This window comes from Indolivaga macrotermitis (assembly GCF_900128985.1).
In the GTDB taxonomy this organism is placed as follows: Bacteria; Bacteroidota; Bacteroidia; order Bacteroidales; family Dysgonomonadaceae; genus Dysgonomonas_A; species Dysgonomonas_A macrotermitis.
Window position 1 is genome coordinate 1 of record NZ_FQUC01000002.1, and the last position, 57,671, is coordinate 57,671.

Below are 57,671 nucleotides of genomic sequence, written 5' to 3' on the forward strand. Positions count from 1 at the left end.
CGTATACATGGAGACGTGTACGTACGGTTCGGTGGCGAGTGCTTGGAAACCTACCACTGTGAAAGGTGGCAAGGCGCCGGGTGCTTAGCCTATGGCCAGATTGCATCAGCGAAAATTCCATTATCCAGAATGATAAGCCCTCAACTGTATTGGGTTATGACGGGTAATGATTTTTCACTGGACATTAATAATCCTGATGCTCCTAAGATACTTTGTGTAGGGAATAATCCCGACAGACAGAATATTTATTCGGCTGCCCTTGGTTTATACAATAGCCGTATCGTAAAGCTGATAAATAAAAAGGGACAACTCAAATCCTCGGTTATTATTGATGAGTTACCGACAATGTATTTTCGTGGGTTGGATAACCTGATAGCAACGGCGAGAAGTAACAAGGTAGCCGTATGTCTCGGATTTCAGGATTTCAGCCAGTTGAATCGTGACTATGGAGATAAGGAAGCAAAGGTAGTAATCAATACAGTTGGGAATATTTTCTCGGGACAGGTAGTCGGGGAAACGGCCAAAACACTATCGGATCGCTTTGGAAAGGTATTGCAGAAACGCCAGTCGTTGACAATCAATAAGCAGGATAAATCTACTTCTATCAGTACACAAATGGATAGCCTTATACCTCCTTCCAAAATATCGAATTTGACTCAGGGTATGTTCGTCGGAGCTGTATCGGATAATTTCGATGAGCGGATTGAGCAAAAGATATTTCATGCCGAGATTGTAGTGGACAATGCTAAGGTCGCTGCAGAGACAAAAGTCTATCAGAAAATACCAACACTTACTAATTTTATTAATGAAGATGGTGTTGATACTATGGAGCAGGAGATTCAAGAGAACTATGCCCAAATTAAAGAGGATGTCGGGCAGATTGTAAAGGAGGAATTAGAACGAATTAAGGGGGATGAGAACCTAAAACACTTGATAAAAGATTAAATAAGTAGAGTATAGAATCTAATAATACATTTACGCACCACATATAATACATCTAAGATCGATTATTCGTCAAGTGGATAGTATTTTCGCTTGTGAATAAAAGGGTATTCGAATGTTAGCCTAAAGTTGCAAAAACGATAATAATACAATAATATTTATATAACATTTTTACAAGAGTAATTATGAAGAAACAAATAACCCTTATCTGTATATCATGGATAATAAGTTTTTTTAGTTTAGTTCCTATTCATGCAAAAACGCAAATAGGTAATACTGCAATCATAAATATGACAGTGGATGCACGTGAAACACCAACTGCAATTGATCAGAGTAGACCTGATTTCGCATGGCAAATACAATCAAATACCATTGGTTTTAAACAGGTCGATTATCAGCTAATAGTATCAACGGATTTACATTTTAAGAATATCATTTGGGATAGTGGAATAATAAAATCCGATAAATCAGTGAGTATTTTTTATGGAAGTACAAATGGCGCAAAAGAATTAATGCCTGAAACTGATTATTACTGGAAAGTGAATATAACAGACAATGTAGGAAAAAAGCATTCGGCTACATCTAGATTTTCAACAGGTCTCATGAATCCTTCAATGTCTGCTTGGTCTGGTGCAAAATGGATTGGTAGTAATGACCTAAATCTGGATGCAACGTCATCTGTAATTTTTAACTTACAAACTAAATTTCAGATAATTAAAGGAAACAAGGTTTCTGTAATCTTTGGGGCGAATGACTTTCGATTGAACGATGAGTTTCAAAATGTTATGAATGTTTCCGGAGAAAATTATATAAAATGGGAATTAGATATTGCCGGAGTCGGGAAAGAACAGGGTGCGGTAATTAATATTTATCGTGTTGGTTATGCGAAAGGTGATGACCCGAATAAGCCGTATCAGATTATTTCGCTGGCAACTCAGCCGAAGACTAATATAAACCAGCTGATTACAATTGATAATGCACGAAAGGAGAACTTACTTGAAATTAAGGTTGAAACAAGTGAAATAAGAATGTTTATAAATGGGCAACCTGTAATTTTGAGTGATAATTCAACTCAGACGATGATTACACCATTGGGAAGAGCAGGTAATAACTATAATACATTTCCCAATCTGAACTCAATAGGTTTTTCTGCTTCAAAAGGAGAGAAAGTTGAATTTACTGATTACAAATTAATGAATATCGGGCAAGGAAGAGATGCCGCATTATTTGATTCCCATATAGGCGCAACCTATTCCATATTTAAGAATATACCAGGAATTACGGTAAAGAATAATAAAATCACAGTAGAAGATAAAGTATTCGGGTATGCAGATCCAAGTTATTATGGCTCTTTATCTATGCTACGTTCAGAGTTTGATTTAGAAACAAAAGCAATTAAAAAGGCGAAGGTATATATTTCTGCACTAGGTGCATATGAAATGTATATTAATGGCAAACGAATAGGTAATGATTGGTTTAATCCGGGTATGAGCCAATATCGTGAAACATTAACATACCACGCATATGATGTAACTGAATATATTAATAAGGGAAAAAATGCAATCGGAGCCATTCTTGGACCTGGATTTTATACCGGCTATATGAGCTATACCCCCAGCAATTATAACTTTTGGGGTGATACGGAAGCTCTTTTGGCCAAATTAGTGATCACATATGAAGATGGTTCAGAAAAAATAATCACAACAAACACTGAAGATTGGAAATTATATAAAGGAGGTCCAATTGAATACGCAAGTATGTTTCAGGGACAGAGATATAATGCCAATAAAGATGCTATTGTATCCGGATGGAATAAAACAGGTTACCTATCAAATGAATGGGTAAAACCTGAGATTATAACTCCTCGTGAATGGATACATTTTGATTTAATAGCACGTCGTGATAATCCTATAAAGGAAGTTGAAAAATTAGATGCTGTCAGAGTGCTTAAAACACACAGCAAAAGTAAAAATACCTATACTTATGATATGAGTATTGCTATGGTTGGGGTACCGTCTATAACCATTCCTGCAGGATCTTTAAAAGAAGGAGATATTGTATTATTACGCTTTGGAGAAGAAATATATCCTGGCAATGAAGATTCTCCTAATGGAGTTATGCCAGATGGAGTAACCTATGAATCTCTTTATGGACCAAACGGGAATTATCGTCCGAATGTAGCAGGTAGAGTTTTACATGATACCTATCGTGCTGCTTTAGCAACAGATTTCTATATTGCAAGTAAAGCAGATGAAACTAAAGATGTTGTGATTGAACCCCATTTTACTTACAGAGGTTATCGATATATTCAAATAACTATTCCCAATAGAACAACACCATTAGCATTAAACAATGTAAAAGGTATAGTTCTTTCATCAGAACCTGTTAAAGGAAAATATGAAGGTTATACTACTGACGAAACCGGAAAATTAGTAAACCAACTATATAAGAATATCCAACGTAGTCAATTAGGTAACTTCTTCTCTATTCCAACTGACTGTCCTCAACGAAACGAACGTATGGGATGGACAGGTGATGCACAAGCCTATTCACGTACAGCTTCATACAATGGCAATATTCAAAGTTTCTTTAGACAATGGATGATAGCCTTGAGAAATGATCAAGGTGTTGGAGGTGAAAATGGAGCGCCAGCCGGAGGGATTGGCAGTACCGTTCCTACATTTTCACATGAAAGAAGCAAAAGCTTTGATGATGGAACAACTTGGGCGGCGGCTGTTTGTATGGTTCCTTGGCAATTGTATATACAATATGGAGACTTGCAAGTTGTTAAGGAGAATTTCCCAACAATGAAATTATGGCTGGATGGGATGAATTATTATAAAATCCCCGGCTATAATGGTTTATCATCAAGGACTAGTGGTTTTGCCGATTGGTTAAGTGTTGATGTTAGAACATCCGAAGATATCTGCAATAATGCAATTTATTTATATATGTTGCACATAACGGCTGTTATGGCAGATGCAATTGGAGAATCATCTTATGCAGATATATTGCGGAAACGATTTAATGAAGGGAAAAAAGCTTTTAATATGGCTTATGTAGATTCGGAAACCGGAATGACACATTCTATTTCGATAAAAGATGGCTCGATTGGAGATATTATTGATTCTCAAACATCTTATGCTACGCCTTTAAATTTTGATTTATTCAGTGATGATATGAAAATAAAGTCAGGTGTAAATGCAGGACTTTCCTACAAAGAGTTTGCTATTAAACGACTTGTTGAATTAGCTGCTAAGCCAGCAAATAGTGGTGATGGAGGTAAAGTATTAGTTCCTTTCTTCGGAGGTTTTCCTGGTAGTGCAGGTAGTGATGTTCCTTTCAACCCAACAATAAGTTCATTAGATTACACAATTACAACCGGTTTTTCGGGAACCCCTAATATATTACCGGCTTTGGCTCGTACAGGTCAGATAGAAACTGCATACAAAATGTTTGCAGCTACCGATTATGCATCATGGTTATATCCTGTCAAGTTAGGTTCGACAAGTATGTGGGAACGCTGGAATTCTTATGAACTGGCTTTCCAAATGAATGGAGAAAGTGCTATGAACTCCTTTAATCACTTTGCTCTCGGTTCTGTTGGCTCATGGATTTATGAATATCATCTGGGCATTACTACAGAGTCAGGTAATGGATATCAAAATTTTATTCTTCAACCTCTACCTGGCGGAACTTATAAAGAAGCTTCAGGAACCTATGAATCTAATTATGGTAACATATATAGTCATTGGACAGCGGATAACGGTAGATTATTAAGCTATGAATTTACAGTTCCAGCCAATACAACAGCAACGCTTTATTTACCGACAGAAGAATCGTCCGTTGGTAAATCTTCAGAAGTAGAAGGAATAAATTACATTGGAATGGATATAAGAAATGGAATACAAACCGCTAAGTTTGAAGTAAAGGCCGGAAATTATCTCATGAAAATAGACGGAGAAAAATGGAAAAGCTCAATTAAGTAAGGATACTTTTACTATCCAATAATATCTTGGTGTTATTTAATTATGGGGGGGGAATAATAATTATTCCTCCCTGTTTGTTTGTAAATAAAAGGTAAGAATGAAATACTACTCATTATTTTGACACAAATACTACAAATTTTGATATAACACTTTGATGATTAATCAAATAAATGATTTTCATTCTGACTGTTATAAGATTGAGTAAGATACATTTAATTACCATATTAAATACATTTATTACGTATCATTATAACCAATTTTTCTAAATTTGTATAATGATTATACCATGAAAATATGAAATGTTTTAGTTATTTTCTACTTTATTTCTTTTCCCTATTTCCAGTTTTGGCATTGGGGCAATCAAGTTATGCATTTCATCATCTTTCAACTAATGATGGTTTATCCAATAATCATGTAAAATCAATATTAAAAGATAGCTATGGATTCCTTTGGGTCGGAACACAATCCGGTTTAAACAGATATGACGGTTACCGTTTCAAATATTACATGAGTAGCCAAGATACTACTAACTCACTCATAGGCGATGATATTAAGGATCTGCAAGAGGATAAGAAAGGTAATATCTGGATAGGAAGTGAGAATAAATATGTAATGTATGATCGAACAAAAGATCATTTTGTAACTAACATTCATGAACTCTATGAAACTAAAGGTATCAAAGCAGGGTCTGTAAATAAGGTCTATATTGATAAGTCTAAGAATCTGTGGGTAAAACATCAGGATACGATAGATTATTATCAATTTGATAAAAATCAGCTTCGAAGTTTTATTTGTCCGATCAAAGATGAGGTCAATATAAATGATGATGGAATATCTTTATACATGGTTTCAGGGGCAGGAATACTATATAACTTAGATATTCAAAAAGGGACATGGAACGAAGAAATCCTCCCTCATAATATATCTCAGCAGATAAAAGATAGTGATAACAAACTATACATTGATGAAGAAAATGGCTTATGGCTGTCTTCTGGCTTGTATTTATTTCATAAAGACAGTAAACAAAAACTATGGAAAGAAATAATACTTCAGTCTGGTACCACTCGTTCTCAACAACTGATTAGTTCTATTCTTGATGCAGGAAACGGGAAGATATGGATTACCACAGATCACAAAGAATTAATTATTTATGATAAACAGAATAATAAACAAACTTTGTTAGTGAATGATCCGTGGATCCGTTCCTCAATACTTCCCGGAAGCATAGAAGCTTTATATAAGGATAGCTTAGGGACAATTTGGATGGGTTCTAATAAAGGACTTTCCTTCTATCATGAATCACTACAAAACTTTTTTAATTTTCGGAATGAAGAATTTAGAGATATAAGCTCAATACTGGAAGATAGGCAGGGAAATATTTGGTTGGGAACAGATGGTTATGGCTTAATTCGGAAAAAAGATTATCAGAGTAATTTATATGAGAAAATAAATTTGCCAGCCAGTTCTATTGTTACATTATTTGAGGATTCAAAAGGCCGTGTTTGGATGGGTTCTTATCAAAAAGGACTGTTTTGCTACGAAAACGGAAAGATAAAGCAATTCACTAAAGAAAACAGCAACTTATCCGATAACAGTGTATGGAGTATTACAGAAGACAGGTACGGATATATTTGGATTGGTACTTTATGGGGAACATTACAACGTTTAGATACCAATACATATGAATTTGAAAATCATTTCGCTGAGTATGGAGATAATCTTGCTGTTATGGATATGTACTATGATGGTGGAGATAAATTGTATGCAGGTACTGTTTATGGAATATGTTTGATAGATATCTTGAGCGGAAAAAAAACAATATTTCATGGTAATGCAAAAGGTACTCAGAAGTATCGTCAAATGTTTATCCAGAGTCTCTATAAAGATAAAAGAGATATCCTATGGATTGGCCACAATCAAGGTTTGACAGCATGGGATATTAAGGCAGATACACTCTATTATTTTGATAAAAGTAATGGATTATGTGATAATGTTATTAGAGGTATAAGTGAAGATGCACTTGATCATATCTGGATAACAACCAGTAATGGCTGCTCCGTTCTTACTATAACTAAAGATGAAGATGGTATATTGAAATGTGGAATAAGTAATTTTTCTACGAAGGATGGATTAATGAGTAATGATTTTAATCGTCACTCAATATTCAGATTGAAAAATGGAGATATGCTATTGGGAGAAGCCGAAGGTTATTCATTAGTTAATCCCAACAAAATGAGTGAGAAGAGGCAGCCTTTAGCAAAGGTTATCTTTACGGGATTAAAGATTGGAAATGAGGAAATCAAGACTGATTTACCATATGATGGACGCGTAATACTAAATGGTCCAATAGAACAAATATCAGGAATTAAGCTAAAATATTCGGATATATTAATAACTCTGGAGTATACAACAATGGACCTGTTAACTGCCAACAAAGTTCGTTATGCCTATCAACTGGAAAATTTCAATCAGCAATGGATATATACATCTGATAATAAGATAACATTTACCTCCCTTTCTCCTGGGAGATATAAGCTTTTGATTAAAGCTTGTAATAGTGATGGTATCTGGAGCGATGAAATAACAACCTTAGATATTGAAGTTAAGCCTCCATTCTGGATGTCTTGGTATGCATACATTTTTTATTTCATATTGGTTGTTGGCGTTATAGGTTTAATATTAAAAAGCTATCATAAAAAGCAAAAAAACAAGTTAGAACAACAACGCCTGCATTTAGAGCATAATCAAATGATTCGCATAAATGAAATGAAATTAAAATTTTTCACCAATGTCAGTCATGATTTTAGAACTCCGTTAACGCTTATCATTACTCCCCTGCAAGTAATGATTGAAGAATATAAAGATCAGGAAATAGTAAAAAAACTGAGAGCAGTATATCGAAGTGCAGAGCAGATGCTCAATCTTGTAAATGAATTATTGGATTTTCGCAAACTTGATGTAGGTGCCGAAAAACTACGACCGACACAAAGCGATTTTGTATCTTTAGTAAAAGAAACTGCACTCACATTTAAGATGTATGCATCAGAACGTCAAATGCATTTTAATATCATTGATGAAGCAGGCCATATATATATGTCATTTGATGTAGATAAGGTTCGAAAAATTATAAGTAATCTGTTATCAAATGCATTCAAATATACCCAAGACAGAGGTTCTATTATTGTTCGGATATATAAACAAGATGCTTATATCAATGTAAGCGTATCAGACACCGGAAATGGGGTTTCAGACGAGGACAAAAAATTTATTTTTGAGCGTTTTTATCAAGCAGGTCAAAATATAGAAAATACAGGCAGTGGAATTGGGTTACATATTGTTAATGAATATGTTCGTTTACACAATGGGAGTTTAAATGTTGGAGATAATTCACCTCACGGAAGTATTTTTACAATTAGCATACCAATAGTTGACCAAGAGATAAAAGATAGTAATCTTCCTGAAGAAATGTTGTCCGATGATGAGAATACATCTGAAAATGAAATGGCAATAAAGAATGATCGTCCGGTTCTCCTATTAGTAGAAGATAACAAAGATTTTCAGGAATTTATGTCTGAAAGTCTGTCGGATGAGTTTGATGTACTTGTTGCCGGAAATGGACAGGAAGCTTTGGAATGCTTAACTCAAAATGACATCAATTTTGTTATTAGTGATGTAATGATGCCTGTAATGGATGGCATAGAGCTATGTAAGAAAATCAAAACTAATATTGAATGGTCGCATATTCCTGTCATATTATTAACAGCACGTACTGCAGAAGAGTATAAGATACAAGGTCTGGAATATGGAGCAGATGATTATATAACAAAGCCTTTTAATTATAATTTGTTGAGACTACGTATCCGCAAATTTATGGAATGGACAGAAAAGAGTCATCAGGCATTTAATCAAAAAATAGATATTTCCCCAAGTGAAATCACAATTACTTCTTTAGATGAACAATTGATATCAAAGGCAATAAAAGTTGTAGAAAATCATATGGATGATCCGGAATTATCTGTTGAAGTATTAAGTTCTGCTGTGGGGCTTACACGAGGTCATCTTTATAAAAAGTTAACACATATAACAGGGAAAGGCCCATCTGAATTTATCCGTACAATCCGCTTAAAGAGAGCGAAACAGTTGTTAGATGAAAGTCAAATGCAAATATCAGAAATAGCTTATGCTGTGGGTTTTAATTCTCCTAAGATCTTTACTCGCTACTTTAAAACCGAATTTGGAATATCTCCTTCAGAATATATAAGAAGGCAAAAATAATACATTTAGTTACCTAGTATAATACATTCGGGCACCATAGCAGGAGTCCGTCCAAGCTACTTTTGTCATAGTCATTCGGCTAAAATTTGTAATACATTGTTAAATTAAATCAAATTATCATGAACAAAAGTGCTAATACATTCACTAAAAAGCGTTCAAAACAATTATTTCGCTTTTTGGTGAGTTTTTTATTCAGCACACTTATTTGTTCTGCTTTGTATGGGAATGAAACCCAACAAGGCCGAGAGATAAGTGGGTTGATCGTATCGGATTCTGACAGGGAACCTTTGATCGGTGTTAGTGTATCAATCAAAGGAACAACAACAGGGACTGTAACAGATATCGATGGTAAATATCTCATTAATGCCAATGAAGGGCAGATTTTGGTATTTTCATATCTAGGATTTCAAAATCAAGAAATTACAGTAGGGAATCAGCAAACTATTAATGTCGTATTAAAAGAAAATACTGCATTATTAGATGAGGTTGTTGTAGTAGGCTATGGTGTACAGAAGAAGAAACTCATAACCGGAGCGACAGTTCAGGTTAAAGGTGATGATGTGCAGAAGCTAAATACTACTTCTGTCTTAGGAGCTTTGCAAAGTATGACACCGGGTGTAAATATTATTGCCAATAACGGACAACCGGGAGAAGGCTATAAATTTAATATACGTGGCATGGGAACAACCGGAGATTCTACACCTCTTGTCGTTATCGACGGTGTTGCTGGTGGTGACATTAATAGCTTGAGCCCGGCAGATATTGAATCAGTTGATATCTTAAAAGATGCGGCATCTGCTGCTATTTATGGGGCTCGTGCAGCCAATGGTGTAATGCTAATTACAACCAAACAAGGTAAAGCTGGTAAAATGCAAGTAACATACGATGCTTATTTGGGCTGGCAGAATGTATACAAGAACCCCGGATTACTCAATGCACGAGAATACATGACAATTCAAGATGAAATCAGATTTAATGAAGGTAAGACAGCATATAACTGGGAGAATGAATTAGGCTCAAAAATTTATAATCGAATACAAAATGGTTGGAATGGCACTGACTGGTTTGATGCAATACGAGAAAAGAATGCTACTACTCAAAATCATGCGATCAATATCATCGGAGGAACAGATATGTCAAAATTCTCAGCAGGATTTTCCTATACAGAACAAAATGGAATATTAGGTAAACCTGTTGCTTCTGCATATGAACGCTATACGGCACGTTTGAATTCTAGCCATGTTTTATTAAAAGGTAGTGATCGTGATATTGTAACTTTTGGCGAAAATATAACCTTCTACTATAGTAAGAAAAATGGTGTTTCACAAGGAAATATTTATTACAACGATGTTCGTAATGTGCTGACGGCAAACCCGCTGATACCCCTATATAATGACGAGGGTGAATATTATGGACAAACCGATAAAGATGCAGATGGTTGGATATTCTCTTCGGGTGCAGGTAATCCAGTGATGTCAATGGTTGCAGAACGTGGTCAGAATATGAATAATAATTACGGTTTGAATGCCACTGCCTATTTAGAAGTTAGTCCTATCAAAGGATTGAAATACAGAGGACAATTCAGCTATAAAATGAGTAGCTATAATTCTCGTAGTTTCGCTACTCCTTTTAAATCAAGTGTAAATTCCTCAAGTACTAATTATAGTGTAACTCAAAGTGCTGGTACAGGGCATAGTATTGCTGTTGAAAATACAATTTCGTATGTTTTACCAAAGCTGGGAAATCATAACATTGATGTATTGGTAGGTCAGGCATTTGAAAAAAATGCTTCAGGAGCAGATGTTTCTGTAGGAAATGTTGTTGATCAAAATGATGCTCTTCCTCTTTTGAATGGAGGATGGGATTATGCATGGGTTAATAATATGACGGGTTCAAGCACTTCAAACTTTAGTGGTAGTCCTTGGGGAGACTCTTCATTAGCTTCCTTTTTCGGAAGGGCGAATTGGAATTATGATGAAAAATATATGGCAACATTAACAATACGTACAGATGGATCATCAAATTTTGCCCGTGGAAAACGTTGGGGTACTTTCCCTTCAGTTTCAGTTGGTTGGGTAATGACCAATGAAAATTGGATGGAAGAATCACGCTCTTGGTTAGATTTTCTAAAGATTCGTGGTAGCTGGGGACAAAATGGAAATTGTAATATTCCGAATTTCAATTATTTAGCAACTGTCAGATTTGATAAATTAAATGTTTACTCTTTCGGTTCAACTTCGCTCGGTTCGACAGATACACATGCTCAAGGGGCTTATACTACAAATCTTCCTAATCCAGATGTTACTTGGGAAACCTCAGAACAATTAAATTTAGGGATAGATGCTCGTTTTCTCAACAGTCGCTTGGGTTTAGCTTTTGATTATTATGTTAAGACTACAAAAGACTGGTTGATTCAGGCTCCAATTCTTGCTACAGCAGGTACAGGAGCTCCCTATATAAATGGAGGTGATGTGGAAAATAAAGGTTTTGAAGTTGCCTTGAACTGGAATGATCAAATTGGTAAAGATTTTAGTTATGGAGCTAATCTAAACTTTTCGTACAATAAAAATGAAGTAACACGGATTGCTAACACAGAAGGAATTATTCATGGAGATGGAGCTCTTGCTGTGAATAGTGATGAACTATATCGTGCACAGGTAGGTTATCCAATTGGATACTTTTGGGGATACAAAACTGCCGGAGTTTTCCAAAATCAAGCTGAGATTGATGAATGGATAGCAAATGGCAATGGGGTCTTACAACCTAACCCTGTACCAGGAGATCTTAAGTTTGTCGATCGTAATAAAGATGGGGTAATAGATCAAAATGATAAAACACAAATTGGGAATCCTAACCCGGATTTCCATTTAGGACTAGGACTAAATTTTGCATATAAAGGCTTTGATCTTTCTCTAACAGGAGTCGGTGTATTTGGTCATCAAATTGCTATGGCTTATCGTTCTTCTACAACTGGCATTTTTGAACGTTGGCATGGAGAAGGAACGTCTAATAGATTTCCTCGTTTATCAGATGAGTCAAATTTGAATTGGAAAGAGGTTTCTGATATTTATATAGAAAAAGCAGATTACTTCCGAATACAGAACGTAACATTAGGTTATGATTTCAAAAAGCTTTTTCCTCGCATACCATTACAGCAAGCTCGTTTATATGTACAAGCACAAAATCTATATACTTTCACCGGATATCCGGGAATGGATCCTGAAGTCGGCTATGGATCTCAATCATGGGCATCAGGAATTGATTTAGGTAGCTATCCAAGCCCAAGAACAATTCTTATAGGTATAAATCTAAAATATTGATATACAGAAATGAAAAAGATTATATATATACTTACAGTAGCAATTATGCTAACGGGTTGTGAAGATTTACTCGACTCTACCAATTATACAGAATCAAATACAGGAAATTTCCCTAATGGAGTAAAAGATGCTGAGATGCTAGTTACAGCCACTTATTCAACTTTGAATAAAGCAACAGGCGCGACAGGTTCTTCATATTTCTTTGTATCAGAATTAGCTGCAGATGATCGTATGGGAGGTGGATCAGAGGATGATAAAGGACCATTGGGTATTGCACATTTACTAAAAGCTGATGATTCTCAATTTAATGATTTTTGGGTAATTCGTTATATGGGTATTGCAAGAGCAAATGATGCAATTCAAGCCCTTAGCTCGCTCGAGCTAGAAGATACGTCAGCACGTGATCAACTCTTAGGTGAATCTCTTTTTTTACGTGCATTTTTTTATAGTGAACTGGTAGAAATGTTCGGTGGTGTTCCGATTATTATAACTCCCGGACAAGAATTTAATATTCCGAGAGCAAGTGCTGACGAAGTATATGCTCAGATTACTGAAGATTTGAAAGAAGCTATAGGAATAATGTCATCCACGAAGAAGTACAATGAATTTGAAAGCGGTCGTATCACTAGATGGGCAGCACAAGCATTGATGGCTCGTAATTTTTTATTTTATACCGGATTTTATGGAAAAGATGAACTTCCTTTAGCGGGAGGCAGAAATGTGACAAAAACAGAGGTCGTATCATGGCTTGAAGATTGTCGAGATAATTCTGGACATGGCTTGGTTGGTGACTTTCGTAATCTTTGGACATATACGAATGAGCACACGAAAGATGATTACCCATACACTAAAGATGTAGTTGGTATAGATGGTGCACCCTTAGCATGGGTTGGAAACGAGAATAAGGAAACAATCTTTTCTGTTAAATATGCTAATTATTCAGGTTGGGATGCTTATCAAATAGGATATACAAATCAATATATCTTATGTTTTGGTATGCGGGGAGATGTAGGTAAAAATGGTAAAGAAGATACTTTCCCTTTTGGACAAGGATGGGGATTAGGCCCGATTTCATCTACTATCTGGGATGACTGGAACATTAATGAGCCGGACGATTTACGTAGAAGAGCTTCCATTTTAAATATAGCAGATGCTACAGAAGGAGTAAATTATGTTTATGAAGGAACTGCTCAAATGGAAGAATGTGGATATTGGAATAAAAAAATGTCTCCTATTTCTTCTAAAGATGCAGTAGAAAAATATGATTGGCCTAATACTTTTTGGATGGTTTATCCTGAATATGATGTTTCTACTGTAGGTGAGCACATGCAAGGAGCACATTTTCAAGATTTAATCGTAATACGTTTTGCCGATGTACTGCTAATGCATTCGGAGTTGACAGGTACAGCTGATGGGATGAATCAGGTACGTGCACGTGCAGGGCTTACCGCCAAAGGTTATACTTTGGAGTCATTGCAACGTGAACGCCGCTATGAATTATGTTTTGAAGGTAGACGTTGGGCTGATATACGACGTTGGCATATTGCAGAAGAAGCATTAGCAAAAAAGAATGGTATAACAGTACGCAATAAAGGAGAGTATAAGCAAATTAACAATGGTGGTTATGTAGAACGCTATAAAGCAACGAATGGGTTCTGGCCATTGCCTAAAACGCAAATTGATTTGTCTAATGGGATATTGCAACAAAATACAGGATGGACAGGATCAGATGCTAATTATACAGGTTGGAATTTTAATTAATAAACTAATTGTAATGAAAAAAATAATAATATTACCACTACTGGCTATCTTAATATCATTTATAGCTTGTAGTCCGATTGACGACCGTGAAGAGTTAAAAGGAAATATTACAGCAGATCAGATCGATGCAATTGTTACAGTAGAAACTATTGATGGCAAGAATGTAAATAAAATAAAGTTTGAATGTCATAGTCCTATTAATTGTAAATGGTCTAACGGAGTGGTTACTGTTGCTGCAAATTCAGGTGAAATGCAGATGTTTATTACTGGTGACCAAACAGTAACTTTAACTGGATTAAATTCGGACGGAACTACTCTCACAAAGGAATATTCTGTAAGGATAGATGAGTTGTATTACCCAATAGCAAAAGAATACGAATATTTCTGTGGTCCTACTGGTGAAAAAATCTGGCGTTGGGATACTGAAGCAGCAATTCCTTATGGAATGGGGGGCTACATGGCTAGCTCCAATGGAGACTGGGCTTCTTCAGATATGGATGCTATTCAGGCAAAAGCTGATGCTGCTGATAAATCTAATGAGGGTAAGAATGGTCGATTAAAATTTTCTCTTAATGGAATGAAAATAACCAAATTGAATAATGATGGTTCGGATGGTTCTGAAAGCACTTTCCTATTTGATATGTCAAGACAGACACCTAATTTCATGGGAAATGAATGGGCTATAGGTAAAGTTTATACGAATACCTCAGATGCACTATTGCTTGGATTCGATCATCCTTCAACTGAATTTGACATCCTAAGACTCGATGAGGATAAGATGGTTTTAGTATCAACCGAAAGTGGTGCTTGGGCTGGTGCGTATTTCTGGTTCTTTGAAGCGGAATAATAGTTTCTTATAAAGAAATAGTAAAACGATAACAGTTGGATCTTTAGATCCAACTGTTATCGTTTTTTAGTTATGCCAAAGGGGAAAAAGCTTTGTGATTTATAGAAATAACTTTCTTTGAATATTGAATTTCTATTTTAAATGATATCAAAATCCCTTATAGATATAAAATGAAAAGATTTCTTAACTCATTGATTCAAAATTGAAATCTGATTCATACGACTTCTATCTTGATCAAATACTACACAAAATGTTCTTCAAAAATTATCCCAAAGTACAAATAATACATATGTGTACCCTATGTGATACATTTCGAATCCCCACTATGATTGTAGGTTAATAATTTTGTAATTGTCTAAATCCATGATTGACAGATAAAATATTATTAAATCATTGTTAAACCAAGTCAGACCATTATGAACAAAAGTGCGCAGGTACGCAAAAAAAAGCGGCAAGCAAATCCAAAAAGCCTGTTTATAGCTCTTTTCTTTTGTATAATCTCCATTTCAATATATGGAGATGAATTACAGCAAACAAGAGATATTACAGGTATTGTGAAATCGGAATCAGACGGAGAACCCCTTATCGGAGTCAGCGTCACATTAAAAGGAGGCTCAACTGGAACTATAACTGATATCAATGGGCAATACACTATCAGGGCTAATGAAGGTCAAACCATTGTATTTTCATATGTTAGTTTTCTTACTCAGGAAATTAAAGTTGGAACTCAGAAGAGCATAGATGTATTCTTAAAAGAAGATACAAAATTATTAGGAGAGGTGGTCGTAGTCGGATATGGAACCATGAAACGAAGCGACATCACAGGCTCAGTTATATCTGTATCTGCTGATGATATTAAAAAGACTGTAGCAACATCTGTCGACCAGGCTCTACAAGGGAGAGCAGCCGGAGTATCTGTTACGCAAAATTCAGGTTTACCTGGAGGAGGCGTTTCTGTTAGTATCCGTGGAACTAATTCTCTAAATGGTAATGAGCCACTATATATTATTGATGGTATCGCCATTTCCGGGCAAACAGGAGGAAATACAAGTGCTTTAGCTTCCCTCAATCCCGCCGATATTGTATCGATGGAAATCCTAAAAGATGCATCAGCAACAGCAATCTACGGTTCCCGTGCTTCAAATGGAGTTATAATTATAACAACCCGCCGAGGACATTCGGGAAAAACAAAACTGTCATATGAAGGTTATTATGGGATTCAGCAAATACCTGATAAAATTGATGTGCTTAACTTGCAGGAGTTCGCTGAATTTTATAATGCAAGAGTTGCAATCTTAGGATGGGGTGAAAGAGAGGAGTTTGCAGATCCATCTATCCTTGGAAAAGGCACTGATTGGCAAAGTGAGATATTTAGAACAGCTCCAATGCACAACCATCAGTTAAGCATCACCGGAGGAAATGAAAATACTCAATTTGCTGTAAGTGGCGGTTACTTGTCACAAGATGGTATTGCCATTGGTTCCAGTTTCGAACGTTTCTCAGCACGTGCAAATCTAGATACACAAATAAATAAATGGTTAAAATTCGGATTAAATTCCAATGTATCTCGCTTTAAAAGATACAATACTGTTGAGCATGGTGATAATATTATCCGTTTGGCTATTCGTCAGTTTCCGGATGTACCAGCTAAAAACCCTGATGGCTCTTGGGGTGTAGTTGCTGAAAATAATACAGGAACATATTTTTCGAATCCTGTTGCTGATGCAATGATGAGAGAGAATTATGATAAGGGACTAGATGTCAATATGAATGCTTATGCCAGTATAGATATAATGAAAGGTTTGAATTTCAGAGTAGAATATGGAGGTAATTTCAACTATAATAATAATTACCAATTTACTCCATTATATGACTATGACTATTTTACTCAGGCAAGTTTTGGATCCAGGTCTGCTTCAAATAGTAACTACATGACATTTAAGACATATGCGACATATAATAAAGATTTTGGTAAACATTCTTTAACCGCAATGTTAGGACATGAAGCTCAAGAATGGAATAGTGAAGGATTATCTGGTTCCAGAACAGGGTATCAATTTAATTCCGTACATGAACTTCCGGCAGGAGATGCATTAACAGCAAAAAACAGCAGTTCAAAAGGATCTTCAGCTATTGAGTCTTATTATGGTCGTTTTAACTACAGCTTCAATGATCGTTATTTACTAACTGCAACGATGAGAGCCGATGGATCTTCTGCATTTGGGCCTAATAACAGATGGGGATATTTCCCTTCTTTTGCCTTAGCATGGAAGCTAAAAAATGAAGAGTTCCTAAAGAATGTAGATGTGGTTAGTGGTTTGAAATTGAGGCTCGGCTGGGGGCTTGTCGGAAATCAGAATGCCGGAAATTATGCATATGGCTCTACTATGTCAACAGTAGCGACTGTTTGGGGAACAGGTTATTATCAACAAAAGTATCCAAATGAAAACTTGAAATGGGAAAAGACATATTCCTATAATGCAGGTATAGACTTGACTCTGTTTAATAACCGTGTTGAATTCATTTTGGATGGGTATTATAAAGAAACGGACAATATGTTGACGCCTGCATCATTGCCTTCATATATATCAGGCATAATCAGTTCACCTTGGGTTAATGTCGGAGCAATGAATAATAAGGGTTTTGAATTTACTCTAAATACTGTAAACATTAGTAATAACAGTCTTGAGTGGAAAACAGGCTTAACATTCTCATTAAATCGTAATAAGGTAACAGCTCTTTATACAGAAACCGCCGGATTATCCGGTGTCGTAGATGGTAAGACGTATACATATACACAGGTTGGGCAACCTGTTGGACAATTTTATGGCTATAAAGTAAAAGGTATGTTTACAACCGAAGATGATTTCTATGCTAAAGACAAAAATGGAAATTACCTGCTTGATGCAAATGGAAATAAAAAATTTGTTGCCTTGCCTACCGATAAAACAGTAAAAGAAAATGAAATATGGTATGGAGACTATATCTGGGAAGATCTTAACGGAGATGGAGTAATTGATGAGAAAGACCGTACCAGCCTAGGTAATCCGGAACCTAAATTTACTTATGGTATTAACAATACTTTTACTTATAAAGGCTTTGACCTTAACATCTTTATTAATGGAGTATACGGTAATAAAATCTATAATTTTATTCGTGAAGAAAATACGATACCAACTAATAATACCGGACTACTTAAAGAAAACATCTACTATGCCAGAGTTGATTTAATTGATCCGAATGGAGATCGTACTCTTTCGAATATGTATGTTTCTAATGCAGGTAGTGCAAAAGTTCAGAGAATAACACCTCACAATGCTAATGACAATAATCGTACGAGTGATCGCTTTATCGAATCAGGTTCTTACTTGCGGGTAAAAAATATTTCACTGGGATATACTTTCCCTAAATCCTGGACAGGCAAATGGGGTGTTGAATATTTAAGAGTGTATTGTAATATACAAAACCCATTTACTATCACAAATTACTCTGGATATGATCCTGAGATTGGTGCATACAATCAAAATGTTTTATTACGAGGCATTGATTATGCACGCTATCCATCTCAACGTATTTATACATTCGGTTTAAATGTTAATTTTTAATACCAAGAAAATGAAAAAGTTTATATATAGCTTATTATTAATATCAATCATACTATCATCTTGTAGTGATAGTTTTCTGGATAGAACGCCGGAAGGCGATTATAATGTAGATAATTATTATACTTCTGATGAAGCTCTAACAGCAGCAACTGCTCCATTATATAACCGCGCATGGTTCAATTACAATGAACGCTGTATTATTCCTATTGGCAGCTTACGGGCCAATGAAGCATATAATCCTTATATGTATCCTGAATTTACCACATTTCAGGTAACAGCTCTTACGCCATTATTATCTTCTGCATGGTCAGCCTTTTACTCTGTAGTTACCATGTCTAATTCAATAATTGAAAATGTTAATACAAAATCTACAAATGATGTAACAGAGTCTGCCAAGTTGAAAGCTGTAGCAGAGGCTCGACTAATGAGAGGAATAGCTTATTTTAATATGGTTAGACTTTGGGGACCTGTTATTCTATTTGAAAACAACGAAACTGTAGTAAATAATCCTATACAGCCATTACATAAAGAGGAAGATGTATTCCAGTTTATAATAAATGATTTGACTTATGCTGCCAATAATTTACCAGAAAAGCCCTCTCAAAAAGGACGTGCTACAAGTTGGGCTGCTAAAGGCTTTTTAGCAAAGGTTTATCTTGCCCGATCAGGATGGGATAAGTCTACACGGGACCAGGCAGATTTGGAAATGGCAAAAACATATGCAGCAGATGTTTGCGAGAATAGCGGTTTGAATCTTTTGTCAAACTATGAAGATTTGTTTAAATACAAATTTAATAATAATGATGAATCATTGCTTGCTATGCAATGGGTTCCACTTGGTGACTGGTACACAAAGAATACACTTTATGCAGATCTTTGCTTTTCATCTGAGATTACCGGTGGAATTGGCGTATGGGGTGCTCCTGCAGGAACCCTTGATCAGATGAAACAATATGTTCAGGCTGATACATTACGTAGAAATGCCTCTTTCTTTACAAATGGAAGCTATTATCCTTATATCAATATTGCAGAGGGAGGATATACTTATACACATACAAGTGCACACAACAAAAAAGGATGTATAGGTGGACCAGACGATGATAACGATGGTAAAGTGGAGTCGATGAGTTCACCTTTGAATACTTATCTGATTCGTTTGGCTGATGTTTATCTCATCTATGCAGAGGCTTGTCTTGGAAATAGTGAGAGTCTTTCTTCCGGCCCAGGGTTAGAATATTTCAATAAGCTACATGATCGTGCAAAAATAGCTCGGCTGAATTCCATTACACTTGATGATATAATCAGGGAGCGTCGTTGTGAATTTGCCATGGAATTTGTGAACTGGTATGATATGACCACTTGGTATAAGTGGAAACCAACTAAGATGTTGCAATATTTCAACTCTCAAGACCGGGGAGCTATTTGTGATAATATTACAAAAGATAAGGATGGTAACCTTGTCTTTGGATTAGAAGATGGCAGTGAGATAACACGTCCTAATATTGTTATAGAGGTAACTGCCAAAAACATCTTTTTCCCTTATCCAGAAAGTGATGTTATACAAAATCCATTACTTAATGAAGCTCCGCAGTCTTATAACTTTAACGAATAAACACTATGAATAATATATCTTTTAAAAATTGTTGGATGATATGTGCCTGTCTGTTATTGGCGTTGATATCATCATGTAAAGATGACAATGACAGTGATGGGACTCCTGTGATACACTCTGTACGTGTAACTAATCCTGAGAAAGTAGATAGCACATTCACCGAAGCAAGCCGTGGCCAATTGATAGTAATACAAGGAGAAAGGCTTCATAATGCATTGGAAGTATATATCAACGATCAGAATGTAGGCTTTAATAAAAACTATAATACTTCAACACACCTTATTGTTACGATTCCGGAAGAATTAAAATTACATGGTGAAGATAGTAATCTGAAAAATGAGATTCGCGTTGTGACAAACCATGGTGAAGCATCTTATGGGTTTCATGTTTTGGCCCCAGTGCCTACAATAACCAGATATTCAGTAGAACTCACAGAGACTCCTGAAGGAAATATGGAGGTGGTTCCGGGACAGAGACTTGATTTATTTGGAGAGAATTTTTATGAAGTGGAGAGGATTTATCTTACAAATATAAACCCTGAACCACTCGAAGGAGAAGAGATTCCATCTGTAGTAGAAGAATATGATATGCAGTCGTATGATGTCACAGAGCAATTCACTAGAATTATTGTATCAATGCCGGCAACAATAATTCCGGAAGGATTTATTGTTGTAGAATGTTATTCAGGAAAAGCATATATTCCTTTTTCTTCAAGAATACCAAAACCAACAATAACAGCAATATCCTCAGATATGCCAATTCCAGGAACAAAAGTTACGATCTATGGAACTAATTTTCTGGAAATTACAGGTATCGATATCAACGGCGAATATACTATCCCTGCAGAAGATCTGACAATTTCTGATGAAGCAGACAAAATTACATTCACCTTGCCAAGTGCACCTTCTTCTTCAGGTAAGTTAAAGATTATTACAGGAGGCGGAGAAGCTGAAATTGATTTTTACCCATATGAAAATTTGGTTATCGACTTTGATCCGACAACATCTTGGTGGTTTAGCTGGGGAGCTAATGAAAAAACAAACGAAACAGGAGCTAATCCTCCATTATTAACATCGGGGAACTGTTATGGTGTTGATGGTAAGGTGGATAATCAATGGTGGTATGGAGTATGGAATTTTGGAGGCATCAATTTCCCTACAGTTATTACTGATGCTACTTTGGTTAAAGACATAGAAGTACGATTTGAATTCATTGCAACTTTAGATTTTCAAGAAACTAAAATCAAATTAAGATTCTGGCAAGACTTTGAGAAAGATGCTTTTGAACCGACCGATATTTTAACAGGAGATGTTGCACCAACAGGTAAATGGATAACTTGTTTTGAACTCTTCGCCATCAGCGGCCGGAATTGATTTAGCTTATTACTTTGATAATTTCCGATTTATTGTAAAAAAATAATTGAAACATGAAAAGAAATAAAAATATAATGTATTTACTATTAGTATTTTGGGTAGTGATAACAGGAGCTTGCTCTTCTGATGACGATATAAAAGTGACACCCGAATTTAGTATCACTCTCAATGGTAACGATGTTAATGAACTCATATTTAATTCAGGAAGTAGTTTCCAAATGGTTGCAATCAAATCGAATGTAGAATGGAACGTTTCTGGCAATCAGGATTGGTGTACACTCTCTAATAGTTCAGGCGAGCCTACATTAACAGATTATCAAACTGTATATCTAAAAGTAGAAGTTCAGTCAAATATAGGAGATATAGATAGGGAAGCTCTGATAACACTTACTGCTGGAGGAGAAACTAAAACCGTAAAAGTTACTCAATATAGTTCTAATGTTGTAGAACCAGAAGAGTGGGAAAATGCCCCAACAGTTGTAAAAAACATGAAAGTTGGTTGGAATCTATTCAATACACTTGACTCATATGGCAGTTGGATTACAGGAACTTCACCTTCGGACTATGAAACAGCTTGGGGACAAATTATTACCAAACCGGAATTAATGAAAGCCGTAAAAGACAGAGGATTCAATGCTATGCGTATACCCGTTACCTGGTTCCCTCATTTAGATGAAAATGGTAAGGTAAATGAAGCTTGGATGAACCGAGTGGAAGAAGTTGTAAACTATGTATTAGAAAATGATATGTACTGTATTTTAAATGTACACCATGATACAGGAGGCGATGAAAGTGCATGGCTTATAGCTGATCTGGATAATTATGATGAGATGAATGAAAAGTTCATTTCATTATGGACACAGATTGGAGAACGTTTTGCCGGATATGACCATAAATTGGTATTTGAAGGTTATAATGAAATGCTCGATAAAAATTTCAGTTGGACAAATCCTAGTGATCCAAATGCATTTGCGGCAATAAATAAGTTTGCTCAACAATTCGTAACAACTATCCGTACTACAGGAGGGAATAATCGTTATCGCAATCTGATAGTAAACACTTATGGTGGCGATCCGGGAGAAAATGCAGTGAGCAATTTCACCGTGCCTTTTGATGAGGTTGCAGACCATTTAATTGTGGAGGTTCATGTATACGAAGGTACAGATTTTGAATCGGAAGGTACATCATGGACTGCTCAGCGCGAACAAGCTCTTAGTAACATCATGGACAGGCTTAATACTTACTTTGTAACTAAAGGCGTCCCTGTTATCATAGGTGAATGTGGCACTCCTATTGTTTCTGAAAAAGAAGAGGAAATAGCGAAATATGCTGATTATTTAATTCGTTCATCCAAACAATATAACATGGCCTGTTTTTGGTGGTTCGACCTGATTGACAGAAGTGAATATCAATGGAGATCAGAAATTGTAACGGATGCATTGATAAACGCTATTCAAGAATAACCCTTAAATATTTTTATTGAAAGTATTACTACTTGGCTAAAGTCAAGTGGTAATACTTATACTTTCCAATTTAATATTAAGAACGATGAATTTAACAAAAAACCTATTAAGTCTACTTTTATTTTATTCGATTGTAGTTTGCCTTTGCAGCTGTAATCAAGGAAAAAAAGATCCTCATATTACAGATGATAAATATGGAATGGAAAGTGATTCCAAGGTCTTAGCATCAAAAATAATAGCCGGATGGAATCTTGGAAATTCCCTCGAAGCTATCAGTAAAGATAGAAATGAAAATAGCGAAATAGCATGGAGAAATCCCCAAACAACTAAAGCAATGATTGATTCAGTTGCCATTGCAGGATTTAACGCTATACGAATACCCATTTGTTGGTATCCTCATTTCACGGATGATAATAATATCAAGATTGATGAAAAATGGATTAATAGAGTAAAAGAGGTTGTTGGGTATTGCTTGGATAACGACCTCTATGTGATAATCAATACACATCATGAACACTGGTTGGAAAACCATCCATTTTTTAAGGATTCTACTGAAGTCTATAGAAAAGAGGCTCTGCTATGGAAAGAGATAGCAACAATCTTTAAAGACTATGACGAACGTCTATTATTCGCCGGAACGAATGAAGTGCATATTAAAGATGACTGGGGTGCTCCCGGTGATGAAAATGTTGTAGTACAAAATGGCTTTAATAGGGTTTTCATCGATGCCGTACGTTCTACAGGAGGTAAGAATACCTATAGAAATCTTATTATACAAACTTACGGAGCTAATTCAGAATATGGTCCGGGACATCTGGAAATACCCCATGATCCTACACCAAATCGCCTAATGGTTGAAGTGCATTATTATGACCCATATGGATATTGTGGAACAGATGATATAAAATTCTGGGGAAAACCATATGAAAAATATGGAATAGACTCAATTGGACAAGAAGATTTTGTTGAGAATAGATTTTTGTCAATAAAAAAACTGTTTGTGGATAAAGGTCATCCTGTTATCCTTGGAGAATGGGGGGCTCCGAGACATTCTGTAAATAAAGGAGAGGATGAGGAGATAATGAATAAATCCCGAGCATATTACTATGAAAAAATAGTAAGTATAGCTAAAAAGAACGGAATGGTTCCTTTTGTTTGGGATAATGGTTACTCATCGAGTGGACCTGATCAATTTGGGCTTTTTGACAGAAAGGATGGAATGAAAAATATAGATAAATCTACTATTGATGCAATTATGAAAGGAGCCCAAACTAATTACCCCTTTTAATAAATATTTAAAGATTAAGATATAATGAACAAAATTTTATTTTACACAGCTTTTTCATGTGTATGTTGTTTTTCTACAATTTCGGTTTCTTATGCTCAAAAGTTACCGCAATTAGGTAAAGATCCGGTTGAAAAAGTAGTCAAAGCCATGACATTGGAGGAAAAAGCCCGTTTAGTAGTTGGTACTTCTAAATCTCAGGGATATCCACCTCCCCCCGCTCCCGGTACGGTTGTATATGATAATATTCAGCAAAATGTAGCAAATACTTTTCAAACAAAAGAAAAAGTGAAAGGAGCTGCCGGTGATAGTTATGCTATACCAAGATTAGGTATTCCTTCAATTGTTTATGCAGATGGGCCTGCTGGTGTCAGAATTGATTCTATAAGGGAAGGTGATTCTCGGAAATATAATGCGACAGCATTTCCCATAGCAACATTATTAGCTTCCTCATGGAATCCTCAATTAGTTAGAGAAGTAGGAGAAGTAATGGGGAAAGAAGTTCTGGAATATGGAATAGATATTTTATTAGCTCCAGGGATGAATATTCAACGAAATCCATTAACCGGCAGAAACTTTGAGTATTATTCTGAAGATCCTTTAGTTACAGGGAAAATAGCCTCTGCTATGGTCAATGGTATCCAGTCCAATGGAGTTGGTACATCAATAAAGCATTTTGTCGCAAATAACCAGGAAACATATAGAAATGGAGTTAATGCAATTGTTAGTGAAAGAGCATTAAGGGAAATTTATTTGAAAGGCTTTGAAATTGCAGTAAAAGAATCAAATCCTTGGACTATAATGTCCTCTTACAATAAGCTGAATGGAACATATACGTCTGAATCTTATAATTTACTGACCAAATTGCTGAGGGAAGAATGGGGATATAAAGGGTTCGTAATGACTGACTGGTGGGCAGAAAACGATCCTGTTGCTCAAATGAAAGCTGGCAACGACTTACTTATGCCTGGGGAAGAAAGACATATTCAGCGAATTATTAAAGCAGTAGAAGACGGAGAATTAGATGAAAGAATATTAGATAGAAATGTAATTAATATTTTGAATATTGTTCAGAAAGGGCCTGCATATAGAAACTATTCTTACTCTGATATGCCAGACCTCGATGCACACACCTCAATTGTAAGAAAATCAGCTTCGGAAGGCATGGTTCTGTTAGAAAATAAGGATAACACCTTACCTATTCAGAAAGAAATAAAAAAAGCAGCTTTGTTTGGTGTTAGTTCTTATGAAATGATTATTGGCGGATATGGCAGTGGTTATGTATATTATCCTCACAAAATCTCATTAGAAAAAGGTCTTAAAGATGCCGGATTGGTATTGGATAGTAAACAAACCGAATCATACATCAATCATATTGCACAAGAAAAAGCAAAATGGGGAGAAATACATTTTTGGTATGTACCGACTGTTCCCGAAATGTATGTAGATAAAAACGAAATTGAGCGTTTAGCAAATGAGTCTGAAATTGCTATATTAACTATAGGACGCAATTCAGGAGAAGGTGGAGATAGGCAACTGATTAAAGGTGATTATTACCTAAATGATGTTGAGCTTGATTTGGTTAAAAATGTCTCGTCTGCATTTAGGAGTAAAGGTAAAAAAACAGTTGTCGTCCTAAATATTGGAGGTGTCATCGAAATGACTGAATGGAAAGATCTTCCGGATGCTATATTATTAGCATGGCAGCCTGGACAAGAAGCAGGTTATTCTATTACCGATGTTTTAACAGGCACAGTAAATCCTTCAGGTAAACTGACAATGACTTTCCCTAAACGTTATGAGGATGTACCATCTGCTTCTAACTTTCCTCAATCAGATAATAACCCTTCATTTGTAAAATATGTAGAAGATATATTTGTTGGTTATCGTCATTATAATACATTCAATGTACAGTCCCTATATGAATTTGGATATGGTTTGTCATATACAGATTTTGAATATTCTAATTTGAAACTTGACTTTAATACTTCGAAGGGAGAAATAAATATCTCAGTCACAGTTAAGAATACAGGAAAAGTTGCAGGAAAAGAGATTGCACAGCTTTATGTAAATGCACCAACAGGCGAAATCAAAAGACCTACTGATGAATTAAGAGGTTTTGCTAAAACTAAATTACTCCAGTCCAGAGAATCACAAACATTACTTTTCAAACTTTCAGGTGATGATTTGGCTCGATTTGACGAAAACCAATCAGCTTGGATTACAGATGCCGGAAAATATACAATCAAGGTAGGTTCTTCTTCAAAAAAGATTCTTTTATCAAAAGTTTTTGAAAAGAAAAGTGAATCGAAAAGAGGATTGTAACTAAAAACCTACAATATTGAATATGATAAAGATATCCTTAAATATTTAGTGATGAAAATTATGAGAAAACTAATTGTTAGTATGGCTCTTCTATGTTTAGCTTGTGTTATAAATGCACAGGACTACTATAAAACACATAGAGAGTCATGGTTAAAAAAAGCAGAGGAAGCTAAACCAGAGTTATTTCAAACAACATATTCGCCGCAATATTTAGTTAAATCTGTTGCTGATCCAATAGCTTTTCAAGGTTGGAAGATGGAAAGATTTGATGATATGAGTTATTTATATGATCAATCTTTCAAAAAAGTAAAAGAAGTCATAGTTGATTTTGGTAAGCATATGACTGGATTTTATACTTTCCATTTAAAAACAACTGATAAAGCTCAAGACGCACCAATACGTATAAAGTTTACATTCGCTGAAGTTCCGGCTGAATTGAATACTTCCTTAGATCCATGGAAGGGGACGTTAAGCCGTGCATGGATGCAAGATGAGATAATTACAGTTTCACAAATCGATCAGGATATTACAATACCCAGAAGAATATCTGGTAGATACATGAAAATTGAATTACTTGCGGCTCCTCCCGATTTTGATTTTGCTCTTACAAATATGTACTTCACTGCATATTCATCAGCAAAAGAAGTAAAAACAACGTTACAAGATAATGTCCCTCAGGATATCAGAGAAATAAATGATGTTGCTATTGAGACATTGAGAGAATGTATGCAGACTGTATATGAAGATGGACCAAAGCGTGATATGCGTTTATGGATCGGAGATCTTTATCTTGAATCGCTTGCAAATATGTATTCATTTCAGAATCATGAGCTGACCAAACGATGTTTATATCTACTGGCAGGATTAGCTGCTGAAGATGGTAATCTGCATGCTAATATATTTGAAAAGCCAGAACCTCATCCACAATATAGTTCATATTGCCTGTCTTATAATTTACTATACAATGTTACTCTTCTTGAATATCTAAAAGCAAGTGGGGATATGGAAACGGCCAAAGACCTTTGGCCAGTTGTAAAAAGACAGGTTGAGGATGCGATGTCTTATCTGGATGAGAATAATATATTTAATCAAAATAAAAAAGGATATGTATGGCTTTTCTTTGATTGGAGAGATGGTCTTGATGTTAGCACACCAATGCAGGGTCTTATGATTTTTGCTTTAGACAAAAGTTATGAATTAGCAAAAATACTAAATAAGGAAGACGAAGTTCGTGATTGGCCTTTAGTTTCAAAAAATATGGCAAAAGCGGCTCGTAAAGAATTATACGATAAAAATAGAGGAATTTTTTTAAGTGGATCGAATAATCAGATTTCCTCCATGTCACAAATCTGGATGATAATATCAGGTGTACTTAATCAGAAAGAGAGCCAGAAAGCACTTAAGACTACTCTATCAATGGATGATGCTGTTTACCCTGGAACTCCGTATGCTTATCATTATCTTATTGAAGCAATGGTAGCTTGTGGCATGAATGAAGAAGCAAAAGAGTATATGAGAAGCTATTGGGGAGCAATGGTCAAAAAAGGTGCTGATACATTTTGGGAACAATGGGATCCTGAGAATGAATTCCTTTCTCCTTATAATTTCTTTCCGGTGAATAGTTATTGTCATGCATGGAGTTGTACTCCTGTTTATTTTATACATAAATACCCAGAAGTATTTCAAAAATAATTAATAAAATATGAAAAAATACATTTATACAGCGATCACATTATTGCTGCTATGCACTCAAACATTATCAGCTCAACGTATGTACACGAAAGATCCGAAAGTAGAACAACGGATCGAGAAGCTGATAAAAAAAATGACATTGAAAGAAAAGGTTGGTATGCTTCATGGAAATTCAAAGTTTTTTGTTTCAGGAGTAGAACGTTTAGGCATTCCTGAATGGAGCATGTCGGATGGTCCTCATGGAGTAAGAGCTGAAATCAATCGACACGACTGGAATTATTCAGGTTGGACAAATGATTCATCTACTTATTTGCCCACAGGTACTGCATTTGCTGCGACCTGGAATACTGAATTAGCCTATAAAAGAGGACAGATATTAGGGTCAGAGGCAAGATATCGAAAAAAAGATGTACTATTAGGACCCGGAGTCAATATCATTCGTAGTCCATTATGCGGTCGTAACTTTGAATATTTTAGTGAAGATCCATTCTTAACAGCACGAATGTCAGTCCCGTATGTAAAAGGCTTACAATCCAGAGATGTTGCAGCTAGTATAAAACATTATGCATTAAACAACCAAGAAACAGAACGGGGTACTATTGATGTGTATGCATCTGAACGTGCATTACATGAAATCTACCTTCCTGCTTTTAAGGCTACAGTGGAAGAAGGAGGTGCGTTAACAGTAATGGCTGCATATAATAAATTTCGGGGTGAATGGTGTGCGGAAAACAAATATCTAGTACGTGATATACTGAAAGGTGAAATGGGTTTTGATGGAGCTTACATAACTGACTGGGGTGGAGCACATAGCACAGTAAAATCAGCAATAGCAGGTCTTGATGTCGAAATGGGAACGGAAAAAGCGAATTATAATGAATGGTACTTTGCAGACCCGTTAATAGAGGCTGTCCAAAAAGGAGAAATCCCAGAAAGCCTTGTAGATGAAAAGGTCGCGAATGTGCTTAGGGTAATGATTCGGACAAATATACTTGATCCCAAGAAACGTTTTAATGATGGAGTTATAAATACAAAAGAGCATCAACAAGAAGCATATCAGGAAGCTGTGGAAGCTGTAGTATTATTGAAAAATGAGAATAATTTACTTCCTATGAATATTGGAAGTATGAAATCAATTGCAGTAATAGGTGATAATGCAACTCGCAGGCATTGTGATGGGGGGTTAAGTTCTGAAATAAAGGCATTGTATGAAATAACCCCACTAGAAGGTCTTCGTCGAAAGTTTGGCGATAAAGTACAGATTAACTTTGCTCAAGGATATGAGAAAACCTCTTTTTTTGTTCCTGGAGAGAATAATGGACAAGGCGCAGGTCGCTTTAGTGAAGACAATAAAGTAAAGGAAGGTTTGCTGAATGAAGCAATAGAAGCAGCAAAAAAATCAGAGGCTGCCATTATATTTTGTGGACTAAACCATGATTTTGATACAGAGTCCGCAGACAAAATGTACATGCAATTACCTTATGGCCAGATTGAGTTAATCCAAGAAGTAAGCAAAGTTAATCCAAATACAGTAGTAGTTATTATTGCCGGATCTCCTGTTGATTTAGTTGCTCCTTCTATTTGTGCACCTGCAATTATTTGGGGATGGTATAATGGGATGGAAGCAGGAAATGCTTTTGCTGACATAATTACAGGAAAAGAAAACCCTTCAGGGAAAATGCCTTTTACGCTAGCTTATTCATTAGAGCAATATCCTGCTCACGCTTATAATAACTATCCTGGGCGTAATGGTATTGTGAACTACGAGGATGATATATTAGTGGGATATCGCTGGTTTGATACAAAAAAGCAACCCGTAGTTTATTCTTTTGGTTATGGTCTGTCATATACAGAATTCTCTTATGGTAAACTTTCTACAGATAAACAATCCTACAATCAGGAAGATAAAATAAGAGTAAAATTTCTTCTACAAAATACAGGTTCTGTAAAAGGTGGTGAGGTTGCTCAATTATATGTCAGCGATGTTGAATCTTCTGTGTTACGTCCGACAAAAGAGTTGAAAGGATTTAGGAAAGTATTTTTAAATCCAGGAGAATCTCAACAAGTAGAAATTGATGTGCCAGTATCTGAATTAGGATTCTATGATGAAGAAAAACGTGCTTTTGTTGTTGAGCCTGGAGAATTTATTCTTCATATTGCATCTTCCGCATCGGATATTAAAGATAGTATTTCTATAAAAATACAATAAGATAATGGACAGCTCTATCCATACAGAATATTTGATAACAAGCAATAGAGATATAGATTGGGGCTTAACAGTAAATTCTGTTGGATTTCAACACATAGAACCAGGGGAGGTATATCCTCCCCTTAATCATCCAACCCGATATTTATTTAATGTGGCTAAAGGTCGTATACTAAATGAATATCAATTACTATATATAACTCAGGGGTATGGTGATTTTACTTCGAAAAGTTCTACAAAATGTCATGTTGCAGAAGGGAATATGTTTTTACTATTTCCTGATGAATGGCATACATATAAACCGAATAAGCTTTCAGGGTGGGATGAATATTGGATAGGCTTTAGTGGCAAAAATATGGATGACCGTGTTTTATCTAACTTCTTCAATATTCAAAAACCAATATTGAATGTCGGTCTGCAAAATAATTTAGTTAGTATATATCTCGAAGCAATATCTATTGCAAAAGATCAAAATGCAGGATTCCAACAATTATTGTCTGGAATAGTTGAAAGGCTTTTAAGTTGTGCATATGCTTATAATAAGTTAGCCTCTTTTGAAGAGATGAAGGTTGTAAAGATGATAAACAAGGCTAAACTGATCATCCAAGAGAGCTTATATACAGCGATCTCTCCAGAAGAAGTTGCCCTGAAATTAAATATGAGCTATTCATGGTTTAGAAAAGTATTTAAACAATATACAGGTTTTGCTCCAATGCAATATATAAATGAAATGAAAATACAAAAGAGTAAAGACCTATTGACAAATACAGATTTATCAAATATTGAAATTGCGTATAAACTCGGGTTTGATAATCCTAATTATTTCTGCACTTTATTTAAAAATAAGGTCAAAGTAACCCCTATGAAATATCGTGCTATTACTCAAGGTAGAAATATTAATGCCAAATTAAATGTATAAATTATGAAAAGAGGCTTATTACAGCAATGCTATTTTCAAAGGTATACTTATTTATTCTCTTTGATTTTTTTTATTCCCATTTTTAAAGTCAATGCTCAACAAAATGTTGTTTTTGATAAGGTTATTAATGAAAATAATATACAGCAGAAACCACGTACAATTGTAACGACTGATGGTGAAATTGACGATATAGATTCATTCATCAGATTCCTTCTTTATGCTAATGAATTCAAGATTGAAGGCTTGGTATATAGCAGTTCTCAATGGCATTATTCAGGAGATGGTAAGGGTACATTATTTACATCGGAAATGCCCGAGACTGCTACAAGATATGGTGAAAAGACTAATTTGCGATGGGTTGGGACTACATGGATACAGGAATTAATTGATAAATATGCAATAGTATACCCAAACCTCATAAAACATGCTGACGGCTATCCATCTCCAGAATATTTACATAGTTTAATACGTATTGGAAATATCTCTTTTGAAGGAGAAATGGAAAAGATCACTGAAGGCTCAGATTTAATAAAAAACGTATTATTGGATGCTGACTCTAACCCTGTTTTTTTACAGGTTTGGGGAGGCAATAATACCATAGCCCGTGCATTGAAATCTATAGAAGAAGAGTATCAGAATACCCCATCATGGCAAAAGGTATATAAAGCAGTATCACAAAAAGCAATTATTTATAACATACTTGATCAAGATGCTACTTACAAAAAGTATATAGGTAAAAACTGGCCAGAGATTCGTGTATATAATAATTTAGCTCAGTTTTGGAGTTTTGCTTATTCTTGGCCTAGTGATGTACCTGATATTTATAAGCCATATCTTGGAGGTAATTGGTTTGCAAAAAACATTTTATTTAACCATGGACCTTTACTCGCTGAATATTACACTTGGGGAGATGGGCGGCAACTCGTTGAAGACAATGAGCATACACACGGTAATCCGGAAAATCAAGAGAAAGAAGGCCGCAAAAAATATGACTTTATTTCAGAAGGGGACTCCCCATCCTATTTGTATCTAATCAACGTAGGTCTGAGAAGTATAGAAAATCCTTCTTATGGAGGTTGGGGTGGACGGATGGTGCCTTCTTCAGATAATCCTTACAGATGGACTGATACCAATGTTGCAGATTATAATCCATATACAAATAAATTGGATCGTACTTATCCACAAACACGTTGGATTGACGTAATTCAAAATGATTTTGCAGCAAGGGCAGATTGGTGTGTATTATCATATGAGGAAGCTAATCACCCGCCTGTAGTAACACTTGCTCATGAAGCTGATCTTATTGTTAAGCCTGAAACACAGGTAACGTTAAAAGGTAAAGCTATTGATCCCGATGGAGATACTTTGATTTACAAATGGTGGCAGTATGTAGAAGCAGGAACTTCTCCCCATCAATTAGAAATAGAAGATTCGAATAGTCCACAGGCAACAGTAACAATACCTAGTATGTCATTGCCAAAAGAAACTTATCATTTGATATTTGAAGTTAAAGATTCAGGCAAGCCTCAATTAACCAGATATCAACGAGTGATTTTAACTGTAAATTAATAATCTTCAAAAAGTGAATTTATTATAGACAAATTCGATTTACATTAAAAATAATATTAACAAACAAAAATAAATTATATGTCAAACAGAATAGTATTAAATGAAATATCTTATCATGGTGTTGGTTCAAGAAAAGAAATTACCACTGAAGTAAAGAGAAGAAATCTGAAAAAAGCATTACTTGTTACAGATAAAGACCTGATTAAATATGGTGTTGCAAAGCTTATCGAAGATGTCTTGAATGAAAATAATATTCCCTATGAAATATATGACAACGTAAAGGCAAATCCGACTATCCAGAATGTACAGCTTGGAGTGGATACTTATAAAGCAAGCGGTGCTGACTTTATTGTAGCTTTAGGGGGCGGATCTGCTATTGATACAGCTAAAGGTATTGGAATTGTTGCAAATAATCCGGAACATTATGATATAAGATCGTTGGAAGGAGCTGTAGAAACAAGATACAAATCTGTCCCTGTAATAGCATTACCTACGACAGCAGGTACTGCCGCAGAAGTTACGATCAACTATGTGATAACCGACGAGGAGCAAAAAAAGAAAATGGTCTGTGTTGATCCGAATGATATACCGGTAGTGGCAATTATTGATTCCGAATTGATGTATTCAATGCCTAAGGGCTTAACAGCCGCAACAGGAATGGATGCCCTGACTCATGCTATAGAATCCCTTATTACTCCCGGTGCATGGGAAATGTCTGATATGTTTGAAATTAAAGCAATCGAATTAATCCATAAGCATTTAAAAAATGCAGTTGACATGCCTAATAATAAAGAGGCCCGTGAGGGAATGTCCTTAGCTCAATATATTGCAGGTATGGGTTTTTCAAATGTAGGTCTTGGTATTGTACATTCTATGGCTCACCCACTTGGCGCATTCTATGATACACCGCATGGAGTCGCTAATGCCCTCTTACTCCCTTATGTAATGGAGTATAATGCTGAGTCGCCGGCGGCAGAAAAATATAAATTAATAGCTAAAGCAATGGGAGTATCTCAAACAGAGAATATGACTACCTCTGAAGGTGTTAATGCTGCTATTAATGCAGTGAAAACATTGTCGAAAAGTATAAATATTCCGCAAAAATTAAACGAAATCGGAGTTCGCAAAGAAGATATTTCTGATTTAGCAGTTGCTGCGTTCAATGATGTATGTACTGGAGGTAACCCTAGACCAACTCCCGTGGAAGATATAGATAAGTTATATCATATTGCATACTAATATGAAAAATTTAGCTTTCTTAGTTATTATTTTTTCTCTCAGTATCAATGATATAATTTTTTCAAAGTAATTTGCAGTAAAATTCTATAATTAAATAACATAAGCTGTTAACTTCGACTTATTTATAAAACATGAAAAATATAATAATTATTGGAGCTTTGATCTGCTCGTTTTCCGCAGTTACTCATGCTCAACAAATAAACTATTTAGATAACATCTATGAATATATTGAAAACACATCTGTTTTTGAATTAAATCAAGAGGAAGGAAGGGCTTATTATATTCCTGAAAAACATATTTCATTAAATGGCGAATGGAAATTTTATTGGAGTGATATACCTGAAGGTATTCCCCATGATTTTTATAAGGAAAAGTTTAATGACCAGAAATGGGATGTGATTAAAGTGCCGTCTAATTGGGAAATGGTTGGATATGGAGATAAACTGTTCAGAAATGTTCACGCTCCATTCAAAGCTAACCCTCCATTCGTTCCAAGAGATTACAACCCAACAGGAGCCTATAGAAAAGAGTTTAATATTCCTAAATCATGGAACGGAGATCAAGTTTTCTTGCGTCTGGAAAAAGTGGCGTCTGCTTCCTTTGTTTGGATTAATGGGCAGGAAGTTGGCTATAATGAAGGAGCTCAAGAACCATCTGAATATAATATAACCCAATACCTTAAACCCGGAAAAAATACAATAGCAGTACATGTCGTAAAATATTCTGACGGATATTATCTTGAAGGTCAAGATTATTGGCGCTTAGCCGGTATATTTGACGATGTTTGGGTTTATTCCACCCCATCTGTTCGTTTGTTTGATTGGTATGTAGTTACTGATTTTGACGAGACATTTAAAGACGCAATTCTCGATCTTAACATTGATGTAAAGGGATATCTACAAGAATCTTCTGCGAATTATCAAGTGATAGCAAAATTGCAAGATCCAGATGGAGTATCAGTAGCTGAAATGTTTAGCGAATCTTTTGTAGTAGACAAAGCTGGTAAAAAGAGTTTGAACCTCAAGAAAAATATTGTAAATCCTAAAAAGTGGACATCAGAAACACCTTATTTATATTCTTTAGAAATACAATTATTGGCAGAAGGAGGACAACCGCGTGATGTAATAAAAACAAAAATAGGTTTTAAGAAGACAGAAATAAAAGGAGAAACCTTTTATTTAAACGGTGTACCATTAAAAGTTAACGCCCAAAATTCCCATATGCAACATCCTGAATTGGGGCATACTATGAATGAAGAAACGATTCGAAAAGATTTTGAGATATTGAAAAAATTTAATTTTAATGCAGTGCGAATATCCCATTATCCACCGGTAAACCGTTATTTGGAACTAGCAAATGAATATGGGCTATTTGTTATTGACGAAGCAGGTACGGAAGCGCATGCTACTGAATTTATATCAGACCGCAAAGAATATACCGAAATGTATCGTGAACGTGTAAGACAAATGGTTTTACGCGACCGGAATTATCCTTGTATTCTGTTTTGGAGTGCTGGGAATGAAAGCGGAGAAGGATTTAATATTACCGAAACAATTAAAGAAGGGAAAAAATATGATCATACACGATATTGGATGTATGGAGGAAATGCTTATGCTCATCCTGCAGAAGAAATTATTGGTCCACGTTATCCAACTCCAATAGAATTGGAAATGGAAACAGGTATTATTCCCGATTCTACCGATATGCGCCCTTCTTTTATGGATGAATATCTTTCTGTTGCAGGAAATGGAGGTGGAGGATTAGATGATTACTGGCGGGTTATTTATTCCCATCCCCGATTAATGGGTGGTGCTATTTGGGATTTTGTAAGTCCAGGGTTAACAGAACGGATACGAGTAGTTGAGGATAAGTCTCCTTATTCTACACCTGCACATTTGATGGGTAATGCAAAAATAGTGAAAGGAATCCAAGGGAATGCTCTTGATTTGAATGGGCACGATCAGTGGGTGGAAGTTTACCGTCAATCTAATGTAGAAATAGATACAGATCAGCTGACATTAACTTGTGAGGTTTATCCGCGTAAGTTAGTAAGCAGTTGCGGTTCTTTTATAACTAAGGGAAATTTTCAGTTTGGTTTACAACAGCAAGGCAAAGATTCATTAGATTTCTATCTGTATACGAATAAGAAATATATACTTCGTGTTCCTTTACCGTCTGATTGGGAGAACAAGTGGCACCAGTTAAGTGGCGTTTACGATGGAAAAGAAATGGCTGTCTATATTGACGGAAATAAAGTTGGAACACTTGCCGCATCTGGGCATATAACAAATTTTCCATTTCCCATCAATATAGGACGGAATGAGGAAATACATGGACAAGAAACAGATGTTTATATTTGTGATGCAATATTAGATAATGTAGGAATATTTGCGAAATCAGTTTTACCTGGAGACTATAATTCAGAACAAGCTGTACTTTGGCTCGATTTTGAAAAAGAGATTGATAGAGGGACATTTTACAGTTATGGTATAGGAGCTCGAACCTATGGAAGTATATGGCCAGATCGGAGTATTCAACCAGAGATGTGGCAAATGAAAAAAACAGTTCAACCTATATCCGTTTCACTAATTGATGCAGAAAAAGGATGGGTTGAAGTTTGGAATCGAAATCATTTCTTATGTGCTTCACACTATAAAACACATTGGTTTCTGGAGGCTGATGGGGAAATTATTGAAGAGGGTGAAATTAGTCTTCAAGTTCCTCCACTTTCAAAAAAGCAGGTTCAAACACCTTACCATAAGCCAAATATACTACCAGGAAAAGAATATCGGATTACAGTTAGTTCTTCATTAAAGGAGGATGAGATATGGGCTTCAGCCGGTCATGAAGTATCATGGGATCAATTGGAATTACCTTGGTATGAGTCGTTAAAACCTCAACAAAAGGAAGAACAAATATTGACATACAAAGAGACTTCTGAAAATATTACGGTCTTAGGCAATGATTTTTCCTATGTTTTCGAAAAAGCTAATGGATCTTTATCTTCAATTATTATAAAAGGGCAAGAAATGCTTAAATCTGCTTTAACCCTAAATACTTGGCGAGCACCACTAGCTAACGAATTGGATGAATGGGGATCAGGTAATTCATACTCTATAAATTGGAAAGAAGGGTATGGACGACAAATTGCTACTGAATATTATTCTCTGGGAATTGATAAATTGACATCTAATCCAATGTCAATAGAAGTTTTCGAGAAAGAAATGAAGGTATATATTAATATTCGCGAAATAACTTTAACAGGAAGTAGCAGCACTGATAAACGAGACAAATATATAAGTGGGCGAATGATCAATGGATTCGAAAATATTTACTCATACACAATTGCATCAGATGGAGAAATCTTGTTACATCACACTGTGCTACCACAAGGAAAGATGCCATTATGGCTACCGCGCATTGGATTAACAATGACATTAGATCAAAGTTTAAACGAAGTAGAATGGTATGGACGAGGGCCTCAAGAGAACTATCCTGATCGGAAAAGTGGATATAAGTTAGGGGTCTACTCAATGACCGTAAAAGAAATGTATGAACCTTATCTAATTCCTCAAGATTATGGATTGCGTACAGATAACAGATGGTTACGTATGAAGAATAAAACCGGTCTTGGATTGGAGTTCTCCATGGATCAATGGTTCAACTTTAATGCCTATCCTTATTCAACGGATAACCTTACTAAATCTGTTTACACATATCAATTGCAAGAACAAGATGGTGTTACGCTTAATTTAGATTACGCAACATCAGGAGTGGGATGTACAGCTCGTTCTGTACTTAATTCATATCGAGCCTTGCCGCAACGATACGAACGGAAAATAAAGATTCGCCCTATACTGAACTAGTTATTATATAAACACATTTTAGAGAATAGTATTACATATTTTGTAATACTATTTTTTTACCATGAAGCAAAGCCTATTGAAAAATAGCGTGTGCATACTATTGTAATATAGTTATTTGTAATAATTGTTAACAACAATATGCATTATCATATTTTGAAGTATTTATATCAAATGCATGACTAACATTTTAGGTGATAAAATTAATTTTACTGCAAACAAATTAGTGATGAACACACCTCGAAATACTCATAATTTTTTTGCTTTTGATTTAGGTGCCACAAGTGGCCGCTCTATACTGGGAACTATTTCCGGAGATAAAGTTGAATTGAAAGAACTGACCCGATTCCCTAACAAAATAATCCGTATTCACGATAAGTATTATTGGGATATTTTTGCACTCTTCGATGAATTGAAAAACGGGTTAAAAACTCTATCAACTCTCAATATAGAAATAGATGCAATAGGAATTGATACATGGGGTGTCGATTTTGTCTATCTTGGTAAAGATGGAACATTGTTGAGTCAGCCCCGCTCATATCGTGATCCTTATACAAATGGTGTCCCAGAAGAATACTTTAAAATAGTTCCCAAGAAAGAGGTGTATAATCTGACTGGAATACAAATAATGAATTTCAACAGTATATTCCAATTATATGCAGCTAAACGTGAAGGTTCTGTAGCAATCAATTCTGCCAATGATCTACTCTTTATACCAGATGCTCTATCTTACATGTTGACAGGAAAAAAAGTCTGCGAATATACAATAGCATCAACATCTCAATTATTGAATCCACGAACAAAAAATTTTGAAGCAAAACTATTTAATGCTATGGGAGTAGATCCGTCTATTATACAACCTATAGTAATGCCAGGTGAAATGATAGGCTATGTAATGGAGAGTGTAGTAAAAGAATGTGGGATAGGAAAAATACCAGTTATAGCAGTAGCTGGGCATGATACCGGTTCTGCTATTGTAGCCATTCCTGCAGATAATGAAAATTTTGCATACCTGAGTTCTGGCACATGGTCTCTGATGGGAATAGAGGTCAAAGATCCTATTATTAACGATGATTCATACAATATGAATTTTACAAATGAGGGAGGCGTAGATGAAACGACTCGTTTCCTGAAAAATATTACGGGAATGTGGCTTCTTGAACAATGTCGTAAAGAATGGGAATCGGAGGGTAAATCATATACTTATTCGCAAATAGTTGAGATGTCGAATTCTGTTCAAGGATTCTTATCATTTATTGACCCCGATGATAATAGCTTTGCTAATCCGGAAAGTATGCTCAAAGCCATAAGTGCATTTTGTCAAAAAACAAAACAGAAAGTACCTGTTTCTGATGCTGAATTTATCCGTTGTATTTTCGATAGTTTAGCTCTAAAATACAGATATGTACTTGAATGCTTAAAAAAAATAGCACCTTTTCCAATTGAAAAGCTTCATGTAATTGGTGGTGGCTCTAAAAATAATTTATTAAATCAAGCTACAGCCAATTCGATAGGGATACCTGTAATTGCGGGGCCTTGTGAAGCTACAGCCTTAGGTAACATAATGATTCAGGCAAGAGGGCTTGGACTTGTCAACTCTTTAGAAGAGGTACGCACTATAATTAAGAATTCCGTAATGCCTAAAATATTTGTGCCACAAGATACAGAATTGTGGGATGCAGCTTATCAGAATTTCATCAAACAACTAAAATAACATAAATCAATAAACCATGAACAAGAAAGAATTAGTACAAAAATCGTACGAAATAGCAAAAGAACGCTATGCAGCATTAGGTGTGGATGTAGAAACTAGTCTTAATAAGTTACAAGACTTATCAGTTTCAATTCATTGTTGGCAGGCAGATGATGTCACAGGTTTTGAAAATTTGGGAAACATAGGTGGTGGTGGCATACAGGCTACAGGAAATTATCCGGGTAAAGCTCGTAATATTGATGAACTACGCACTGATATTGAAAAAGTTCTGACATTGGTTGCTGGTAAGAAACACAGACTAAACCTTCATGAAATATATGGGGATTTTGGAAATAAAATTGTAGATCGTGATCAGGTTGATGCATCTCATTTTACAAGCTGGATGCAATGGGGACAGGAGAAGGGAATCAAACTTGATTTTAATTCAACATCATTCGGGCATCCAAAGAGCGGAGATTTAACTCTTGCAAATCCTGATAAATCTATCCGAGATTTCTGGATTGAACATACAAAACGTTGTCGTGCAATAGCTGAAGAAATGGGGAAATTTCAGAATGATCCTTGTATCATGAATTTATGGGTACATGATGGTTCCAAAGATTTGACTGTAAACCGTTATTTGTACCGTTCATTATTGGAAAAATCTTTGGATGAAATTTTTGATATTAAATATAAAAATATGAAGGATTGTATTGAGTCCAAATTATTCGGTATTGCTCTTGAAAGTTATACTGTTGGATCTCATGATTTCTACTTAGGATATGGAGCAAAAAAACAAAAAATGGTTACCTTGGATATGGGACATTTTCATCTATCCGAGAGTGTCGCTGATAAGATCTCATCCTTATTACTATTTACCCCTGAAATTATGCTTCATGTAAGCCGTCCTGTCCGTTGGGATTCAGATCATGTGGTTCTTTTAAATGACGAAACAACAGAACTGGCTAAAGAAATTGTACGTGCAGATGCGCTAAATAAAGTACATATAGGATTAGATTTCTTTGATGCTTCCATTAACCGTATCGGAGCATATGTAGTAGGCATTCGTGCAACTCAAAAGGCTTTCTTACAAGCTCTTCTTGAGCCAACTGTGAAACTTCGTGAATATGAGGCAAATGGCCAATATTTTGAACGCCTTGCTCTTTTAGAGGAAACTAAAGGGCTTCCTTGGAATGCTGTATGGGATTATTTCTGCTTTAAAAATAACATTGCAGTAGGAGAAGACTATATTACAGAAGTACAGCAATATGAGAAAGAAGTTACATCAAAAAGATAAATATAAACATTCTGCTTACAGCAAGGAAACTAGTCATATACCATTGTTTTTTTACCTTGCTGTAAGCGTCCGTTTATTAAAAGATTAGATTATGAATACAATCATTGGTCTGATTATAATAGCAATAGGCAGTTTTGGTCAATCCAGTTCATATGTGCCTATTAATAAAATAAAAAATTGGTCATGGGAATGTTTTTGGTTAGTTCAAGGGGTATTCGCATGGCTTTTATTCCCCTTTTTAGGTGCTTTACTCGGGGTTCCCGAAGGTAGTAGTCCATTTGAGTTATGGAGTTCAGGAGGAGCAGTCAAATCTGTTTTATTTGGAGTCCTATGGGGGGTAGGCGGCCTGACTTTTGGTTTGAGTATGCGGTATCTTGGAGTAGCTCTTGGACAAAGTATTGCTCTTGGAACCTGTGCTGCATTTGGTACATTATTCCCGGCTCTGTTAGTAGGGAAAGATTTATTCCATGGAGAAGGACTAATGTTGCTAATAGGAGTATGCATCACGCTTACAGGTATATCCATTATCGGCTATGCGGGAAGCCTACGTTCAAAGAATATGACTGATGCGGAAAAGAAAGCAGCAGTTAAAGATTTTGCCTTGACAAAAGGTCTTTTAGTAGCTCTTTTAGCTGGAGTAATGAGTGCATGTTTTGCCCTTGGCTTAGAAGCAGGAACTCCGGTAAAGGAGGCGGCAGTTTTGGGAGGAGTAAAATCTCTCTATGCAGGGTTGCCGGTTATTTTTCTGATTACTTTAGGTGGTTTCATAACAAATGCGGTTTATTGTATTCAGCAGAATATAAAGAATAAGACAGGTAAAGATTATTTTTCAGTATCAAAAAGAGTATTAGTAAGTAATATTCTATTTTGTGCCCTTGCCGGTGTATTATGGTATTCACAATTCTTCGGGCTTGAAATGGGTAAAAGCTTTTTGTCTGAAAGCCCTGTTTTACTCGCATTCTCATGGAGCATACTAATGTCCTTAAATGTATTATTTAGCAATATTTGGGGTATTATTCTAAAGGAGTGGAAAGGAGTAAATAAATCAACAATTGCTATTCTTATAGTAGGATTAGGTGTTCTTATATCTTCAATTATTGTAGTGGCAATATCACAGAATTAGTAAAAAAAATATAAATAAAAATATGAAATCAATATTAGATAGTCGTCCTAAATTAGCTAAAAGAATAAATGAAGTTGCAGAAGTTGCTGGTTATCTTTGGCAAAAAGGATGGGCAGAGCGTAATGGTGGAAATATCACTATTAATATTACAGATATAGTAGATGATGAAATAAAATTAATGAAGCCTATAAGTGAGGTAATGCAGATAGGCAAACCTTTACCTTACCTAAAAGGTTGCTATTTCTTTTGTAAAGGAACAAACAGACGTATGCGTGACCTGGCCCGTTGGCCAATGGAAAACGGTTCAATAATCCGTATATTGGATGACTGCGCTAGCTATGTGATTATTGCTGATAATCCGGTTAAACCAACATCAGAATTGCCGTCACATTTATCAATGCATAATTACCAGATAGAAATTGGTTCGGGATACAAAGCTGCTCTACATACACACCCAATTGATCTGATTGCAATGACTCACAATCCGGATTTTCTCAAAAAAGATAAGCTGACATATCTTCTTTGGAGTATGATACCTGAGACACGGGCATTTTGTCCAAAAGGGCTGGGTATAATTCCTTATAAGATGCCAAGCTCTATTGAGCTGGCTGATGCTACAGTGGAAATGCTGAAAGATTATGATGTGGTGATGTGGGAAAAACACGGAGTTTGTTCGGTTAGTGAAAATATTATGGAAGCTTTCGATATGGTAGACACGCTTTCTAAATCTGCACAAATATATTTAACAGCAAAATCAATGGGATTTGAACCTGAAGGAACTTCTATGAAAGACATGGAAGCATTGAAGATCGCATTCAACTTGCCTAAGTAAGAGGCATTGAAAGCCTTATAATATTTTCACTGCTATCTTACAAATAGTAATGAAATGAATATTCGCAACAGACATTAATCTCTAGCATGAATATTCATTGTATTAAAAATTTATTGCTGTATACTTTTCAATATCTAAATTTTATTCTCACTATTATTACATACATTCATATGTAATAATAGTGAGATAGTTCCAATGAATATATTAATGAAATTATAACTAATAAAAACACATTGACTTTACTTAAACAGAATCTATTAAAAGAGTTCGCAGAAGAGCTTTATCTAGTTTAATAATTTTATTGTTTATCTAAAAATGTGTATTTATGGAACAATTTGTAAAAAAATTACACGAAGAAGTAGTGTCTTATCTACAGGGAATCGACAATCAGGCAGAAGACAATCTGGCAAAAGCAAAAAAGGGAATCCTTATTTTGGAAGATGTATTCCATAGGCTGAAATCATTTATTGTTGAAGGTTATGAATTTAAGAGTAAGGAAGAGGAAATAAAGTTTTTTAAAGAACATAAACCAAAACTATTTTGTAACCTCATTTTTTATCGGAAGATTTATAACCTTGAGATGCATCGTCCAACAGGAGGAGGCATAATTCAACAAGACTATTTCAGGAAAGAACTAGATCATATTAATGATTATTTCCATAAGAACTTGGATTTTTATCATTATTACCGTTCAGACAATACCTTTATGGATGAAATATTCTTTTTAAGAGGGCAAAACACTGAGATTCTATTACACTTGGAGACATTTTATTTTGAAAGAGATCCATTGTTCTCAACCAACTGTGATTTTAAGATAGCCAAAATATTAGCGAACAATATGTTAGAATCTTACATAAGGGATGAGATTGAAAAACTTGAAAACAAAGATTATGAATTGAAAAATTATTTTCAACCAAAAACAAAAATAACATGGACCGGAACCAAAGCTGAACTAATTGAATTGATTTATGCATTAATTGAAGTAAAAGTTTTCAATCATGGTAGAGCTTCACTAAAAGAAGTTGTTTGCTACTTTGAAAATATTTTCAATATCGAACTGGGAGCAAACCCCTCACGAACTTTTATCGAACTTTACATCAGAAAGATACAAACAGCTTTTATTAATAAACTACAAACTCTATTACTCAATAAGATGGAAAAAGAAAATAGATTAAAGAAAAATAAGAATGAAAAAGTGATTATATAATAAAACAATAATATTATAATCAGAATTTAAGTTTTCGCTTCATCTCTTATAAACAAAAAACTGGTAATTTTTTCGATAACAAACAGAGAGATAAACGAAAGTCTACTGCTTTTATGTAGCGTGGATAATCGTTTTTCCGTTTGTAGGTATACCAGTACCTTTGTTTGGAAAATATGAGATATCCACGCTATTCATAATATAACCTATAACTCAAACTCACAAGCACACTTATAACAACCCAAGCAGTTCTTTCCAAAAACAGTTTTTTTCCATAAAACACACTTTATAATATCCTAATATTAAGAATATTGCAAATTATTTAAAAAAATAGTTACCCCAACTTGTGAATACGCCTTTATCTAATTATGGAACTTTGCCCTGTCTTAAACAAAGAAGTATCCATATGGAAATAAACGATAGCAAATTCGATAAAAACATGGAGCATCTCCATAAACGTTTCGAAGAAATACTAAAGCTTCTCAAAGCAAAGAACAGACTCAACGGTGAAACCATCTTAGATAATCAGGATTTATGTATAATGCTGAACCTTACTCCCCGGAGCCTGCAACGTTACCGTTCCGACGGAGAGTTGCCATTTATCCGTGTTGGAGGAAAACCATTCTATTATGAATCCGATGTATTTAAATTTCTCAAAGCAAGAAAACAAAATCCGTTACCCGGTGAAGAAAATACCGTTGACGTGTAATTTTCTTATACATATACAAATACTTTTTAGATTAAAGCCAACTTGATTTTGAAGACACTTTGCTGTGATAGCAAGGTGTTTTTTTATCCTCCTTTTATAAAAATGCGACATGGTCGGACAAAGACTTCCTCTGATATATTTATTGATTATCAGCCCATTATTTAATAATATATTCGTCACCGAAATAATTATCCCGCCTGAAATTTTTCAGGATTTATTTCAATAAGCTAGAGAGGCCGCCTATTCGTAGCCTTTGTATTAACAAAACGGTCTGCGACCGCTAATTATCCAATGTTTTGAACAGCGAGAGCAGAGTCAAACTCTGTTTGAACTATGCCGAGTCGTGAGAAACATCTTATTTAATTAAAAATTATGAATGAAACATTGAAAGACCAAGATGTTCTGCTGGTCACAGAAAAGGACGGCAATAAACTAAGTGCCGTTACAGGTATCAACGAAGACGGCACACCCAAAACCGTTAAACCCGAACAGAAAAACGAACCCGATTTTCTAAAGATCGATAAGAATAGCGATGCTTTGGAAAACTTCATGTCCAACTTCCTGCGCCAATGTAAAGACCCGACACACTTTAATTTCTTTAAAGTGCCTGCTGACCAAGTGGAGAATATTACTCCAGTATTACAGGAAATGCTCAAAAACCCGGAGAACCCATCCAATAAAGAAATGTTGGATATGCATCGTGTATTACCCGAAGAATTCTCCAAGAAACAGTATCAGGCCATTGACGAATCCCGTATCGACTGGGCGCAATTTGAAAAGCTGGGAGTTACTAAAGAAATACTTGAACAAACAAAGAGTCTTGACAAAATGCTCAACTGGCAAAAATCTCCCGGCTTAATACCTATAAAAGTTGAAATTGATGGTATGACTATCCGCACCGATGCCCGCCTTTCACTTAGAGAAACACCCGAAGGAAACCTTACATTAGCTATCCATGCACTACGCAAAGAACCTGAATTAGACCGCCTATTTTATGGTACACGGTTAAATGAGGATGATAAGCAAAATCTTCGTCAGACAGGTCATGCAGGACGATTAGTTGAAATAGAACCTGTAAAAGGAGAAAAGATGAACGCTTTTGTCTCCATTGACAAACTAACCAATGAACTGGTTGCTGTCCGGGCTGATAAGATAAGGATACCCAACGAAGTAAAAGGTATCAAATTGGATGATACACAGAAGAAAGATTTGGCAGAGGGAAAAGCCATCTATCTCGAAGGTATGACCTCCAAAAACGGAAAAGAATTCAATGCCACAGTTCAAATCAATGCAGACCGAAGAGGGTTGGAATTCAAATTCGACAATGCCAATAAGTTGTCACAGACACAGCAACAGACAGCAAAACAAGCTCCACTGGAAACCCGGCAAGCCCAACAGTTTCGCATTCCGTCAAAGCTTTTAGGTGCAGAACTATCCGAAAAACAGCAAGGCGACCTCAAAGACGGAAAGACAATCTATGTATCGGGCATGATTGACAAAAAAGGAGAGCCATTCAATGCCTATATCAAAGTCAATACGGAAAAAGAAAAACTCGACTTCTTCAAATGGAATCCCGATAAAGCTCAAAAGGCTACTCCCGACAATAACAGTAAAACACAGGTTGCCGTCAATTCAGAAGGTAAGACCAATGAAGCTACCAAAAAGAATGAAGAGCCGCTCAAACAGGGACAGACACAGCCCACAGAGAAGCAACAGGAACAACAAGCGAAGAAAGAACTAACCAAACCTAAAGGAATAAAGATGTAATTCCTTATTCATCACTAATTATCCATTTATCCAACATTAAATAACCAACAAATATGAAAATTGCCATTATAGCAGAAAAACCTTCGGTCGCGAGAGAAATAGCCGCTATTGTCGGAGCCACAGATAAAAAAGACGGATACCTGAGCGGTAACAACTATTATGTAACATGGGCATTAGGTCATCTGGTCGGACTCGCTATGCCGGAAGAATACGGTATAAGCGGCTTCTCCAAAGAACATCTGCCTATTACTCCCCAATCATTCAAGCTGATTCCCCGCCAGATAAAAACAGGCAAAGGTTATAAAGCCGACACCGGAGCCTTGAAGCAATTGAAAGTGATTGAATCGGTATTTAACAAATGTGACAGGATTATTGTTGCTACCGATGCCGGACGTGAAGGAGAACTTATATTCCGCTATATTTATAATTATATCGGTTGTACCAAACCTTTCGACCGCTTATGGATAAGTAGCCTGACGGATAAGGCAATCAAAGAGGGATTGGAGAATCTGAAAGACGGATCGGAATACGACAGGTTGTATTATGCAGCACAGGCACGCAGTGAAGCCGACTGGCTTGTGGGTATCAATGCCACTCAGGCGTTAAGTATAGCAGCCGGACGTGGAATATTCTCATTAGGACGGGTACAAACTCCCACTTTATCAATGGTGTGCTTCCGTTATCTGGAACATATAAACTTTGTTCCGACCCCATATTGGGAACTTCTATTGGATACATCGTCCGGCCCACAGGAATTTTCAGCTACAACCAAAGAGCGTATTCCTTCCCGCAGTATTGCCAAAGAACTGTTTGAAAAGCAGAGGCAACAGAGGACTGTCATTGTACAAAGTGTAGAAAAAAAGGAAGTATCCCAGGAGCCACCTTTGCTGTATGACCTGACCACCTTGCAAAAAGAAGCCAATAGTAAATATAGTTTCTCTGCCGAGAAAACATTATCCATCGCTCAAAAGCTGTACGAATCAAAATTTATTACTTATCCCCGTACAGGAAGCCGCTATATTTCCGATGATATATTCAATGAAATACCGGAGTTAATAGCCAAATTGTCCAAATACAACATATTCGCTTCTTATACTGGAAAGATGGCGGACATAAACCTGAATATCCGTCCGGTAGACAATAAGAAGGTTACAGACCACCATGCCTTACTGATTACCGGAAATATTCCTGAAAAGATAGGATACGATGAACGCAAACTCTATGATATGATAGCCGGACGGATGCTCGAAGCTTTCTCTGACAAATGTATCAAAGACCAGACTACCGTTTTGCTGAATTGTGCGGATGTCCTTTATGAGGCTAAAGGCTCTGTAATGAAAGTTGCCGGATGGCGGGAAGTTTTTAATGAAAAGGAAGAAGGCAAAGAAAACAATAAAAACTTACCTATCCTGACAGAAGGTGGGGAGTTATCTGTAAGCAGGGTGCAATTATTGGAAAAACTAACGAAAGCTAAACCGCTCCATACTGAAGCATCTCTTTTGGCCGCAATGGAAACAGCAGGCAAGGAACTATCTGATGAAGAACAACGCTCGGCATTGAAAGACTGCGGAATTGGTACGCCTGCTACCCGTGCTTCTATTATCGAAACGCTGTTCTCCCGGGATTATATGTTCAGGGAGAAGAAATCCCTTATCCCGACTGAAAAGGGACTGGCAGTATATAATGCAGTTAAAGATAAACGAATTGCTGATGTCGAGATGACAGGTATGTGGGAGCAGACATTTGCCAAGATAGAAAGGGGTGATGCTGAAGCAGAGAACTTCAAAAAAGGTATTGAAGTTTATGCCGGACAAATCACCGATGAACTATTGAATACAGAGTTGGCTCTTCCTCAAAAAGAAGTGGCTTTTTGCCCTAAATGCAACAAGGAAGCCATCTTCTATCCTAAAGTCGTCAAATGCTCTGATGCAGGCTGCGGGTTAATGCTCTTTACATCACTTGCGGGAAAGACATTGCCGGAAGATATTATTCGTGTGCTTTTGTTAGGCAAGCAAACTCCATTAGTAAAAGGCTTTAAAAGTAAGGCAGGAAAATTCTTCGATGCAGCTCTGACCCTGGACGAAGAATATAAGATCAAATTCATTTTTGATAACAATTCAAACAAAGGGAATAGATCTAAGAAAAAGCAGTAGTAAAAGTGACTGCGACCCAACGCAAACGGCACTTGGGTATCCCTCCCAAGTGCCTCACTAATTATCCAAATTATCCGGTCTAACCCGACCTGTCTCTCGACATATTATCAGAAAACACCTATGAATAATTTGAAGTAAGACAAAGGTAGGCTTTTCTGGGAAAGTATTTATCCACAAATCAAAAACATTATGAAACAGAATAACAATCCAATGGAACTATCCTATTACAGACTAACCCTGCTTTCCTTTCTCAAAGAAAGCCATCCGCACCTGGCATCAGATAACAACTTCATTAAAAACAGAGCCGACGAAGCAGCCGAAGCCCATTCCAATGCAATAAAGGAAGGGCTGCCACAAACTGAAGCCGAAGAACAGGCGAACCTCACTCTCTTCAGAGGACTTCTTTTTTCCAGACATGATACTATTATCAATGTTCTTTGGAATGAATTCTCTGATATTGTTCCTCAAAGTGAAGCAAAAGGCTATGCCGTCCGCGTCCTATCTCAATGCGAATTCCTGTTTCTGCAATACCCTCTATCCGATGAGTTTGCCTATTCCTGCGAATATGACAAGCTCTATACAGAGTTAACAGGTTTCATCGACATCTGGCTGGAAGAAAATGAGCTATAATAAGAAGGTTCATTTGCGGGCTAATATTGAAGCCATCCGTACTGTCTTTGCTCTCGAAAGGGAGCAAAGGACAGCTACAGACGAAGAACGAACTGTTATGCAGGACTATTCCGGATTCGGAGGACTCAAATGTGTTCTCAATCCTGCCAACTCCCTGACCGATACAGTCCATTGGGCAAAGTCTGAACTGGAACTGTTTCCGTTGGTAGCAGAACTACACCGGGTTATTAAAGACAATACCGCTTCCGAGAAAGAATATAAACAATATTTCAACAGTATCAAGAACTCGGTACTGACTGCTTTCTATACACCACCCGAAGTAGTACAAACAATAACAGGCACACTGAAAGATGCAGGCATAGAAGTAAACCGATTCCTTGACCCATCCGCTGGTATGGGAGAATTCTCCCGTGCTTTTGGAGATAATGGTGAACGTATCTCTTTTGAAAAAGATATATTGACAGGAAAGCTGTTATCCCATCTGCAACCTGATGATAAAGTAAAGATTGAAGGTTTTGAGACTATCGAAAGTAGATACAACAACTACTTCGATATTGTTTCTTCCAATATCCCGTTCGGAGAAATGAGCGTCTTTGATTCTGCCTTTATGAAACAGGATGCTTTACACCGTGATTCTACTAAAGCTATACATAACTATTTCTTTGTAAAAGGAGTAGAATCTCTTCGTGAAGGCGGTATTATGGCTTTTATAACATCTCAGGGAGTGATGAACTCTCCCAATAATGAACCTGTGCGTCAATGGCTGATGGAAAACACAAACCTTGTATCGGCTATCCGACTACCCAATAACCTTTTTACCGACTATGCAGGAACGGAAGTCGGAAGCGACCTGATTATATTGCAAAAGAATACGGCAAAGGAGAACCTTAATTTCGGAGAGGGCTTGTTTGTAAAGAGTTCACCCTTGCCCATTTCAGGTATTTATAATAACGATTATTTCTATAATCATGTCCGGGTAGTACAGACAAAAGCATTTATAGATACAGATCCATACGGAAAACCTGCACAGGTATTTATCCATGAAGGAGGACCGGAAGGTATAGCTGAATCTATGAAACAGATGCTGTCTAATGACCTAAAATCCAATCTCAATTTGGATTTATATAATCAGCACTTGATAAGTAATATCCAAAAGCAGACACATCAACAGCTAGAATCACAGATTAATATTCCTGAACCCGTCCAACAAGAATTGTCAGATCGAGGGAGTCAGAAGGAGAAAGTTACCTATCAGGCATTAGAAGTCGATGTCTCCGACCCGGTTACCTCTTTATATGACCTATTTGGCTTTACACAGGAAGAACGGACACAGGTAAAACCAGTCAGGAACAAAAAGAAAACATCTGTACCTAAAGGAAAACCTGTACAGCTAAGTATGTTTTCTTCTAATTCATCTGCTCATACGAATAGTAGTAACAATGTATATCCAATAGCCGATGCCCGTATAGAAGAACAACAGGAAAGACTTCGTGAAGAACAACGTCAGGAAGAACGCAAACGCTCCTTTGAACCCCGTCCTTATTCCGGTGAACTTTTTGAGTTTCATAAAAAAGGTTCACTGGCAGAAGATAACGGACAAGTCGGTTTCCTGAAAGAACGTTATCGGGATGATGCCGAGTTTCAGGCATTGGATATATCCTTTGACCAACGTGCAAAGATCAGTCGCTATATAGAGATACGGGACACTTATCATATCCTCTATAACCATGAAGCCGAGCATCTGACCGAACATGCATCCATGCGTGGCAACCTGAACCTATACTATGATTCCTTTGTACACCGCTACGGGCATCTCAATGATAAGAAGAATCTTGATGTCATTAAGATGGATACTGGAGGCAGGGAAATACTCTCCTTAGAACGAAGTGTAGACGGCAACCTCCAAAAAGCCGATATTTTCTCTATGCCTGTTGCTTTTAATCCCAATGAAATTACTGTTGCAGATACTTCCGATGAAGCCTTAATAGCATCATTAAATAAGTACGGGGAAGTGAATATGGATTATATGCTCTCCCTGATGGAAGGGAAAGACAAAAATGAGCTTATCCATGATTTAGATGGCCGTATTTATTTTAATCCCTTAGTACAAAACTATGAAGTAAGGGACAGGTTTATAGCAGGCAATGTAATTGAGAAAGCAGAAGCCATAGAACACTACATATCAAATCATCCCGAGGATATCCGCTCCCAAACATCCTTTAAAGTCTTACAGGAATCTATACCACAACCGATACGTTTTGAAGAACTGGACTTCAACTTCGGAGAACGTTGGATTGATATGGGAGCCTATGAAGACTATATGGGTAAACTCTTTGAAACGGATGTCAATATATCCTATTATGCTTCCCGTGATGACTTTACAGTCAAAGCAGACAGAAGCAATATGATTATCAATGAAAAGTTTGCCGTACAGGGAGAGAATAGGTTATATACTGGTATCCATCTGCTAAAACATGCTTTACTCAATACCACGCCCAATATTACTAAAACAATTAGGGTTACTGACCCTAATACCGGAGAAGATAAAGATGTAAAAGTACCGGATGGACAAGCCATACAAATGGCAAATACAAAAATCGATGAAATCCGCAACGGCTTTACTGACTGGTTGGACCAGCAATCGCCTGAATTTAAGAACAAGCTGGCTGATTCCTATAACCGGAAGTTTAACTGTTTTGTCCGTCCGCAGTATGACGGTTCACACCAGACATTTCCCGGACTTGACTTAAAAGCACTGGGTATTCCCGATTTATACCAATCACAGAAAGATTGCGTCTGGATGCTGAAACAAAATGGCGGAGGTATTGGCGACCATGAGGTAGGAGCAGGTAAAACGCTTATTATGTGTTGTGCAGCCTACGAGATGAAACGGCTCGGACAAGCCAATAAGCCGATGATTGTCGGGTTGAAAGCCAATGTACACGAGATTGCGGCAACATTTAAAACAGCTTATCCTAATGCAAAAATACTTTATCCGGGCAAGGAGGACTTTACACCACAGAAGCGGGTAAAGATATTTAATGATATAAAGAACAATAGCTGGGATGCTGTTATATTGACTCACGACCAGTTCGGCAAGATACCCCAGTCTCCCGAAATGCAGCAGCAGATATTTCAGTCGGAATTGGATAGTGTTGAGGAGAATCTGGCAGTTTTACGCAGTCAGGGTAAGGAAATATCTAAAATGATGTTGCGTGGCTTGGAAATACGCAAACAAAACTTGGAGGTAAAACTGGATAATCTGGCGGACACTATAAAGAACCGTACCGATGATGTAGTAGACTTTAAGATGATGGGCATAGACCATTTGTTTGTAGATGAAAGCCACCAGTTCAAAAACCTGATGTTTACCACCCGTCACGATCGTGTAGCAGGTTTAGGTAATCCCGAAGGAAGCCAGAGGGCCATGAATATGCTCTTTGCCATTCGTACCATACAGGAGAGAAGGGATAAAGATTTGGGAGCCACATTCCTATCGGGAACCACTATATCAAATTCATTAACTGAGCTATACTTGTTATTTAAGTATCTGCGACCGAAAGAACTGGAAAAGCAGAACATCAACACATTTGACGCATGGGCGGCTGTCTTTGCCAAGAAGACAACGGACTATGAGTTTTCCGTTACCAATCAGATTGTACAGAAAGAACGTTTCCGCTATTTTATAAAAGTACCGGAGCTGGCATCTTTCTATTCGGAGATAACAGATTTCCGCACAGCAAAAGATATCGGTATAGACCGACCCGAAAAGAATGAGATACTCTATAATATTCCACCGACACCGCAACAGCAAATCTTTATAGAGAAACTGATGCGCTTTGCTGAAACCGGAGATGCTACAATTCTGGGCAGGGAAAAACTATCTCCAAGCGAAGAAAAAGCCAAGATGCTGATAGCAACTGATTATGCAAGGAAAATGTCGCTGGATATGCGAATGATAGATCAAGCCTATGGCGACCATGTGGATAATAAAGCATCGCATTGTGCAGCCAAGATAGCCGAATACTATAATAAGTATGACTTTCAGAAGGGAACACAGTTTGTATTCTCCGATTTGGGAACATACAAGCCTAATGAATGGAATCCTTATTCGGAGATAAAGCGGAAGCTGGTAGAAGACCACAGAATACCTGCCCATGAGATACGCTTTATTCAGGAGGCCAAGACTGATAACGCAAGAAAGGCTATGATTGAAGCCATGAATGCAGGACGTATCCGTGTACTATTCGGTTCGACCTCTATGTTGGGAACAGGCGTGAACGCACAGAAAAGAGCAGTTTGTATCCATCATTTGGATACGCCGTGGCGACCGTCAGACCTGAATCAACGGGATGGACGAGCCATACGCAAGGGTAATGAAATCGCCAAGTTATATGCCGATAACAAAATTGATGTACTGATATATGCCGTAGAAAAATCATTAGATAGTTATAAGTTCAATCTGCTTCAAAACAAACAGTTGTTCATCAACCAGCTAAAGACAAACAATATGGGAACCCGTACTATTGACGAAGGCAGTATGGATGAAGGATCAGGCATGAATTTCTCGGAATATGTAGCTGTACTTTCAGGTAATACCGATTTGTTGGAGAAAGCCAAGCTGGAAAAGAAGATAGCTTCTTTGGAGAGCGAACGACAGGCATTTAATAGAAGTAAATCTTCTACTATTTACAAGTTTGAGGATATTACCCGTACCGTAGACAGTAATACAGAGATGATTAGCCGTATGACAAAAGACCTGAATACTTTCAGTGAGAAATTGCAGTTGGATAAAGAGGGCAACAAACTCAATCCGATAAGACTGGATAAACTTGACAGTACAGATCCGAAGGTTATCGGCGATAAATTGAATCAACTGGCTAATAATGCAAGGACCAATGGCGAATACTTTAAAATCGGGGAATTATATGGCTTTAAGATTACCGTAAAGACGGAAGAAAGCCAGAAAGAAGGCTCGATGTTTAAGGATAATCGCTTCTTCATTGAGGGGGAGGGAAACATAAAATACTCTTACAACAACGGGCATATTGCTACTGACCCATTACTGGCAGCTTCTAATTTCATCAAAGCACTGGATAAAATCCCTGACTTAATAGATAAATACCGGTTGGAGAATCAACGGTTGGAGAAGGATTTACCTGTTTTGAAGGAGGTAATGACAACTACTTTTAAGAAAGAGCCGGAGTTGAAGGAGTTGAAATCACAGTTGGATTCACTTAGTAGGCAGATTAATTTGTCATTGGAAAATAAAAATAAGGGTAAAGAAAATGAGATGCTACCCCCCCAATCATTGGAGGCAAAGATACTAGACTCTTCGAAAGCCAACTTAGACAAAGGAGAATTCTCCAATATCCATTCAGGGCAGGCTATGTCTGTCAAGGATATTGTAGAAGCTAATCCTGATCAAATTATTATTGCCCGTTCAGAGATAAGTAATCAAAATAAATCAAGAGGGATGAAAATATAATTAACTTAAGAAAGAAATATAATGAAGGAAGCCATAATATTAGATTCAGAATCATATAAGAAAATAGAAGAAAAACTGGATATGATTGTCGATTATATAAAGGAAAAACAGAACACGGAGAATATTAACCTTGATGAAGAATGGGTAGATAGCTATGAGGTATGCACATTTCTCCGCATAAGTGAACGTACATTGCAGCGTTTGAGAACCAATGGAGTTATTTCATATTCTATCATATCAGGTAAGACTTACTATACTATTGCAGAAATAAAGAGGGTATTGAATGAGAGGTTGATCAAAGCAGGAGATAGTTATCTTAGTGACTTAATAAAGAACCATCATCTTTATTTTGAGAAAAGAAGAAAAAATAAGTCTAGATAATAATGTATTACTATTAAATAAATATGTATTTTTCATATAAAAATCCTATCTTTGTTATTAGGAAAATAACACTTGTCATCAACAGACAAAGTAGAGTCATCAAGATTCACACCGGCTCTCCTAAGGTGTTCACCCTAAAGCGATCATATCAAATAATGTATTGAATAATATATGTTTAGTAGGAGAGGTTCATAATCCCCCGCTTCCGCAAAAAGAGTAACCTAAGGTTGCTCTTTTTACTTTTATCCACTACTCTATTTCGCCTGCCGAAATAATTGCAGTAATCGCATCCCGGTGTATCTGTTCGCCTGTTGCCCTGTTGAATAGTCCAAACGCCTTATTACCTGTCCCTCCATTATCCCAATATATCGGTACCATACCATGTGCTATAGCAGCCTTAGTTACATAATTCAAGTAATAATTACGGGCTTCAATATGGCGTATATAATCTTTTCTTTTCAAAGATGATCTCAGAATAACTCCGTATTCACCTAAAACGACTGGAATTCCCTTATCGACAAAGGCAGATTTCATTCGACCAAACTGTTTATCGACAAAATCTTCCTGCCCTCTGCGAATAGTACCTTTTCCCGTAAAGTTTTTACCCCACAAAAAAACAGTATTGTCCACATTCAGGCAGAATTCATAAGGATCATAATAGTGTACTTCAACCATCATACGATCCGGAGTCGGATCAACCGGCATTTTCATAAAATCTACCCCATGATCAATATTCGTATTGTATGTCTGTACAAGCAGATTTCTCCATGTATTTTTTCCTCCGGTAGCACGTACAGCATCAACGAAAGTCTGATTATATGACATCTGTACTGTAACATTCTCTATGGCAGGAGTATCATATCCCAGCCTAACTTCATTAGTTCCGGCAAATAACAGATGTTCGTCATAGTCGCGAAAATAGATAGCTATCTGCTCCCAAAGCGCTTTTTGCTTCTTATTTACAGCATCCTGTTTATCATAAGTAGGATTCTCCTCGAGCCAGCCTCCATCCCAATGGATATTTATTATCACATACATATCGTTATCGATACAATAGTCTACCACTTCTTTTACGCGTGCCAACCACGAAGGCTTAATTCCATAAGTATGCTCATCTTCAATATATCCGCTCCATGCACAAGGTATTCGAACTGTATTGAAACCTGCTGCCTTAACACTATCGATTAATGCTTTTGTTGTAACGGGATTTTTCCATAAAGTTTCACCGGCAATATTCCCCTTACATGCCTCCAGCGAATTCCCCAGATTCCATCCTATTCCCATTTTTTTAGCCAATGTTATTACATCACTACTCATCCCCGTTTTGTCTGGAACTGTTGTTGGAGTCTCGGTCTGGTTGGATGATAAAACCGGGCTTGTTATCATAAAGCAAAATCCCAGAAGTAATAATCGGGCATATTTTTTCATGGTATTGAATATATTATTCTAATTTAATTATTTGCACAATACAAAATTATGGAGAAATATATCGAGTCTTCATACTATATGTATTTTTATGAAGGATAAAAAAAGTGAAGCAAAGGGATTAAATGTTTCCATTATAGGGATACAATGGTTTTAAAGCCCTTACCTGGAATAAAATTTATTTACATTTATATGCACTAAGCACCATCATTAATTATATTCTTACATATTTCAGCAGGTATATACTCCCAAAGAGGAATATATAAATCTGATATAATAGATTATTAAAAATTCAATACATGAAATTATTAAAATTAGCAACGATCATTTGTCTTATAACAATTTCTTGTTTTTATGCCGATGTACAAGCACAAGATGGCTACAAGAACCCTGTATTACGAGGTTTTAATCCGGACCCCAGTATTTGCAGGGTTGGTGATGATTTTTATCTGGTCACATCCTCTTTCGAATATTTTCCCGGACTTCCAATTTATACAAGTAAGGACCTTATAAACTGGAAACAAATAGGTCATTGTTTAACACGGGATTCGCAACTCCCGTTACAGAAAGTTCCCTCATCGGGAGGACTGTTTGCTCCGTCATTACGTTATCACGATGGCTTATTCTATGTTATTTGTACCAATGTATCTGCCGGAGGTAACTTTTACTGTACAGCTACCGACC

Annotated in this window: 31 protein-coding genes (1 of these 31 running past the window's edge); 30 read left to right on the plus strand and 1 reads right to left on the minus strand. The window is 36.4% G+C overall.

Going from position 1 to position 57,671, the window contains the following annotated elements:
• The 29 genes from BUC12_RS03325 to BUC12_RS03465 form a co-directional block, all read left to right on the plus strand.
• The coding region (locus BUC12_RS03325; RefSeq protein WP_073357280.1) for a TraM recognition domain-containing protein at positions 1 to 945 on the plus strand (945 nt) is incomplete at its 5' end.
• Positions 946 to 1,127: 182 nt separating this feature from the next.
• Entirely contained in the window at positions 1,128 to 4,931 is a 3,804-nt protein-coding gene (locus tag BUC12_RS03330) for a family 78 glycoside hydrolase catalytic domain (RefSeq protein ID WP_062176975.1), read from the plus strand.
• Between the two features lie 294 nt (positions 4,932 to 5,225).
• Positions 5,226 to 9,206: a hybrid sensor histidine kinase/response regulator transcription factor gene (locus tag BUC12_RS03335; RefSeq protein WP_062176972.1), complete on the plus strand. Its 3,981-nt coding sequence runs from the start codon at positions 5,226 to 5,228 to the stop codon at positions 9,204 to 9,206.
• A 119-nt stretch (positions 9,207 to 9,325) separates the two neighbouring features.
• Entirely contained in the window at positions 9,326 to 12,526 is a 3,201-nt protein-coding gene (locus BUC12_RS03340; protein ID WP_062176969.1) for a SusC/RagA family TonB-linked outer membrane protein, read from the plus strand.
• Positions 12,527 to 12,571: 45 nt separating this feature from the next.
• A complete protein-coding gene (locus tag BUC12_RS03345) occupies positions 12,572 to 14,287 on the plus strand; it encodes a RagB/SusD family nutrient uptake outer membrane protein (protein WP_236689360.1) in 1,716 nt (571 codons plus the stop codon).
• Positions 14,288 to 14,300: 13 nt separating this feature from the next.
• Entirely contained in the window at positions 14,301 to 15,134 is an 834-nt protein-coding gene (locus BUC12_RS03350) for a hypothetical protein (RefSeq protein ID WP_139261994.1), read from the plus strand.
• Positions 15,135 to 15,550: 416 nt separating this feature from the next.
• The gene (locus BUC12_RS03355) at positions 15,551 to 18,739 is read left to right on the plus strand and encodes a SusC/RagA family TonB-linked outer membrane protein (RefSeq protein ID WP_070808547.1); all 3,189 of its coding nucleotides are present in this window, start codon (positions 15,551 to 15,553) and stop codon (positions 18,737 to 18,739) included.
• A gap of 10 nt (positions 18,740 to 18,749) precedes the next feature.
• The gene (locus tag BUC12_RS03360; protein WP_062177071.1) at positions 18,750 to 20,351 is read left to right on the plus strand and encodes a RagB/SusD family nutrient uptake outer membrane protein; all 1,602 of its coding nucleotides are present in this window, start codon (positions 18,750 to 18,752) and stop codon (positions 20,349 to 20,351) included.
• Positions 20,352 to 20,356: 5 nt separating this feature from the next.
• Positions 20,357 to 21,724, plus strand: coding sequence for an IPT/TIG domain-containing protein (locus BUC12_RS03365; protein WP_062176948.1), 1,368 nt, complete (start codon positions 20,357 to 20,359; stop codon positions 21,722 to 21,724).
• A 53-nt stretch (positions 21,725 to 21,777) separates the two neighbouring features.
• The gene (locus BUC12_RS03370) at positions 21,778 to 23,187 is read left to right on the plus strand and encodes a cellulase family glycosylhydrolase (RefSeq protein ID WP_062176945.1); all 1,410 of its coding nucleotides are present in this window, start codon (positions 21,778 to 21,780) and stop codon (positions 23,185 to 23,187) included.
• A gap of 85 nt (positions 23,188 to 23,272) precedes the next feature.
• Positions 23,273 to 24,475: a glycoside hydrolase family 5 protein gene (locus BUC12_RS03375; RefSeq protein ID WP_062176942.1), complete on the plus strand. Its 1,203-nt coding sequence runs from the start codon at positions 23,273 to 23,275 to the stop codon at positions 24,473 to 24,475.
• A gap of 24 nt (positions 24,476 to 24,499) precedes the next feature.
• A complete protein-coding gene (locus BUC12_RS03380) occupies positions 24,500 to 26,797 on the plus strand; it encodes a beta-glucosidase (RefSeq protein WP_073357281.1) in 2,298 nt (765 codons plus the stop codon).
• Positions 26,798 to 26,857: 60 nt separating this feature from the next.
• Positions 26,858 to 28,489, plus strand: a complete 1,632-nt coding sequence (locus BUC12_RS03385; protein WP_062177065.1) for an alpha-L-rhamnosidase-related protein — start codon at positions 26,858 to 26,860, stop codon at positions 28,487 to 28,489.
• Positions 28,490 to 28,499: 10 nt separating this feature from the next.
• Positions 28,500 to 30,698: a beta-glucosidase gene (locus BUC12_RS03390; protein ID WP_062176939.1), complete on the plus strand. Its 2,199-nt coding sequence runs from the start codon at positions 28,500 to 28,502 to the stop codon at positions 30,696 to 30,698.
• A gap of 4 nt (positions 30,699 to 30,702) precedes the next feature.
• Complete coding sequence (locus tag BUC12_RS03395; protein ID WP_062176936.1) at positions 30,703 to 31,614, plus strand: AraC family transcriptional regulator; 912 nt, start codon at positions 30,703 to 30,705, stop codon at positions 31,612 to 31,614.
• A 3-nt stretch (positions 31,615 to 31,617) separates the two neighbouring features.
• A complete protein-coding gene (locus tag BUC12_RS03400) occupies positions 31,618 to 33,183 on the plus strand; it encodes a DUF1593 domain-containing protein (protein ID WP_082141873.1) in 1,566 nt (521 codons plus the stop codon).
• 78 nt (positions 33,184 to 33,261) lie between these two features.
• Positions 33,262 to 34,422, plus strand: coding sequence for a lactaldehyde reductase (fucO, locus tag BUC12_RS03405; RefSeq protein ID WP_062176933.1), 1,161 nt, complete (start codon positions 33,262 to 33,264; stop codon positions 34,420 to 34,422).
• 131 nt (positions 34,423 to 34,553) lie between these two features.
• On the plus strand, positions 34,554 to 38,288 hold the full coding sequence (locus BUC12_RS03410) for a beta-galactosidase small subunit-related protein (RefSeq protein ID WP_062176928.1): 3,735 nt from the start codon (positions 34,554 to 34,556) through the stop codon (positions 38,286 to 38,288).
• A gap of 226 nt (positions 38,289 to 38,514) precedes the next feature.
• On the plus strand, positions 38,515 to 39,999 hold the full coding sequence (locus BUC12_RS03415) for a rhamnulokinase (RefSeq protein ID WP_062176925.1): 1,485 nt from the start codon (positions 38,515 to 38,517) through the stop codon (positions 39,997 to 39,999).
• Between the two features lie 16 nt (positions 40,000 to 40,015).
• On the plus strand, positions 40,016 to 41,275 hold the full coding sequence (locus BUC12_RS03420; protein WP_062176922.1) for an L-rhamnose isomerase: 1,260 nt from the start codon (positions 40,016 to 40,018) through the stop codon (positions 41,273 to 41,275).
• Between the two features lie 91 nt (positions 41,276 to 41,366).
• Positions 41,367 to 42,398 (plus strand): L-rhamnose/proton symporter RhaT, encoded by a 1,032-nt coding sequence (rhaT, locus tag BUC12_RS03425; RefSeq protein WP_062176919.1) that lies wholly within the window; start codon positions 41,367 to 41,369, stop codon positions 42,396 to 42,398.
• A 22-nt stretch (positions 42,399 to 42,420) separates the two neighbouring features.
• On the plus strand, positions 42,421 to 43,230 hold the full coding sequence (gene rhaD / locus BUC12_RS03430; RefSeq protein WP_062176916.1) for a rhamnulose-1-phosphate aldolase: 810 nt from the start codon (positions 42,421 to 42,423) through the stop codon (positions 43,228 to 43,230).
• A 325-nt stretch (positions 43,231 to 43,555) separates the two neighbouring features.
• On the plus strand, positions 43,556 to 44,437 hold the full coding sequence (locus BUC12_RS03435) for an RteC domain-containing protein (protein ID WP_062176913.1): 882 nt from the start codon (positions 43,556 to 43,558) through the stop codon (positions 44,435 to 44,437).
• Positions 44,438 to 44,840: 403 nt separating this feature from the next.
• On the plus strand, positions 44,841 to 45,143 hold the full coding sequence (locus BUC12_RS03440; RefSeq protein ID WP_062176909.1) for a helix-turn-helix domain-containing protein: 303 nt from the start codon (positions 44,841 to 44,843) through the stop codon (positions 45,141 to 45,143).
• A gap of 372 nt (positions 45,144 to 45,515) precedes the next feature.
• Positions 45,516 to 46,910: a DUF3945 domain-containing protein gene (locus BUC12_RS03445; RefSeq protein ID WP_062176905.1), complete on the plus strand. Its 1,395-nt coding sequence runs from the start codon at positions 45,516 to 45,518 to the stop codon at positions 46,908 to 46,910.
• A gap of 53 nt (positions 46,911 to 46,963) precedes the next feature.
• On the plus strand, positions 46,964 to 49,063 hold the full coding sequence (locus tag BUC12_RS03450) for a type IA DNA topoisomerase (RefSeq protein WP_062176901.1): 2,100 nt from the start codon (positions 46,964 to 46,966) through the stop codon (positions 49,061 to 49,063).
• A gap of 189 nt (positions 49,064 to 49,252) precedes the next feature.
• A complete protein-coding gene (locus tag BUC12_RS03455) occupies positions 49,253 to 49,693 on the plus strand; it encodes a DUF1896 family protein (RefSeq protein ID WP_062176898.1) in 441 nt (146 codons plus the stop codon).
• Positions 49,683 to 55,181 (plus strand): helicase-related protein, encoded by a 5,499-nt coding sequence (locus BUC12_RS03460; protein ID WP_062176895.1) that lies wholly within the window; start codon positions 49,683 to 49,685, stop codon positions 55,179 to 55,181. The genes BUC12_RS03455 and BUC12_RS03460 overlap by 11 nt, the downstream gene beginning before the upstream one ends.
• A 21-nt stretch (positions 55,182 to 55,202) precedes the next feature.
• Positions 55,203 to 55,562 (plus strand): helix-turn-helix domain-containing protein, encoded by a 360-nt coding sequence (locus tag BUC12_RS03465; protein WP_062176892.1) that lies wholly within the window; start codon positions 55,203 to 55,205, stop codon positions 55,560 to 55,562.
• A gap of 249 nt (positions 55,563 to 55,811) precedes the next feature.
• On the opposite strand, the gene BUC12_RS03470 is transcribed toward BUC12_RS03465, so the two are convergent.
• A complete protein-coding gene (locus BUC12_RS03470; protein WP_082141871.1) occupies positions 55,812 to 56,990 on the minus strand; it encodes a glycoside hydrolase family 5 protein in 1,179 nt (392 codons plus the stop codon).
• 296 nt (positions 56,991 to 57,286) lie between these two features.
• Here BUC12_RS03470 and BUC12_RS03475 point away from each other — a divergent pair, with 296 nt between their 5' ends.
• A protein-coding gene (locus BUC12_RS03475) for a glycoside hydrolase family 43 protein (RefSeq protein WP_062176888.1) crosses the window boundary here: on the plus strand, positions 57,287 to 57,671 show its 5' end (the start). 1,214 nt of this gene lie beyond the right edge of the window; 385 of the gene's 1,599 nt are visible here — the first part of the coding sequence; its start codon is at positions 57,287 to 57,289; the stop codon falls past the right edge of the window.

Bases quoted from the DNA above. Each gene is read 5' to 3' on its own strand.
- BUC12_RS03330 (WP_062176975.1), top strand. From the start codon at position 1,128: ATGAAGAAACAAATAACCCTTATCTGTATATCATGGATAATAAGTTTT.
- BUC12_RS03335 (WP_062176972.1), top strand. From the start codon at position 5,226: ATGAAATGTTTTAGTTATTTTCTACTTTATTTCTTTTCCCTATTTCCA.
- BUC12_RS03340 (WP_062176969.1), top strand. From the start codon at position 9,326: ATGAACAAAAGTGCTAATACATTCACTAAAAAGCGTTCAAAACAATTA.
- BUC12_RS03345 (WP_236689360.1), top strand. From the start codon at position 12,572: ATGCTAACGGGTTGTGAAGATTTACTCGACTCTACCAATTATACAGAA.
- BUC12_RS03350 (WP_139261994.1), top strand. From the start codon at position 14,301: ATGAAAAAAATAATAATATTACCACTACTGGCTATCTTAATATCATTT.
- BUC12_RS03355 (WP_070808547.1), top strand. From the start codon at position 15,551: ATGAACAAAAGTGCGCAGGTACGCAAAAAAAAGCGGCAAGCAAATCCA.
- BUC12_RS03360 (WP_062177071.1), top strand. From the start codon at position 18,750: ATGAAAAAGTTTATATATAGCTTATTATTAATATCAATCATACTATCA.
- BUC12_RS03365 (WP_062176948.1), top strand. From the start codon at position 20,357: ATGAATAATATATCTTTTAAAAATTGTTGGATGATATGTGCCTGTCTG.
- BUC12_RS03370 (WP_062176945.1), top strand. From the start codon at position 21,778: ATGAAAAGAAATAAAAATATAATGTATTTACTATTAGTATTTTGGGTA.
- BUC12_RS03375 (WP_062176942.1), top strand. From the start codon at position 23,273: ATGAATTTAACAAAAAACCTATTAAGTCTACTTTTATTTTATTCGATT.
- BUC12_RS03380 (WP_073357281.1), top strand. From the start codon at position 24,500: ATGAACAAAATTTTATTTTACACAGCTTTTTCATGTGTATGTTGTTTT.
- BUC12_RS03385 (WP_062177065.1), top strand. From the start codon at position 26,858: ATGAGAAAACTAATTGTTAGTATGGCTCTTCTATGTTTAGCTTGTGTT.
- BUC12_RS03390 (WP_062176939.1), top strand. From the start codon at position 28,500: ATGAAAAAATACATTTATACAGCGATCACATTATTGCTGCTATGCACT.
- BUC12_RS03395 (WP_062176936.1), top strand. From the start codon at position 30,703: ATGGACAGCTCTATCCATACAGAATATTTGATAACAAGCAATAGAGAT.
- BUC12_RS03400 (WP_082141873.1), top strand. From the start codon at position 31,618: ATGAAAAGAGGCTTATTACAGCAATGCTATTTTCAAAGGTATACTTAT.
- fucO (WP_062176933.1), top strand. From the start codon at position 33,262: ATGTCAAACAGAATAGTATTAAATGAAATATCTTATCATGGTGTTGGT.
- BUC12_RS03410 (WP_062176928.1), top strand. From the start codon at position 34,554: ATGAAAAATATAATAATTATTGGAGCTTTGATCTGCTCGTTTTCCGCA.
- BUC12_RS03415 (WP_062176925.1), top strand. From the start codon at position 38,515: ATGAACACACCTCGAAATACTCATAATTTTTTTGCTTTTGATTTAGGT.
- BUC12_RS03420 (WP_062176922.1), top strand. From the start codon at position 40,016: ATGAACAAGAAAGAATTAGTACAAAAATCGTACGAAATAGCAAAAGAA.
- rhaT (WP_062176919.1), top strand. From the start codon at position 41,367: ATGAATACAATCATTGGTCTGATTATAATAGCAATAGGCAGTTTTGGT.
- rhaD (WP_062176916.1), top strand. From the start codon at position 42,421: ATGAAATCAATATTAGATAGTCGTCCTAAATTAGCTAAAAGAATAAAT.
- BUC12_RS03435 (WP_062176913.1), top strand. From the start codon at position 43,556: ATGGAACAATTTGTAAAAAAATTACACGAAGAAGTAGTGTCTTATCTA.
- BUC12_RS03440 (WP_062176909.1), top strand. From the start codon at position 44,841: ATGGAAATAAACGATAGCAAATTCGATAAAAACATGGAGCATCTCCAT.
- BUC12_RS03445 (WP_062176905.1), top strand. From the start codon at position 45,516: ATGAATGAAACATTGAAAGACCAAGATGTTCTGCTGGTCACAGAAAAG.
- BUC12_RS03450 (WP_062176901.1), top strand. From the start codon at position 46,964: ATGAAAATTGCCATTATAGCAGAAAAACCTTCGGTCGCGAGAGAAATA.
- BUC12_RS03455 (WP_062176898.1), top strand. From the start codon at position 49,253: ATGAAACAGAATAACAATCCAATGGAACTATCCTATTACAGACTAACC.
- BUC12_RS03460 (WP_062176895.1), top strand. From the start codon at position 49,683: ATGAGCTATAATAAGAAGGTTCATTTGCGGGCTAATATTGAAGCCATC.
- BUC12_RS03465 (WP_062176892.1), top strand. From the start codon at position 55,203: ATGAAGGAAGCCATAATATTAGATTCAGAATCATATAAGAAAATAGAA.
- BUC12_RS03470 (WP_082141871.1), bottom strand. From the start codon at position 56,990: ATGAAAAAATATGCCCGATTATTACTTCTGGGATTTTGCTTTATGATA.